Annotated in this window: 52 protein-coding genes (2 of these 52 cut by a window edge); 17 read left to right on the plus strand and 35 right to left on the minus strand. The window is 62.3% G+C overall.

Going from position 1 to position 57671, the window contains the following annotated elements:
- Together leuS and SKA53_RS12125 are read right to left on the minus strand one after the other, a co-directional pair.
- Positions 1-2352: the 5' portion of a leucine--tRNA ligase gene (leuS, locus tag SKA53_RS12120; protein WP_007206443.1), read on the minus strand. The gene continues 180 nt to the left of window position 1, outside the view; only the first 2352 of its 2532 coding nucleotides appear in the window; it begins with the start codon at positions 2350-2352; the stop codon falls past the left edge of the window.
- Between the two features lie 143 nt (positions 2353-2495).
- Positions 2496-3623, minus strand: a complete 1128-nt coding sequence (locus SKA53_RS12125; protein WP_007206444.1) for a porin — start codon at positions 3621-3623, stop codon at positions 2496-2498.
- Positions 3624-3849: 226 nt separating this feature from the next.
- On the opposite strand from SKA53_RS12125, the gene SKA53_RS12130 reads away from it, so the two are divergent.
- Positions 3850-4503, plus strand: a complete 654-nt coding sequence (locus tag SKA53_RS12130; protein WP_007206446.1) for a YggS family pyridoxal phosphate-dependent enzyme — start codon at positions 3850-3852, stop codon at positions 4501-4503.
- Positions 4500-5144, plus strand: coding sequence for a pseudouridine synthase (locus tag SKA53_RS12135; RefSeq protein ID WP_007206447.1), 645 nt, complete (start codon positions 4500-4502; stop codon positions 5142-5144). Before SKA53_RS12130 ends, SKA53_RS12135 begins: the two co-directional genes overlap by 4 nt.
- Here the strand turns inward: SKA53_RS12135 and SKA53_RS12140 are convergent.
- The 3 genes from SKA53_RS12140 to SKA53_RS12150 all read right to left on the minus strand — a co-directional run bounded on the left by SKA53_RS12140 (position 5141) and on the right by SKA53_RS12150 (position 8203).
- A complete protein-coding gene (locus SKA53_RS12140) occupies positions 5141-5737 on the minus strand; it encodes an alpha/beta hydrolase (RefSeq protein ID WP_007206448.1) in 597 nt (198 codons plus the stop codon). The genes SKA53_RS12135 and SKA53_RS12140 overlap by 4 nt on opposite strands.
- Position 5738: 1 nt before the next feature.
- The gene (locus SKA53_RS12145) at positions 5739-6668 is read right to left on the minus strand and encodes a VOC family protein (RefSeq protein ID WP_007206449.1); all 930 of its coding nucleotides are present in this window, start codon (positions 6666-6668) and stop codon (positions 5739-5741) included.
- A 95-nt stretch (positions 6669-6763) separates the two neighbouring features.
- A complete protein-coding gene (locus tag SKA53_RS12150; protein WP_007206450.1) occupies positions 6764-8203 on the minus strand; it encodes an aldehyde dehydrogenase family protein in 1440 nt (479 codons plus the stop codon).
- 124 nt (positions 8204-8327) lie between these two features.
- On the opposite strand from SKA53_RS12150, the gene SKA53_RS12155 reads away from it, so the two are divergent.
- Entirely contained in the window at positions 8328-8975 is a 648-nt protein-coding gene (locus tag SKA53_RS12155; RefSeq protein WP_007206451.1) for a peroxiredoxin, read from the plus strand.
- A gap of 47 nt (positions 8976-9022) precedes the next feature.
- Here SKA53_RS12155 and SKA53_RS12160 read toward each other — a convergent pair whose 3' ends face one another.
- The 7 genes from SKA53_RS12160 to truB all read right to left on the minus strand — a co-directional run bounded on the left by SKA53_RS12160 (position 9023) and on the right by truB (position 15867).
- Positions 9023-9613 carry a hypothetical protein gene (locus SKA53_RS12160; protein ID WP_007206452.1) on the minus strand — a complete coding sequence of 197 codons (591 nt, stop codon included), beginning with the start codon at positions 9611-9613 and terminating at the stop codon, positions 9023-9025.
- Positions 9614-9794: 181 nt separating this feature from the next.
- Entirely contained in the window at positions 9795-11930 is a 2136-nt protein-coding gene (pnp, locus tag SKA53_RS12165; protein ID WP_040483293.1) for a polyribonucleotide nucleotidyltransferase, read from the minus strand.
- A gap of 265 nt (positions 11931-12195) precedes the next feature.
- Positions 12196-12465, minus strand: coding sequence for a 30S ribosomal protein S15 (gene rpsO, locus SKA53_RS12170; protein WP_007206454.1), 270 nt, complete (start codon positions 12463-12465; stop codon positions 12196-12198).
- A gap of 132 nt (positions 12466-12597) precedes the next feature.
- Entirely contained in the window at positions 12598-13440 is an 843-nt protein-coding gene (locus SKA53_RS12175) for a calcium-binding protein (protein WP_242601264.1), read from the minus strand.
- A 91-nt stretch (positions 13441-13531) separates the two neighbouring features.
- A complete protein-coding gene (locus SKA53_RS12180) occupies positions 13532-14419 on the minus strand; it encodes an alpha/beta fold hydrolase (RefSeq protein WP_040482970.1) in 888 nt (295 codons plus the stop codon).
- The gene (locus tag SKA53_RS12185; RefSeq protein ID WP_007206457.1) at positions 14416-14928 is read right to left on the minus strand and encodes a DUF1643 domain-containing protein; all 513 of its coding nucleotides are present in this window, start codon (positions 14926-14928) and stop codon (positions 14416-14418) included. Before SKA53_RS12185 ends, SKA53_RS12180 begins: the two co-directional genes overlap by 4 nt.
- A gap of 33 nt (positions 14929-14961) precedes the next feature.
- Entirely contained in the window at positions 14962-15867 is a 906-nt protein-coding gene (gene truB, locus SKA53_RS12190; protein ID WP_007206458.1) for a tRNA pseudouridine(55) synthase TruB, read from the minus strand.
- A gap of 106 nt (positions 15868-15973) precedes the next feature.
- Between truB and SKA53_RS12195 the strand changes: the two genes are divergently transcribed.
- From SKA53_RS12195 to SKA53_RS12205, 3 genes are read left to right on the plus strand one after another with little or no spacing between them, the layout of a single operon-like run.
- Positions 15974-16444, plus strand: a complete 471-nt coding sequence (locus SKA53_RS12195) for an ATP-dependent zinc protease family protein (RefSeq protein WP_040483295.1) — start codon at positions 15974-15976, stop codon at positions 16442-16444.
- The gene (rimK, locus tag SKA53_RS12200) at positions 16441-17346 is read left to right on the plus strand and encodes a 30S ribosomal protein S6--L-glutamate ligase (RefSeq protein WP_007206460.1); all 906 of its coding nucleotides are present in this window, start codon (positions 16441-16443) and stop codon (positions 17344-17346) included. The genes SKA53_RS12195 and rimK overlap by 4 nt, the downstream gene beginning before the upstream one ends.
- Entirely contained in the window at positions 17343-18386 is a 1044-nt protein-coding gene (locus tag SKA53_RS12205; RefSeq protein ID WP_007206461.1) for a succinylglutamate desuccinylase/aspartoacylase family protein, read from the plus strand. The genes rimK and SKA53_RS12205 overlap by 4 nt, the downstream gene beginning before the upstream one ends.
- Before the next feature lie 79 nt (positions 18387-18465).
- Here SKA53_RS12205 and recQ read toward each other — a convergent pair whose 3' ends face one another.
- Positions 18466-20505 carry a DNA helicase RecQ gene (recQ, locus tag SKA53_RS12210; RefSeq protein ID WP_007206462.1) on the minus strand — a complete coding sequence of 680 codons (2040 nt, stop codon included), beginning with the start codon at positions 20503-20505 and terminating at the stop codon, positions 18466-18468.
- 290 nt (positions 20506-20795) lie between these two features.
- Here recQ and SKA53_RS12215 point away from each other — a divergent pair, with 290 nt between their 5' ends.
- A complete protein-coding gene (locus SKA53_RS12215) occupies positions 20796-21440 on the plus strand; it encodes a histidine phosphatase family protein (protein ID WP_007206463.1) in 645 nt (214 codons plus the stop codon).
- A gap of 12 nt (positions 21441-21452) precedes the next feature.
- Positions 21453-22517: a saccharopine dehydrogenase gene (locus tag SKA53_RS12220; protein ID WP_007206464.1), complete on the plus strand. Its 1065-nt coding sequence runs from the start codon at positions 21453-21455 to the stop codon at positions 22515-22517.
- On the opposite strand, the gene SKA53_RS12225 is transcribed toward SKA53_RS12220, so the two are convergent.
- The 6 genes from SKA53_RS12225 to SKA53_RS12250 form a co-directional block, all read right to left on the minus strand.
- A complete protein-coding gene (locus SKA53_RS12225; protein WP_040483296.1) occupies positions 22502-22828 on the minus strand; it encodes a DUF3775 domain-containing protein in 327 nt (108 codons plus the stop codon). The two genes, SKA53_RS12220 and SKA53_RS12225, sit on opposite strands and share 16 nt — an antisense overlap.
- A 75-nt stretch (positions 22829-22903) precedes the next feature.
- On the minus strand, positions 22904-23641 hold the full coding sequence (locus SKA53_RS12230) for an SDR family NAD(P)-dependent oxidoreductase (RefSeq protein WP_007206466.1): 738 nt from the start codon (positions 23639-23641) through the stop codon (positions 22904-22906).
- A 1-nt stretch (position 23642) separates the two neighbouring features.
- Positions 23643-24215, minus strand: a complete 573-nt coding sequence (locus SKA53_RS12235) for a DUF3833 family protein (protein WP_007206467.1) — start codon at positions 24213-24215, stop codon at positions 23643-23645.
- Between the two features lie 3 nt (positions 24216-24218).
- Positions 24219-25445, minus strand: a complete 1227-nt coding sequence (locus SKA53_RS12240; protein WP_007206468.1) for an MFS transporter — start codon at positions 25443-25445, stop codon at positions 24219-24221.
- The gene (locus tag SKA53_RS12245) at positions 25442-26197 is read right to left on the minus strand and encodes a DUF1365 domain-containing protein (RefSeq protein ID WP_007206469.1); all 756 of its coding nucleotides are present in this window, start codon (positions 26195-26197) and stop codon (positions 25442-25444) included. Before SKA53_RS12245 ends, SKA53_RS12240 begins: the two co-directional genes overlap by 4 nt.
- Positions 26194-27492 (minus strand): NAD(P)/FAD-dependent oxidoreductase, encoded by a 1299-nt coding sequence (locus SKA53_RS12250; RefSeq protein WP_007206470.1) that lies wholly within the window; start codon positions 27490-27492, stop codon positions 26194-26196. Before SKA53_RS12250 ends, SKA53_RS12245 begins: the two co-directional genes overlap by 4 nt.
- A 120-nt stretch (positions 27493-27612) precedes the next feature.
- Between SKA53_RS12250 and SKA53_RS12255 the strand changes: the two genes are divergently transcribed.
- Positions 27613-28269: a sigma-70 family RNA polymerase sigma factor gene (locus SKA53_RS12255; RefSeq protein ID WP_007206471.1), complete on the plus strand. Its 657-nt coding sequence runs from the start codon at positions 27613-27615 to the stop codon at positions 28267-28269.
- 7 nt (positions 28270-28276) lie between these two features.
- Positions 28277-28924: a ChrR family anti-sigma-E factor gene (locus SKA53_RS12260; protein ID WP_007206472.1), complete on the plus strand. Its 648-nt coding sequence runs from the start codon at positions 28277-28279 to the stop codon at positions 28922-28924.
- A 24-nt stretch (positions 28925-28948) separates the two neighbouring features.
- Here SKA53_RS12260 and rmuC read toward each other — a convergent pair whose 3' ends face one another.
- The 9 genes from rmuC to SKA53_RS12305 all read right to left on the minus strand — a co-directional run bounded on the left by rmuC (position 28949) and on the right by SKA53_RS12305 (position 40188).
- Positions 28949-30181: a DNA recombination protein RmuC gene (gene rmuC, locus SKA53_RS12265; protein ID WP_007206473.1), complete on the minus strand. Its 1233-nt coding sequence runs from the start codon at positions 30179-30181 to the stop codon at positions 28949-28951.
- On the minus strand, positions 30178-31989 hold the full coding sequence (gene mutL, locus SKA53_RS12270; protein WP_242601265.1) for a DNA mismatch repair endonuclease MutL: 1812 nt from the start codon (positions 31987-31989) through the stop codon (positions 30178-30180). Before mutL ends, rmuC begins: the two co-directional genes overlap by 4 nt.
- A gap of 47 nt (positions 31990-32036) precedes the next feature.
- Positions 32037-33347, minus strand: a complete 1311-nt coding sequence (locus SKA53_RS12275) for a M16 family metallopeptidase (RefSeq protein WP_007206475.1) — start codon at positions 33345-33347, stop codon at positions 32037-32039.
- The gene (locus SKA53_RS12280) at positions 33347-34678 is read right to left on the minus strand and encodes a M16 family metallopeptidase (RefSeq protein WP_007206476.1); all 1332 of its coding nucleotides are present in this window, start codon (positions 34676-34678) and stop codon (positions 33347-33349) included. Before SKA53_RS12280 ends, SKA53_RS12275 begins: the two co-directional genes overlap by 1 nt.
- Positions 34679-34764: 86 nt before the next feature.
- Complete coding sequence (locus tag SKA53_RS12285) at positions 34765-34983, minus strand: DUF3035 domain-containing protein (protein ID WP_007206477.1); 219 nt, start codon at positions 34981-34983, stop codon at positions 34765-34767.
- Between the two features lie 52 nt (positions 34984-35035).
- A complete protein-coding gene (gene lspA / locus SKA53_RS12290; RefSeq protein ID WP_040483298.1) occupies positions 35036-35509 on the minus strand; it encodes a signal peptidase II in 474 nt (157 codons plus the stop codon).
- Positions 35510-35520: 11 nt separating this feature from the next.
- On the minus strand, positions 35521-37110 hold the full coding sequence (purH, locus tag SKA53_RS12295; RefSeq protein ID WP_040483299.1) for a bifunctional phosphoribosylaminoimidazolecarboxamide formyltransferase/IMP cyclohydrolase: 1590 nt from the start codon (positions 37108-37110) through the stop codon (positions 35521-35523).
- Between the two features lie 13 nt (positions 37111-37123).
- On the minus strand, positions 37124-38848 hold the full coding sequence (locus tag SKA53_RS12300; protein ID WP_040483300.1) for a heparinase II/III family protein: 1725 nt from the start codon (positions 38846-38848) through the stop codon (positions 37124-37126).
- 71 nt (positions 38849-38919) lie between these two features.
- Positions 38920-40188 carry an RsmB/NOP family class I SAM-dependent RNA methyltransferase gene (locus SKA53_RS12305; protein ID WP_007206481.1) on the minus strand — a complete coding sequence of 423 codons (1269 nt, stop codon included), beginning with the start codon at positions 40186-40188 and terminating at the stop codon, positions 38920-38922.
- A 67-nt stretch (positions 40189-40255) separates the two neighbouring features.
- Here SKA53_RS12305 and SKA53_RS12310 point away from each other — a divergent pair, with 67 nt between their 5' ends.
- Positions 40256-40432, plus strand: coding sequence for a DUF1674 domain-containing protein (locus SKA53_RS12310; RefSeq protein ID WP_040483301.1), 177 nt, complete (start codon positions 40256-40258; stop codon positions 40430-40432).
- Between the two features lie 124 nt (positions 40433-40556).
- Positions 40557-41669: a polysaccharide biosynthesis/export family protein gene (locus SKA53_RS12315; protein ID WP_242601266.1), complete on the plus strand. Its 1113-nt coding sequence runs from the start codon at positions 40557-40559 to the stop codon at positions 41667-41669.
- Positions 41670-41671: 2 nt separating this feature from the next.
- Here the strand turns inward: SKA53_RS12315 and SKA53_RS12320 are convergent, their stop codons facing one another.
- Positions 41672-43807, minus strand: a complete 2136-nt coding sequence (locus tag SKA53_RS12320) for a calcium-binding protein (protein ID WP_007206484.1) — start codon at positions 43805-43807, stop codon at positions 41672-41674.
- 167 nt (positions 43808-43974) lie between these two features.
- Here SKA53_RS12320 and SKA53_RS12325 point away from each other — a divergent pair, with 167 nt between their 5' ends.
- Complete coding sequence (locus SKA53_RS12325; protein ID WP_007206485.1) at positions 43975-45354, plus strand: phosphomannomutase; 1380 nt, start codon at positions 43975-43977, stop codon at positions 45352-45354.
- On the opposite strand, the gene SKA53_RS12330 is transcribed toward SKA53_RS12325, so the two are convergent.
- Positions 45347-46000, minus strand: coding sequence for a TetR/AcrR family transcriptional regulator (locus SKA53_RS12330; protein WP_040482971.1), 654 nt, complete (start codon positions 45998-46000; stop codon positions 45347-45349). The two genes, SKA53_RS12325 and SKA53_RS12330, sit on opposite strands and share 8 nt — an antisense overlap.
- Before the next feature lie 186 nt (positions 46001-46186).
- Between SKA53_RS12330 and SKA53_RS12335 the strand changes: the two genes are divergently transcribed.
- Entirely contained in the window at positions 46187-47329 is a 1143-nt protein-coding gene (locus SKA53_RS12335) for an efflux RND transporter periplasmic adaptor subunit (protein WP_007206487.1), read from the plus strand.
- Positions 47330-47334: 5 nt separating this feature from the next.
- Positions 47335-50442, plus strand: a complete 3108-nt coding sequence (locus SKA53_RS12340) for an efflux RND transporter permease subunit (RefSeq protein ID WP_007206488.1) — start codon at positions 47335-47337, stop codon at positions 50440-50442.
- A gap of 151 nt (positions 50443-50593) precedes the next feature.
- Here SKA53_RS12340 and SKA53_RS12345 read toward each other — a convergent pair whose 3' ends face one another.
- The 5 genes from SKA53_RS12345 to SKA53_RS12365 all read right to left on the minus strand — a co-directional run bounded on the left by SKA53_RS12345 (position 50594) and on the right by SKA53_RS12365 (position 54853).
- Positions 50594-50986 carry a hypothetical protein gene (locus SKA53_RS12345; protein WP_007206489.1) on the minus strand — a complete coding sequence of 131 codons (393 nt, stop codon included), beginning with the start codon at positions 50984-50986 and terminating at the stop codon, positions 50594-50596.
- Between the two features lie 65 nt (positions 50987-51051).
- Complete coding sequence (locus SKA53_RS12350) at positions 51052-51789, minus strand: amino acid ABC transporter ATP-binding protein (protein WP_207327942.1); 738 nt, start codon at positions 51787-51789, stop codon at positions 51052-51054.
- Between the two features lie 16 nt (positions 51790-51805).
- On the minus strand, positions 51806-52696 hold the full coding sequence (locus SKA53_RS12355) for an amino acid ABC transporter permease (protein ID WP_007206491.1): 891 nt from the start codon (positions 52694-52696) through the stop codon (positions 51806-51808).
- Positions 52693-53538: an ABC transporter substrate-binding protein gene (locus tag SKA53_RS12360; protein ID WP_242601267.1), complete on the minus strand. Its 846-nt coding sequence runs from the start codon at positions 53536-53538 to the stop codon at positions 52693-52695. The genes SKA53_RS12355 and SKA53_RS12360 overlap by 4 nt, the downstream gene beginning before the upstream one ends.
- 175 nt (positions 53539-53713) lie before the next feature.
- The gene (locus tag SKA53_RS12365; protein ID WP_040482972.1) at positions 53714-54853 is read right to left on the minus strand and encodes a PQQ-dependent sugar dehydrogenase; all 1140 of its coding nucleotides are present in this window, start codon (positions 54851-54853) and stop codon (positions 53714-53716) included.
- Between the two features lie 141 nt (positions 54854-54994).
- On the opposite strand from SKA53_RS12365, the gene SKA53_RS12370 reads away from it, so the two are divergent.
- A complete protein-coding gene (locus SKA53_RS12370; protein ID WP_007206494.1) occupies positions 54995-55675 on the plus strand; it encodes a response regulator transcription factor in 681 nt (226 codons plus the stop codon).
- Positions 55662-57671 carry the 5' portion of a sensor histidine kinase gene (locus SKA53_RS12375; protein ID WP_007206495.1) on the plus strand. 471 nt of this gene lie beyond the right edge of the window, so only the first 2010 of its 2481 coding nucleotides appear in the window; its start codon is at positions 55662-55664; its stop codon lies off the right edge, out of view. The genes SKA53_RS12370 and SKA53_RS12375 overlap by 14 nt, the downstream gene beginning before the upstream one ends.

Here is a 57671-nt window from a genome sequence, read left to right on the forward strand (position 1 = left end):
CACCGTATCGGACACCAGCATCGCGGGGTCGGCAACCGGCCAAGGTGCTGTGGCGATCAGCCCTTCGCCGCCAAGGCTGGCCCAGATGTCCTCGGCCAGATGCGGGGTCATGGGGGACATCAGCTGTGCCAGCACCAGCGCCGCCTGCCGTTTGGTCGCGGCCGCGGCCGTGGATTTGCCCAGCGTGTTGGTAAATGCGTAAAGTTTCGCAATCGCCGCGTTGAAACCAAAGGTTTCCAGCCCCATCGTCACGTCATGGATGCAGCGGTGCATGGCGCGCAGCAGATCATCATCGCCGGTGCCGGTTGCATCAGGGGCCGCCGCGATTTCAGAGGCGATCCGGTAAACGCGGGCAAGGTGCTTATAGGTCGCATCCGCCCCCGACGCCGTCCATTCCACGTCGCGTTCGGGCGGGCTGTCGGACAAAACGAACCAGCGCGCGGTATCGGCGCCATATTGCGCAAGGATATCGTCAGGATCGACGACGTTCTTTTTGGATTTCGACATCTTGGCAGATGGGATCACCTCGACCACGGTGCCATCGGCCAGTTTGCCATCCTTCACATCCTGCGGAAAGTGATAGACAGGGCGGCCCGCAGTATCGCGGGTCAGATAGATTTCATGCGTCACCATGCCTTGCGTGAACAGCGCGTTGAACGGTTCAATCGCGGTATCGGGCAGATGGCCGGTGATCTGCATCGCGCGGGCAAAGAACCGGCTGTAAAGCAGGTGCAGGATCGCATGTTCGATGCCGCCGATATACTGGTCCACGTTCATCCAATAGGCCGCGTCGTCCATATTCGTGGGCGTCGGCGCATGGGGGGCGGTGAAGCGGGCGAAATACCATGACGAATCGACGAATGTGTCCATCGTATCGGTTTCGCGCAGGGCGGGCGCACCGCAAGCAGGGCAGGCGCAGTCGCGCCATGTCGGGTGGCGGTCCAGCGGATTACCCGGCACGTCGAAAGTGACGTCATAGGGCAATTCAATCGGCAGGTTTTCTTTCTTTTCCGGTACGGCACCGCAGGTATCGCAATGCACGATGGGAATGGGGCAACCCCAATAGCGTTGGCGCGACAGGCCCCAGTCGCGCAGGCGGAATTTGGTGACACCTCCGCCGATGCCGTTGGATTCGCAATAGGCGATGGCGGCATCGACGGCCTGTTCGCCAGTCTGCCATGCATCACCTGCAAAGCCTTTGGTATAGAACACCTTTTCGGTCTTGGGCGGCACATAGGCGGTGGCCAGATCGGCAGGCGCATCGGCATCCGGCAGAAACGTTGCGATGATCGGCAACCCGTATTTGGTGGCAAAATCGAAATCGCGCTGGTCATGCGCGGGGCAGCCGAAAATCGCGCCGGTGCCGTAATCCATCAGGATGAAATTGGCGATATAGACCGGCAGATCAGGCTGGCCCGCCATCGGGTGTTTTACGGTCAGGCCGGTGTCCAGCCCCAGCTTTTCAGCCTTTTCGATGGCCTCCGCCGTGGTGCCGCCCTTGCGACATTCGGCGCAAAAGGCCGCGACGGACGCATCGCGCGCCTCTAGTTCCTTGGCCAGCGGGTGATCGGGCGAAATCCCGACGAAAGACGCGCCCAGCAACGTATCGGGGCGGGTTGTATATACCTCGATCTGGCCACCATCAGTACGGTCAAACGCAAACTGCAGACCGCGCGATTTGCCGATCCAGTTCGCCTGCATCAGCTTGACCTTGGCAGGCCAGTTATCCAGCCCGTCAAGCGCCGCCAGCAATTCTTCGGAATAATCGGAAATCTTAAAGAACCATTGCACCAGTTCGCGGCGTTCGACATCGGCACCCGACCGCCAGCCTTTGCCGTCGATCACCTGTTCGTTGGCCAGCACGGTCATATCGACAGGGTCCCAGTTCACCACCGCTTTCTTGCGGTAAATCAGCCCCTTGGACAGGAAATCAATGAACAGGGCCTGCTGCTGGCCGTAATATTCGGGATCGCAGGTGGCGAATTCGCGGGTCCAGTCGATGGACAGGCCCAAAGGCTTCATCTGCGCACGCATGTCGGCGATGTTTTGATAGGTCCAGTCCTTGGGGTGACCACCTGACGCCATCGCCGCATTTTCGGCGGGCATGCCGAACGCGTCCCAACCCATCGGGTGCAGCACGTTATGCCCTGTCGCCAATTTATACCGCGCGATCACATCGCCCATCGTGTAATTGCGCACATGGCCAATATGGATGCGCCCCGACGGATAGGGGAACATTTCCAGCACATAATATTTGGGTTTGTCCGCGCTGCGGTTGGCGGTGAAGATCTGGCCCTTGGCCCAGATGTCCTGCCATTTCGGTTCGATTGCAGCGGGGGAATAGGGGGTCATCTTCAGGGTCTTTCACGGGGGTAAATTTGGCGGCAAAAAGGCGTTGCCCCGTCATAATCCGGTGTGGCGACGATGGCTATACCCGCAAACGCAAAGAGCGGCCCCAAAGGGCCGCTCTCGCTTAGGAAAGTCGAGGGTTCTGATTAGAACTTGAACGACACGGCAACAGTTGTACCGACCTGATAGTCTGGGCCGCCAACTTCGTCGTCTGCCAGAGCATCGGTGGTTTCTGCATCAGCATAGGACACCAGCAGAGCTGCGCCGCCACCCAGGTCATAGGCTGCTGCGACGTATGTGTCTGTGCCTTGTGTTTCCTGGTCGAATGCGCCGGCCAGAATGGTCAGGCCGTTGCCCAGGTCATACGAACCGTCGATGCCGACTTTGGTCGTGCCTTGGTCGTCTTGGTAGTCGACTGCGACTGTCAGAGCATCAGCAGAGTACTTGACGTTGACGCCGAGGTTTGCATCGCCGTTGCCAGCGTTTTCGTCAACATAGTAACCGGTCACGGTCACTGGGCCTACTGGCATCGAAGCTTTCACACCAGTCGACTGCGAGTTTTCGTCTTCTGCGTAAGCAACGGTGAAGTTTGCACCAGCAGCAGCAAAGCCAACCGACAGACCAAAGATCTCGTCGTTGTTCGCATCATCAAGTTCTGTTTGCTTGGTTGTTGCTTCTTCGTAAGCAGCAGAAATGGTCACACCAGCGACAGCAGCTTTCACACCGAAGGACAGCTGGTCAATCTCTTGCTCAGTACCGGTGGTGACGATGACGTAAGAAACCGATGCCGAAACGTCGCCCATTGTCACGTCGCCGCGCAGAACTGCGTCAGCTTCTGCTGCATCGAATGCTGCAGTTGTGAAACCGTCGGATTCCATATCGCCAGCGGAAACCCACATTTTGCCAGCGGCAGTTGCGGTGTCACCGAATGTCAATGTTGCGCTTTCGGTCGACAGAGCCATCACGAAATCGTCAGCATTCAGTGCGGTGTTGCCATCGGCGACGGAGTTAGCCGAACCCAGACCATCTTCTTGGATGTCGATGTTGAACTGCGCGCTTGCAGTCACGCCGTTGTCCAGCTCAGTAGCGCCTTTGACAGTCAGTGTGGTGTCAAAATAGAAACCATTGTAGTCGTCAGCGCCAGCAGCGGTGTTGGCTTCGTCGTTGTAGCCCAGGTTGGCTGTACCGGAGAAGCTTACGCCGGTGTGTCCATCAGCAACTGCAGCGCCAGCAAAGGCTACCAGGGCAGTTGTTGTAAGAAGGATGCTTTTCATTGGATAATTCCCTCGTGTTTTGCATTCTCAAGAATGCCAGATATTCTAGCATTGACGCTTAATTGCGCCCAACGCTCTTCACACTCAAGTTAAAGTGGCGTGTTACAACAGTCTTGCTGCCAAATGATGCATCAAGGCCACACAATCTTTTGCACCCATGACAGCACCGTCAAAGGGCGTTATCTGGGCCACACCACCCTTGCCCCCCTTGTTTGAAGGACGTTTCATGCCACTGGCAGATATTCAGGACCGTATCGCCGCCGCTTGCGCCAAGGCCGGTCGCCCCCTGCAGGACGTGACGCTGATCGCTGTGTCCAAAGTGCAACCCAACGCCCGTGTTGCCGCCGTGCTGGATCAGGGTCACCGAGTCTTTGGTGAAAACAAGGTGCAAGAAGCAGCAGGCAAATGGCCCATGTTCCGCGAATCCTATGATGGGATCGCCTTGCACTTGATCGGCCCGTTGCAGACCAACAAGGCGAAGGCTGCCGTTGAGCTGGCGCAGGCGATCCACACGCTCGACCGGCCAAAACTGGCGCAGGTGCTGGCGCGTCTGGCGCAGGAAAGCGGCGCATGTCCTGACCTGTTCGTGCAGGTCAACACCGGCGAGGAACCGCAAAAGGCAGGCGTGCTGCCCGCCGATGTCGATGCTTTCGTGGCCGAGGCGCGCGCGCTGGACCTGCCCATCGCGGGCCTGATGTGCATCCCGCCCGTGGACGAAGAACCCAGCCTGCATTTCGCGCTGTTGGCCAAGATGGCCGCGCGCAACGGATTGACGGGCCTGTCGATGGGCATGAGCGGCGATTTCGAAAGCGCCATCGCCTTGGGCGCGACCCATGTGCGCATCGGTGCCGCGATCTTCGGGGAACGGGTTGCGGGGTGAGCGTTTACGCCCCACCCCAAGACCCGCTGGTGATTCTGCATCACGATCATCAGGTGCTGCTGGTCGACAAACCCAGCGGCCTGTTGTCGGTTCCCGGCAAGGGCGAAGACCTGACTGATTGCCTGATCGCGCGGGTGCAGCGCATCTTTCCCGATGCTTTGCTGGTGCATCGCCTGGACCGCGACACATCGGGTGTCATGATCTTTGCGATGACCCCCCATGCACAGCGCCATCTGGGCCTGCAATTCGAAAACCGCCAGACCAAGAAAACCTATGTTGCCCGCGTCTGGGGTGAAATGGCGGACAAGACCGGCACCGTCGATCTGCCGCTGATCGTGGATTGGCCGAACCGCCCCTTGCAGATGGTGGACCATGAAAACGGCCGCGCGGCGGTGACCGATTGGCGCGTGGTGCGCGTGGGTGGCGGTGAAACCCGCGTGCGGCTAATGCCGAAAACCGGCCGGTCGCACCAGTTGCGCGTGCATATGCTGGCGCTGGGCCATCCGATTCTGGGCGATCCGTTCTATGCGACAGGCCCCGCGCGCGATCATCCGCGGCTGATGCTGCATTCCGAGACGTTGCAATTCCGCCATCCCGATGGCGGACAGGGCATACGCATCACCGCCCCCTGTCCGTTCTAGACGGTCAGGAAATCCTGCACCGCTGCCACCTCGCTTTGCGCGATCCCGTGGCCGCCTGCATGCCAATGCACCTGCACATCCGCCCCCTGCGCGATCAGATACCCCGCCAGCGCATGGGTCAGATCGGGCGGGCAGATCGGGTCGTTCTGACCAGCAGTGATCAGCACACGCCGCCCTTTCAGCCCCGGTTGCGGGGCGGGGGCAAAGGGGATCAGCGGATGCATCAGGATCAGGTCATCGACCAGCCCCGCATCCAGCATCGCCACCGCGGCAAGTATATTCGCCCCGTTGGAATAGCCCAGCCCGATGGTGCGGGCCGGTTTGGTGGCGGCCTTTTCGGCGGTGATGAAATCCGCCATGGCGCGGCTGCGCAACGCCAGATCGTCCATGTCATAGACGCCTTCGCCGGTGCGCCTGAAATACCGCGCTGCCCCGTGTTCGGACACGTCCCCGCGCGGGGATGTGACATGCGCACCGGGGATCAGCTGTTCCGCGAAATCGTGGAACTGGCTTTCCGACCCGCCGGTGCCGTGAAAAGTCAGGAACAGCGGCGCGCCCGCTGTCCCCGTGGTGCGTTTGGCGTGATAGGTCATGTCAGCCTTCCAGCGGTTCCAGCAGGTTTTCCAGCTGCGCGCGCAGATGTTCGTGCTGGCTGGGCAGTTGCAACGCCTGACCAAGATGCGCGGTATCTTCGTCGCGCGCAAAGCCCGGCTCGTTCGTCGCCACCTCGAACAGCACCCCGCCGGGTGTGCGGAAATAGATCGCATAGAAATAGTCGCGGTCGATCACAGGCGTGACCTGATAGCCGGTATCGAGCAGCGCCTCGCGCACCTCGAGCTGCCGCGCGCGGTTGTCCACGGCAAAGGCGATGTGGTGGACCGATCCCGCCCCTTGGGCGGCGCGGGGTGCGGATGGCGTCACCTCGATGTCGATGGCATTGGCGTCATTGCCGCCCGGCACGATGAAACGGGTGACGTTGTTTTCACTGTCCAGTTTTTCATAGCCCATGAACCGGAGCAATTCCGCGCTGGCATCACCATCGCGCAGGCGCATGTCGGTCGAATGGAAACCGCGGATCGCAATATCCTCGGCCACGCCATTGCCGGTCCACGGTGTGCGGCCGTCGTCGCGTTCGACCAGCGCAAACAGGTCGCCATCGGGGCCGTTGAACAGCACGCGTTTTTCGCCAAAGCGGATGTCCTGCGCCAGCCCGTCGGTTTCAAACGTGGCCAGCCGGTCCAGCCAGGCCTGTGATGTGCCGGTGGGAATGGCGAAACTGGTGCGCCCGACCTCACCCGCGCCCGCGCGTCCGCGTCCGGCATTGGGAAAAGGGAAATAGGTCATCACGGTGCCGGCGCTGCCGGTCTCGTCACCGTAATAGAGGTGATAAACATCCGGCGCGTCGAAATTGACCGTCTGCTTGACGCGGCGCAGGCCCAGAACATTGGTGAAAAATGCGTTGTTTTCGCGCGCGCCACTGGCCAGCGATGTGACGTGGTGCAGCCCTTTGATTTGTTTGATCATGATCGCTCTCCTATCCGTTGGGGGATAGATAGCGGATTTCACGACGCACTAAATAGCAGCAGGCGCACCAGATCAGTGCGCCCGCGCACATGAGCTTACTCTGCGGCCCAGCCAGAGATTGCCTTGACCTCCAGAAATTCCTCGATACCCCAGACGCCGCCTTCGCGGGCGCGGCCAGACATCTTCATCCCGCCGAATGGCGCACCCGCCCCGCGTGACTTGCCGTTCATCTCGATCATGCCTGCCTTGAGAGCGCGGGCCATGCGGTTGCGGCGCGCGCCGTCCTGCGACTGGACATAGTTCGTCAGGCCGTAAGCGGTGTCATTGGCGATGGCGATCGCCTCTTCCTCGGTATCAAACGGGATGATGGACAAGACCGGGCCAAAGATTTCCTCGCGCGCGATGCGCATCTGGTTGTTCACATCGGCAAAGACGGTGGGCCGGACGTAATAGCCACGGTTCATGCCCTCGGGCAGACCGGGGCCACCCGCGACCAGCCGCGCACCTTCGTCGATGCCGACCTGGATCATCGTCTGGATTTGGTCCCATTGGCGGCGGTTGACGACAGGCCCGATATGGCGGCCAGGTTCAGAGGCAGGGCCAACGGCGATGCCATTGGCGATTTCGGCTGCGGTTTCGACCGCCTGATCATAGATCGACCGTTCAACGAGCATCCGTGTCGGCGCGTTGCAGGATTGGCCAGAATTGTTCATGCAATGGATCACGCCACGCTTGACCGCCTTGTCATCGGCATCGGCAAAGATCACGTTTGCACCCTTGCCGCCCAGTTCCAGCGTCACCCGCTTGAGCGTTTCCGCGGCGGCGAGCGAAATCGCCTTGCCCGCGCGGGTCGATCCGGTGAAGCTGATCATTGCGACATCCTCGTGCCGCGACAATTGGCTGCCCACACCCATACCGTCACCGTTCACAAGGTTGAACACCCCCGCAGGCACACCCGCGTCATGCACGAATTCGGCAAACAGCAGCGATGACAGCGGCGATTCCTCGGACGGTTTCAGCACGATGGTACAGCCCGCCAGTAGCGCGGGGATCACCTTGAGCGTGACCTGATTCATCGGCCAGTTCCACGGCGTGATCAGCCCGACAACGCCGATGGGTTCCAGCGCGATCCGGTCGTTGGGCGCATGTGGGCCAAGCGGTTTGATCCATTCGATATGGTCGAACGCGGTCAGAAAGTTTTCCAGATGCCACGGCAGGCAGGGGGCTTGATCGGCGCGGGACATGTCGATGGGCGCGCCCATTTCCAGGCTGATCGCCTGCGCCATTTCCTCGGCACGGGCCTCGTACTGGGCCAGAATGCCCCTGACATAGTCCGCGCGTTTCGCGGGGTCGGTCGCCGACCATGCGGGCAAGGCGGCGCTGGCGGCGGCGACGGCGGCATTCGTGTCAGCGTGATCACCAAGAGAAATGATAGCGCAGACCTCTTCGGTTGACGGGTCGATCACGTCATGGTCGCTGGATTTGGCGGGGGCCACCCATGCGCCATCGATATAGAAATTGCGTTTCTCGATCATGATTTCTCTCCTGCACGTTGGCAAAGGTGTGGCATCTGCCCCGCTCCGGCGCAAGCGGCTGTGGCACAAGTGCCTGATCGTTCCTATGTAGGGTCGGTAAACTGAAAAATGAAGGAGCATCCCGATGGGCCTGCGCATCAACGACACTATCCCCGATCTGACGGTTGAAACCGATCAGGGCACAATCAAGCTGCACGACTGGATCGGAGACAGCTGGGCAATCTTGTTTTCACACCCCAAGGATTTTACGCCGGTCTGCACCACCGAATTTGGCGCAGTGGCGCAATTGGCCGATGAATGGGCCAAGCGCGGCACCAAGGTCATGGGTATCAGCGTCGATGGCGTCGAAGACCACAAGAAATGGAAGACCGACATCGAAACCTTTGCCGGTGCCAAGGCCGGTTTCCCGATTATCGCAGACGAAGACCTGACCGTGGCCAAGGCTTTTGATATGCTGCCCGCTGACGCCTATCTGCCCGATGGGCGGACCCCCGCCGACAGCGCCACGGTGCGCGCCGTGTTCATCATCGGGCCGGACAAAAAGCTGAAACTGTCGATGACCTATCCGATGAATGTCGGGCGCAACTTCGCCGAAGTGCTGCGCGCATTGGATGGCTTGCAGACGGCCACTGGCCGCGGTGTGGCGACGCCTGCCAACTGGACTGTGGGCGATGATGTGATCATCCCTGCCACCGTCAGCAATGACGATGCAAAGGCCAAGTTCGGTGATTTTACCACAGTGTTCCCCTATCTGCGGACGACCAAGTTATAAGTGATCAAGGACCCCGGTGCAGCACCGGGGTCTTTGCGCCTGCGGCGTCAGTACGCATAGCTGACAGCGAAACCTGCAAAGGGAAACACCGGCACATCGGCCAGATCCGCGTTGGTGTCTTGGACAGCGGTCTGCACGGTCGGGGTGGTGTTGCTGGACGATACCTGCAGCGACGACACGATCACGCCGATATCGCCCGACAGCCCCCATCCCGCCCCCATCCCGATACGGAACCCGGTGGTCACCATCGGAGCGACATCATTTTCGAACACCAGCTTGCCGTCATAGGTAACAGCCCCTTCGGTGAATGAACCGCTGACATCGCTGTTGGAAAAGAACAGTCCACCGGACATGCGCCAGGCATTTGCCAGTGGATAATAATCCGCGACAACAGCGACGCCGCCCAGATCGGCGGTGCCGTTTACGCTGGTCCCTTCATAATCGAATGTGTCGTCGATACTGAACCCGCCCATGATCATGCCACGCAGGCCAAGGGTCGGGCGCAGCTGATAGGCCCCTTCCAGCGTATAGCCGAAGCTGGTGACGCCAAGACCGGCTGAAGCGGCGCCCCTGTCCTGTGCGGTGGCGGTTGTTGCCATGGCGCAGACGGCAATGGCGATCAGGTAGCGAAGGATCATCGTAGATTCCCTTTGAATTGAGCAGTTTTGGCGTGTCAGCGACCAATATGACTCAAAACGACTAAGGAATACTTAGCAGGGCGCACGGACAGGGCGCGCCCTGACGATCTGTCCTACAAAAGACAACACCCGACCAATTGGCCGGGTGTTGTGATCGCATCATCAAAATAACGTAGAAGCGTTACTCTTCTGCGGTTTCTTCTTTGGCCAGTTCCTGACCGGTGGCCTGATCGACCATTTTCATCGCCAGACGGACCTTGCCGCGGTCGTCAAAGCCCAGCAGCTTGACCCAGACGTCCTGACCTTCTTTCAACACATCCGACGGATGGTTCAGGCGCTTGTTCTCGATCTGGGACACATGGACCAGACCGTCACGCTTGCCAAAGAAGTTCACGAAAGCGCCGAAATCAACCAGTTTGACCACAGTGCCTTTGTAAACCTTGCCTTCTTCGGGTTCGGCCACGATCGAATAGATCATGTCATAGGCGCGCTTGATCGCCTCGGCATCGTTGGATGCCAGCTTGATCACGCCGTCGTCGTTGATATCGACCTTGGCGCCCGATGTTTCCACGATTTCGCGGATAACCTTGCCGCCAGATCCGATGACTTCACGGATCTTGTCGACGGGGATCTGCATGGTTTCGATCTTGGGGGCGTGAACGCTGAATTCCTGCGCGCCGGTCAGCGCCTTGGACATTTCACCCAGGATATGCAGACGACCTGCCTTGGCCTGTTCCAGTGCTTTTTTCATGATCTCGGGCGTGATGCCTGCGATCTTGATATCCATCTGCAAGGACGTGATGCCGTTCTCGGTACCCGCAACCTTGAAATCCATATCGCCAAGGTGGTCTTCGTCGCCCAGAATATCGGACAGCACGGCATAGGACCCGTCGTCTTCCATCACCAGACCCATCGCCACACCGGCGACAGCGGCCTTCAGCGGCACACCGGCGTCCATCATGGACAGCGAACCACCGCAAACCGACGCCATCGAGGATGACCCGTTGGATTCAGTAATCTCTGACACAATACGGATTGTATAAGGAAAATCGGTCGGCGCAGGCAGAACCGCCTGCAACGCGCGCCATGCCAGCTTGCCATGGCCGATTTCACGACGACCGGGGCCAGAGACGCGGCCAACCTCGCCCACCGAATAGGGGGGGAAGTTATAGTGCAGCATGAAGTTGGATTTATACATGCCGGTCAGCGCGTCGATCATCTGTTCGTCGTCGCCGGTGCCCAGCGTTGTCACGACCAAGCCTTGGGTTTCACCACGGGTGAACAGGGCCGATCCATGGGTGCGCGGCAGAATACCGGTTTCCGACACGATCGGGCGGATCTGATCCAGCGCGCGGCCATCGATGCGGCGGCCATGCTTGACCACGTCACCGCGCAGCACCGCGGATTCCAGTTTCTTGAGCGCGGGGCCAAGGTTGGTATCGGCCCGCTGGTCTTCGGTCAGGGCCGCGATGATATCGGCCTTGGCGGCGGATACGGCACCCGTGCGTTCCTGCTTGTCGGTGATCGCATAAGCGGCGCGCATCTTGTCTTCGCCTGCGGATTTGACGGTGGCGTAAAGCTCCGAATAATCCTCTGGCTGGAAATCGAACGGTTCCTTGGCGCAATCTTCTGCCAGATCGATGATCAGGTCGATGACCGGCTGGATCTGTGCGTGGGCAAACGTGACGGCACCCAGCATTTCTTCTTCGGTCAGCTCATAGGCTTCGGATTCGACCATCATCACGGCGTCTTTGGTGCCGGCGACAACCAGATCAAGCCGCTGTTCGGGCTTGGTGCGCAGGTTGTGCATGTCGTCGATTTCGGGGTTCAGGATGTATTCACCATCCACGAAACCCACGCGGCAGGCACCGATTGGCCCCATGAAGGGCGCACCGGAAATCGTCAGCGCGGCAGAGGCTGCGATCATCGCGATCATATCGGGGTCGTTGACGCCGTCAAAGCTCAGCACGGTACACATCACCAAGACTTCGTTCTTGAAGCCGGGGACGAACAGCGGGCGGATCGGGCGGTCGATCAGGCGGGATGTCAGCGTCTCTTTTTCTGTGGGACGCGCTTCGCGCTTGAAAAAGCCACCTGGCACTTTGCCGGCGGCGTAATATTTTTCTTGGTAATGCACGGTCAGCGGAAAGAAATCCTGCCCCGGCTTTTGTGATTTTGCAAAGGTCACGTTGGCCATGACGCTGGTTTCGCCCAGCGTCGCAATGACCGAACCGTCAGCCTGACGGGCAACCTTGCCTGTTTCGAGTGTAAGCGTCTCTTCGCCCCACTGCATTGATTTTTTTACTTCGTTAAACATCATCATGTCCTAGTCGGGCCGCGGCCCATTTTGCGTAGGGGGCGTATTCCCCCTCATCCCTGTATCTTCTTTGTATCGGCGCTGGGATGCGGGCGCCGGGCTTCTCAAAGATAGGGGGGCCTTAGCCGATATTGGCTTCTTTGGAAAGAGGGGCGAGGGGCAGGGAGCTTTGCCGCACAACGGGGGGGTGGTCATTTCGCCATGGCCAATAAAAAACGCCCACCAGATGGCGGGCGTTTTTCGAATAACCTTGGTGCGATCCGGGTTACCGGCGCAGGCCCAGACGTTCGATCAGGCTCTGGTAACGGGCTTCGTCCTTGGACTTGGTGTAGTCCAGAAGCTTGCGGCGCAAAGCGACCATTTTCAGCAGGCCACGGCGACCGTGGTTGTCTTTCTTGTGGGTCTTGAAATGCTCTGTCAGCGTCGCGATGCGGCTCGACAGGATCGCAACTTGCACTTCGGGCGAACCGGTGTCGCCTTCTTTGGTTGCGAATTCTTTCATGATACGTGTCTTGTTTTCGGCAGTGATCGACATCGGGGTCTCCTTGTCTAAGGGGTGAATGGCGCAGGCCGGGATGTCGTCCAGCAAGGCCCGTGGAGGCGCCGCCCGGACAGAATCCGCGCGGATGGCTGCGCATAAGGGGATTTGGCGCAAAAGAAAAGCATTTTATACGCGCAAGAAGGTGACCTTTGTCAGATCGGGTTCGGCGAAATTGGTCAGTTTCGCGATCAGTGCGCCATCTGCCAGCAACAAAGTGCCATCCTCGGCTTTCTCGGTCGTCAGGACGGGTGGCTCGCCGGTGTGTTCGATCTCGATGATATCTTCGGCAGGATCGTAATCCGTCAGCGTGACATGCATGTCAGGGCGCAGATTGAATGTGTCGGTGCCAGTTCCGCCCGACAACACATCGTCTGGTCCGCCGGACAGGTCATCATCGCCCGCGCCACCATTCAGATAGTCGCGGTCCAGATCATCGCGGTCGATCAGCTGGTCATTGCCCGCACCCCCGAACAGCGTATCGGCCCCCGCCCCCCCAACCAGCAGATCATCCCCCAGATTGCCCATCAGCACATCATCGCCCGTGCCGCCATCAAGCCGGTCATCGCCGTCGCCGCCACCGAGCTGGTCGTTGCCTGCGCCGCCATCCAGCAGGTCGTCGCCGATATGGCCATAAAGGTCGTCGTTCCCGTCGCTACCAGACAGGATATCGCGCCCCCCGCCCCCGCGCAGCACTTCATCGCCCACGCCGCCGTGCAGGGTGTCATTGCCGTCGCCGCCATGCAGATAATCGTTTCCGGCGCCACCAATGATCAGATCGTCACTGCCGCCGGCGAAAACCACCACAGCGTTATCGCTGGCGTCGATCATGTCACTAATCGGAATGATTGGGCTGCTGACCATGTCGGGCTGGTCATCGGACGCCGGTGACGGATCGTCGTCAGCGACATCGTCGTCGCCGAACAGCATCGCCGTCAAGGCGATCCCCACGAGTCCCATGATCACAACCATTGATCCACCTGCCATCCGCCGGGTCCGGTCCGGCCACCCTGAATGTTTAGCACAAGATGTTTTTGGTTTGTTCCGGATTCTGACTCGGTGGTTAATGCACACCAAAGAACGGCAGGAAACTGTCAATCACGGCCTGCGGGTTTTCCTCCATTGCGAAATGGCCCGAAACGCAGGACGCATCTGTCATCTGCTGAACCCATGGCCGCCAGAGCGCTGCGGGATCCCCCGTCTGCGCCGGAAACCCGCCCTTGGCCCACAGGAAATGCAAGGGTGCCGCGATCTTGCGCCCTGCCGCCTTATCGGCCTCATCCAGCGCGCGGTCGAATGTCGCGCCCGCACGGTAATCGGCGCACATCGCGTGCAGATGCGCGGGGTCGGCGGCCTGCGCGCGATAGCTGGCCAGCGCCGCATCGCTGAACACCCCCAGCGATTTGCCCATGGTCCACGCGATCAGCGTCCAGTCGATGTATCCCGCAGGGTCTGCGCCGATCATCCGTTCAGGCAAGGGCGCGGGTTGCGCCAGATAGGTCCAGTGATAGGCTTTCATCGCCAGATCAGCCGACCAATTGGCCCAGAAATCCCCTGTTGGCACAATCTCGATAATGCCCAGCCGGATGATCCGGTCGGGATGGTCCAGCGCAAAGCGATAGGCGACCCGCCCGCCACGGTCATGGCCCAGCACATGCGCACGGTCGATCCCCAGCGCATCCATCAATGCGGCGATATCGGCGGCCATCGTGCGTTTGGAATAGGTCGTGTGGTCCGCGTCATCGGCGGGCGCATCGCTGTCGCCATAGCCGCGCAGGTCGGGGATAATCACGTCGAATTGCGTGGCCAAGGCGGGGGCGACCTTTTCCCAGCAATGGTGGTTCTGCGGATAGCCGTGCAGCAGGATCAGCGGTGTGCCTTGGCCGGCGCGATGCACCGACAGGGTGATGTCGCCGCAAACAACACGGGATGGGGTGAAACCTTGGATCATCGGATGCTCCATTGCAGTGGCTGCTGGTCATAGCTGACGTAGAGAGGGTGGCGCGGATGCCCGTCCTTGGTCAAGCCAAGCGTCAGCAATGGCGTGCCGGTTTGGTCCAACATTTCCGCCACCTGCGCGCCGCGCCCCAGATGCGCGCCATGCGTGCCCCAAGCGGCGATGATCCGGTCGGCCCAAGCCGCCGCCGCGATCAGCGTAGCATCATTGGCAGGGCCAACAGGGTCAGCCGCGCGGCACATCGCCCGTGGATCGGTGTCGCGCCAAGCAAAGATATTTGTCACGCGAAACGCCCCGAACCCCAAGGCGCGGGCGCGGCGTTCGCAGCGTTCGACGGTGGGGTCGTTGTGCAGTTCCGTCGCCTTGGACGGGTTCAGCATAACAAAGGCCAGACGGGGGCCGCTTGCGTCCCAGATACGGGTCAATTCATAGCGGTAAGCCTCGCAATCAGAATAGACGGCGTAAGAGGCTGTCAGGTCGGTGATATGCTGGCGGTGGATCATGCGGGCGTCAGGTAAGGTGGAGTTCAATCCACCCTACGCCACAAAAACCCGCGTCGGGTGTAATTCGCCGCCACGATAGCTGCCGATGGCGATGGCCTTGCCGCCGTGGCTGGCCCAAACTTCTTCGCCATAGTCCACGCCGCTGGCGATCACCGGTGCCGGATTGCCGTTGCGCAGCCGTGCGACGCTTTCCGCAGGGCAGCGGACCTCGACCAGATCGGCCAGCCCCACCTCCAGCGGCAACAGCCGCGCGTCAAGCTCTGGCGTGCGCGCAATCGCGTCCAGCTGGTCCAGCGTGATCCCGTCGGTCGCCTGAAACGGCCCCGACCAGATCCGGCGCAAGGACCGCACATGCGCCTTGCAGCCCAGCACATCGCCCAGATCGCGGGCGATGGACCGGACATAGCCACCCTTGCCGCAGGTCATTTCCAGCACGGCGTGATCGGCGTCAGGCCGGTCGGCCAGCAGCAGTTCCTCGACCCAAAGGGGCCGTGCGGCAAGGTCCATTTCCTCGCCCGCCCGCGCCTTGGCATAAGCGCGTTCGCCATCGACCTTGACGGCGGAAAACTGTGGCGGCACCTGCATGATATCGCCGATGAAGCCCGCGAGCGCCGATTTGATCGCGGCATCGTCGGGGCGGGTATCGCTGGTGGCGATCACTTCGCCTTCGGCGTCGTCGGTATTGGTGGCCTGCCCCAGCCGGATGATGAATTCATAGGCTTTCAGCGCATCGGTGATATAGGGCACGGTCTTTGTCGCCTCGCCCAAGGCGATGGCCAAAACGCCTGTCGCTTCGGGATCAAGCGTGCCTGCATGCCCGGCCTTGTTGGCATCAAACGCCCAGCGCACGCGGTTGACCACCGTGGTCGAGGTAATCCCCGCCGGTTTGTCCACCACCAGCCAGCCTGAAATATCGCGTCCCTTGCGTCTGCGCGCCATGATCTTGCCCTTTGTCAGATTGCGGCTTGCTATGCGCGCGCACCCCGCTGGTCAAGGCGCGGCGGTTCGCGCTATGTCGGGGCGACGCCACAACCGGACCGATCCAATGCACCCAGCCCCTTTACCGCATCCTTTGCTGATCATCGGCTGGCAGGAACGGATCAGCCTGCCCGACCTTGGGCTGATCGATTTCGCGGTCAAGGTGGACACCGGCGCCAAGACAACGGCCCTGCATGCCGAAGAGATCGAGACCTTTCAAAAGCAGGGCGAAAAATGGGTCCGGTTCCGTAGCCCCGACATTCCCGGCACCGCGCCGCGCATCTGTGAATTTGCCGTCTTCACAAAGCGTGATATCACCAATACGAGCGGCACGCCGGAGACGCGGATCGTGATCCGCACCCCGATGATTCTGGCCGGACGCAAGTGGAAGATCGACATATCCCTGACCGACAGGGGCAGCATGCAATTCCCGCTGATCCTTGGGCGGCGGGCCTTGCGTCATAAAAACATCGCCGTTCACGCCCGACATACCTATCTCGTCAGCCCCCTGCCGCAACCTGAAAGCGCCGCAAAATGAAAATCGCCATGCTCGCCCGTAATGCAGAGCTTTATACCCACCGTCGCCTGAAAGAGGCGGCCGAGGCGCGGGGCCACCAGCTCGACATCATCAACACGTTACGCTGCTACATGAACATCGCATCGCGCAGGCCCGAAGTTTACTACAACGGCGAAAAGCTGGTGGGCTATGACGCCGTGATCCCCCGCATCGGGGCGTCGGTCACGTTCTACGGCATGGCCGTGTTGCGCCAGTTTGAAATGCAGGGCGTGTTCCCCGTGAACGAAAGCGTGGGCATCGGCCGGTCACGCGACAAGCTGCGCTCGATGCAATTGCTGGCGCGTGACGGGATCGGGCTGCCGGTCACGACCTTTGCGCATGATCCGCGCCAGACTGATGAGGTGCTGAAACTGGCCGGCGGCGCGCCGGTCGTGATTAAATTGCTCGAAGGCACCCAAGGCATCGGCGTCGTGTTGGCCGATACCGACCGGTCCGCCAAATCCGTGGTCGAGGCGTTTCGCGGCGCAGGCGTCAACATCCTGTTGCAGGAATTCATCAAAGAAGCAGGCGGCACCGATATCCGCGCCATCGTAGTGGGTGGCAAGGTCGTCGCCGCGATGAAACGCACCGGTGCCGAAGGCGAATTCCGGTCCAACCTGCACCGCGGCGGGTCCGCGCAGGTCATCAAACTGTCGCCCGAGGAACGGTCCACCGCGATCCGGTCGGCCAAGGCGATGGGGCTGAACGTCTGCGGGGTCGATATGCTGCGGTCCAACCACGGGCCAGTGGTGATGGAGGTGAATTCCTCCCCCGGTCTGGAAGGCGTGGAAAAAGCGACAGGGCTGGATATCGCCACCAAGATCATCGAATATATCGAAAAGAACGCCAAACCCAACGCGACCAAAACCAAAGGCAAAGGATGACCAAACGCGCGGCCTACCTTATCGCAGGCGAACAGATCGCGGCAGGCACGCGCAAGACAGTCAATATTCCGGTCAGCACCCTGTCGGATTACACGCCCGTCACCCTGTCCGCCCATGTGATCCACGGCCGCAAGGACGGGCCGACCGTGTTCGTCAGCGCAGGCATCCACGGCGACGAGGTCATCGGGGTCGAGATCGTGCGCCGCCTTTTGCGCACCGGCACGTTGAAAAACGTGGCAGGCACGCTGATCGTGGTGCCGATCGTCAACACCTTCGGCTTTCTGAACCATTCGCGCTATCTGCCTGACCGGCGCGACCTGAACCGGTGTTTTCCAGGCTCGCCCAACGGCTCGCTGGGGTCGCGGCTGGCGCATATCTTCATGACCGAGATCGTGGAACGTTGCAGCCTTGGCATCGACCTGCATTCCGCCGCGATCCACCGCACGAACCTGCCGCAGGTGCGAGTGTCGGGCAACAATGCCGAAACCCTGCGCCTTGCGCGTGTGTTCGGCGCGCCGGTGATCCTGACCAGCGCCTTGCGCGACGGCAGCCTGCGGCTGGAGGCCAAACGCCGCGGCGTCAATATCCTGCTATATGAAGCGGGCGAGGGGATGCGTTTTGACGAGATGTCGGTGCGTGCCGGTCTGGCAGGTATCCTGCGTGTATTGAAAGACGTGGGGCTCTTGCCCAAGGCGGGCATCGCGGCCCCCAAGGCGCAGCCTTTGGTCTGTTCCGACAGCCACTGGGTCCGCGCACCCGCAGGCGGGTTGTTGCGGATGTTCAAGGCCGAAGGCGATGTGATCGCAATGGGCGATCTGGTCGCCGCGATCTCCGACCCCTTCGGCGGCGGCGAGGTCGAGGTGCGCACGCCTTATGGCGGCATCATTGTCGGCCGCGCAGTCATGCCCATCGTCCATGAAGGCGATGCGCTGCTGCATGTCGCCGCCGTGAAATCCGCCGGTCAGGCCGAGGCCGCCCTTGGCGATCTGACCGCGCAGCTCGAAGAAGCACCGCTGTTCGACGAGGACGAGATTATCTGATCTTCCTGCGACTTCTTTTTTCCAAAAATACTCCGGGGTGAACCCCGGACGTCGTCCGGGGGAGGGGCAGCGCCCCTGTCTACGCCGCGCTTTCCAGCACTTCCAGAAACGCGTCGCCGAACCTTTCGGCGTGCCGCTCGCCGATCAGGCGGGTCAGGCTGGTGATATCGGCACCCCGCAATTGCGCCACCTTGGCCAGCATGGATGCCGAACAGGTCATCGGTTTGTCCGCGCCATGCGGGCCGCGGATCAGCGCGCTTTGTGCAGCCAGCAGGCGGTCATAGATCAGCCCTTCGTCACGGCCGGCCAGCTTGCGGCGGCTGGGGTGCAGGTTTTCCGCCTCTCCCGCGATCACCTCCAGAAACGCGCGCCCGTAGCTTTCCAGTTTTTTCGCGCCGACCCCGCCGATATGGGCCATGTCATCCAACGTCGCGGGGCGTTTTTCGGCCATGTCGATCAGGGTCTTGTCGTTGAAAATGATATAGGCGGGGACGCCCGCCTGTTCGGCCAGAAACCGGCGTTTCGCCTTGAGCGCGGACAAAAGCGGCGCGTCGTCTTCGCTGACCAGGGTATGCACCTTTGGCCCCGCGCCTTTGGCGGCGGTGATCGTGTCACGGCGCAGCATGATCTGCGCCTCGCCGCGCAGGATCGGGCGGGCGTGATCGGTCATGCGCAAGGCACCGTGCCGGTCGCGGTCGGGGCGCAAAAGGTCATGGCCCATCATCTGCCGGAAAATCGCCTGCCATTGGCGGCGGTCGTAATCGCGGCCCACGCCATAGGTTGGCAGGCTGTCATGGCCGCGCGCCTTGATCTTGTCGGTGGCTTGGCCCAGCAGGATGTCGATCAGATGACCCGCGCCGAAATATTCTTCGGTGCGCAGGGCGGCTGACAACGCCATCCGCACGGGGGTCGTGGCATCGAATACGTCGGCCGGTTTGTCGCAAAGGTCGCAATGGCCGCAAGCATCGCTGGTTTCGCCGAAATACGACAACAGCGTCTGGCGGCGGCAATGCAGCGCCTCGGCCAGACCCAAGAGCGCGTTCAGCCGTCCATGATCTGCGGCGCGGCGGTCGGCAGGGGCCAGCCCTTCGTCGATCTGCTGGCGGCGATAGCGGATGTCGTCGGGGCCAAACAGGGTCAGGGTTTCGGCAGGGGCGCCGTCACGCCCCGCGCGGCCGATTTCCTGATAATAGCTTTCGATCGACTTGGGCAGATCGGCATGGGCGACCCAACGGATATCGGGTTTGTCGATGCCCATGCCAAAGGCGACGGTGGCGCAGACGATCAACCCGTCTTCTTGCTGGAACCGGCGTTCGACGATGCGGCGATCCTCGGCCTCCATCCCGCCGTGGTAATGGCAGGCCAGATGCCCTGCCTCGCGCAGCGCCTGCGCCAGTGTTTCGGTCTTGGCGCGGGTGCCGGTATAGACGATGCCGGATTGTCCCTTGCGCGCGGCGGCAAAGGCCAGGATCTGCTGGCGCGGACTGTCCTTTGCGGCAAAGGCAAGGTGGATATTGGGCCGGTCGAACCCGTGCAGGAATGTCGCAGGCTGTTGGCCTGCGAACAATTTCTGGACAATCTCGGCCTGTGTTTCGGCATCTGCCGTGGCGGTAAAGGCGGCCAGCGGCACATCCAGTGCTTCGCGCAATTCACCGATACGCAGGTAATCGGGGCGGAAATCATGGCCCCATTGACTGACGCAATGCGCCTCGTCCACGGCGATCAGGCTGACACCGGCGCGCTGCAGCATCTGCACGGTGCCACCGGCGGACAAACGTTCGGGCGCCATGTACAGAAGTTTCAGCGTGCCGGAGTCCAAAGCGGACCACACCGCCTCTGTCTCTTCCTCGGTATTGCCCGATGTCAGCGCACCTGCGACAACGCCCGCCTGCTGCAACCCGCGCACCTGATCACGCATCAGGGCGATCAGCGGGGAAATCACCACTGTCACGCCCTGCCGCATCAGCGCAGGCAGCTGGAAACACAAGGATTTCCCGCCACCCGTGGGCATGATCGCCAGCGTATTACGCCCCGCGGCGACAGCCTCGACGATCTCTTGCTGGCCGGGCCGGAAGGCGTCAAAGCCAAAGACATCGCGCAAAAGCGTGGCTGCGGGCATAGGGGGACCTGTATCTGGATTTTCTTGATTGCCGGTGACAATCCCACAACCGGAATCTGTGAACAACCCGTACTGGCACGAAAATGCAAAAGGCCGCCTTTGCGCGCATAGACCGCGAGGCGCGATGCCGGTCCTGCAAATCTGCAAGCCATCCAGCGCCATGATCTGCCGTGATCTTTGACGGGTCACGCGGGTGTGACCAGATCTGTTGATATTGCGCTGCTGTCGCCGATGACTGCGTTGTCAACGACGGTGGCACGGCTTAATCCTGTGCGCGAAGGAGCATCCACATGGGCGAAATCATTCTGGTCCGGCACGGTCAGGCCAATTCCAGCGCGCGCGACGAAGACGGCTATGACCGCCTGTCGGATCTTGGCCATCAGCAGGCCGCATGGCTGGGCGATTACATGCGTGACCGCGAACGGCCTTTTGACAAGGTGATCAGCGGCAGCCTGCGCAGGCACCGCGAAACGGCGGCGGGGCTGGGTTATGCCGATCCAGTGATCGACCCGCGCCTGAACGAGATGGATTATTTCAACCTTGGCCGCGCCTTGCAGGATGTGCATGGCGTGCCGTTTCCGGGGCCTGACGACTTTGCGGCCCATGTGCCGCAGGTCATGCAGGCGTGGCACCGGGCCGAGATTATGGGCGTGGAAACCTTCGCTTCTTTTGAATCCCGCGTCACTGGCGTGTTGCAAGAGGCCGCACAACCCGGTGTTCGCGTGCTGTGCGTGACATCGGGCGGCGTGATCGGGATGATCATCCGCCACCTGCTCGACCTTGATCCGACGCGGATGGCGCATATCCTGCTGCCGATCCTGAATTCCTCGGTCCATCGCATCCATGTGATCCCGCAAGGGCCGATCCTGGCCAGTTTCAACGCGGTGCCGCATCTGGATACCGATGACCGCGCCCATGCGCTGACCCATTTCTGAAAGGCCCCATAGATGTCCATCCACCTTTGGGTACGCGCCGAAAGCCGCCCACATGAAGAACGCACCGGCCTGACGCCACAAGGGGCCGCGCGCCTGATCGCCGCCGGTTTTCGCGTGACGGTCGAGGACAGCCGCCAACGGATTATCCCTATCGCCGATTATGCCGCCGCAGGCTGTGCCACAGCACCCGAATTCGGCTGGCCCGATGCGCCCGAGGGTGCGGTGATCTTTGGGCTGAAAGAACTGCCCGACGACGGCACCCCGCTGCGGCATCGCCACATCATGTTCGGTCATGCGTACAAGGGGCAACCGGCGGGGCAGGTGCTTTTGGGCCGGTTCCGCGCCGGTGGCGGCAGGCTGCTTGATCTGGAATATCTGATGGATGATGACGGGCGGCGCGTTGCGGCCTTTGGCTATTGGGCGGGCTATGCGGGGGCGGCTGTCGCGTTGCTGTGCTGGATGGCGCAGCAACGCGGGCAGGTGGCAGGACCGGTGCGCGCCTATCCCTCTGCCGCGCATCTGCTGGGGGATTTGCAGTCAGGTCTGGTGGCGCTTGGCACCAAACGGCCCACCGCATTGATCATCGGAGCGCTGGGCCGTGTGGGCGCGGGGGCTGCCGATCTTTGCGGCGCTATGGGCGTGCCGGTCACGAAATGGGATATGGCTGAAACCGCGCATGGTGGCCCTTTCCCGCAAGTACTGGCGCATGATATTTTTCTGAACTGCATCCTTGCGCGCCCCGGCACGCCGGTCTTTGTCCCCTCCAGCGCCAAGGTAGCCGCGCGCCGCCTGACCGTGATCGGGGATATCGCCTGTGACCCCGACAGCGATTTTTCCCCGATTAAGGTCTATGACCGCACAACGACATGGGACGCCCCCGCCCTGCGCGTGCATGACGCGCCGGTGCTGGACGTGACCGCCATCGACAACCTGCCCAGCATGATGCCAACCGAGAGCAGCGAAGATTTCGCCGCACAACTGCTGCCGCATCTGGCAACGCTCGACCGGATGGACAGTGGCGTCTGGGCTGGCGCGCAGGCCTGGTTTGACCGCGCGATGGATCAGACGGGGCGGTAAAGCTCGCCCTCGACCGCGCTGCTGTCGATGCCCAAAGCTTCTAGCCCGCTTTCCAGATGGTCGGCCAGATGCGGCGATCTTTTGAGGTAACGGGCAGTTGGTGTGGTGGCCTCGGCCATTGCGGTGCGCACCGCCTCGGCCAGATCCTCGGGGTCGAACGTGCCACGCCCGATCCAGAACAGGGCAACAAGACCGGCCTGTTCATCTTCGTTCAGGCGATCGACGAAACCGTCAAATTCATTTTCCGCGCGGTCAAGTTCGCGTGCGAGGATGATAACCTCGGCCACCTTGTCTGCTGAAATGGGTAACATCTGCGGCCCTCCTGTGGTACGACCTTGCGCGATGATACCACAGGCGGCCTTGATCTGGCGCAACAGTTGCGCCGGTCACTTTGCGCCGAACAGCCGATAATAGATCCAGTCAGGCAGAAACTGCGACCCGCGGAACACCCAAGAAAACACCAAGGGAAAGCTTTTCTTGAAAGCATCGGTGTTCATATGTTCGAACACCTCTTTCGCGGCATCCTGCGGCGACATGATGAAGGGCATGTTGAAATCGTTCTTTTCGGTCAGGCGCGTCTTGATAAAACCGGGGTTGATCAGCTGCACATTGACGCCGGTATGGCGCAGATCGGCCTGCATCGATTCCGCCAGCGCCATCATCCCCGCCTTGGACGAACAATAGCCGATGGCACCGGGCAGGCCACGGAAACCCGACAGCGAGCCGACCAGCACGATATGGCCCGCATCACGCGCGACCATATCCTTGATCACCGATCCCACAACACGCGACGCGCCAAGGAAATTGACCTCGCCCATCATGTCGGCTTTTTCGTTGTCCCAGTCCTGTGCCTTCATCGGCCAATAGACGCCCGCCAGATAAACCACACCGTCGATCTGCCCGACCTCTGCGGCGGCAGCCTCGACCGACGCACGATCAGCGACATCGAGGGTGATGTAAGATGCCTTGCCCGGCAAATCCTCGACCAGATCTTTCAGGCGGTCCTCGGTCCGGGCGGACACGACCAAATCTGCCCCGGCACGGCTAAGGCAAAAGGCGACTTCACGCCCCAGCCCTTCGCTGGCGCCTACGATCCAATAGCGTTTTCCTTGCCATTCGGTCACTTCATTCCCCTGCGTAGGCCTGATCGCGCGGTCGCATCGTGGCGACAAGCTCTGCCACCTTGATCCCGAACTTGCGGAACTGGCTGCGATTCATGATCGACCCGTTCGATGTCAGATACATCCAGTCTGTAACATCAAGCGCATGCCCGCCAGCTTCCTTGGCCAGTTTTATGCGGTAATTCAGCACAACGGCGGAACCTTGCTGCTTTCCGGTACCGGCACCGACGACATCGGGGGCCTCGGCCTTGATCGTGCCGTCATTCGACAGGGTCAGGGTCCAGCAGCGATCCTGCTGCAACCCGCTGTCATAGTGAAATTTCTCGACCATCGTGCCGACGTTGCCGTTCCATGTCGCGTGGAAATCCGCCACGAAACGTGACGATACCTTGCCAGTGGGGCCAAAAATCACGCCTTCGCAGACAATGGGGCCGTTGAACCGTTCTCGAATGTCGAACATCGGGCCTGCGACGTAGTCATCAGGCTTTTGCGCAAGGAACGATGCATAGCGGGTCTTGGCATAGACGGCTCCTGCCATCAGGGCCGCACCCAAAACGCTGTAAATCACAAACGACATCGGTCATTCCTCAAGCTTTGTGGCGACCAGCAAGCCGATGGCCAACAATTTCAATAGCGACGGCACCACTGCGTACAGCACCGTCAGGGTCGTTAATGCCGTGTCCGGCAAATCGGTCGCACCTGCGGTGAAACCGGATCGTTCCAGCATGGGCAGCAAGACAACTGCCGCAAAGGCCAGCGTGAACTTGTTGACCAAGGACCAAAGCCCGAACCCCTGCCCACCGGTCGGCGAAATCGCGGCCATGCGTTTGGCGAACATCGCGGGCATCAAGGTCAGGTCTGCCCCGATCGTTGCTCCACTTAATACGCAGATGATCGCAAACGGGATCACATCGCCGGTGGATAAAGTCAGCGTATAGCCAAACGACGCAACGGCGAGCGTCATGGCCGCAAGCAAAACCCGCTTTTCCCCGAACCGGCGCGCGAGCGCGGACCAGAGCGGTGACGACAACGCCGCCGTCAGAAAGAACAGCACCAAGAGCGCGCCTTCCCAACCGGGCGCGCCCAGCCTGCTTTCGACGTAGAACAGGAACAGGGTCGATGACACCGCCAGCGGCGTGGCATTGACCAGCGCCAGGATCAGCAACCGGCGCGCGATCGGGTCGGCGATGATGTCCCGGATATGGGACGGTTCCTGTGCCACGCGGCCTTTCCATTCGGGCCACATGAAATAGGCGGCGACCAGCGCGACCACAGCAAAGCCGATGGCGAAAACCGCAAACGGGTAAGCCACCACACCGATCAGCACCGTGGGGATGACAGCGGCAATGCAGACGCCCAGCAAGGCCCCGCTTTCGCGCCATGCGGCCAGCCGGACGTGGCCGCCCTCGGCAGTGCCGGCCTTGCTGATCCCTTGGGCGTAAAAATTGATCGTCAGGAAACTGAACGCGGTGAACAGCCCCGTGATCGTCAGGCCGAACCACCAGATCGGCGCAATCGGCGGGGCCACGGCGAACAGCCCGATCATCGCCAGCGCCAGCGCAATAGCCGTCAGCGTGATTGCCAGTTTCTTGAACCGCGTCAGCCGTTCGCTGATCCAGCCCAGCACGGGGTCTTGCACCACATCGAACAGGCGCAGCCCGAACAGCACCGCACCCAATGCTGTCAGGCTGACGCCATAGGTGTCGGCATAGTATTTCGGCGCATAGATATAGATCGGCAGACCGGCCCCCGACAGCACGGCGGCGAACAGGCTGAAGGCAGGCAGCCTGTCGGTCAGGGCTTTCACCGGCTGACCTCGTCACGTGGCGGGGCGGGTTGCGACCGGAACGTCGCCCCTTTCCACCACAGCTTGACCGCCTGCCAATGGATCAGCGCCAGCACACGGCGCGACCCGAAGGGGCGGCGCAGCACCGCGCGGATGATGCTGGCATTGCTGATCGGACGGCGCGCGCCGATCAGCGTGGCGATCAGCCCGCCATTGCCACGGGTATAGTCGATCCAGACGCCAATGCTGTCAGGCTGGATATCAAAGCGGAACACATAACCACCTTCTAACGGCTGGAAAGGGGAAACATGCATTACTTTTTGGGCGGCGAGCGTTTCCGATTTCGTGATCGCACGCCCGTCATCGTGGCGGCACAGATAGGAATGGCGGTCGCCGAATGTATTGCTGACCTCGGCAATGATCGTGGTCAGGGCATCGTCATCATAGCACAGCCAGAACGACACCGGATTGAACACATGGCCCAGCACGCGCGGCTGCGCCAGCAGCATGATCCTGTCGGGCTGTGGCACGTCATGGGCGGCCAGCACATCGCGGACCCATGCCGCACCGCGCCCTTGTTTGGGTGGCCCGCCATGGTCGGCGTCATGCAGTGACATCAGGTTGCCCGCGTTGCGCGCAAACAGCGCGGGCGCATCGGGCGCAGTTTCCGTGTCCAGCAGCACATAGTCGATGGAATAGCGGAATGCGTTTTTCGTCGCACCCCGCCGCCCGTGATAGGTTTCCCCCGCGATATGGTCGACCCGCGGGGTCACTCTGCCGCCATCGCCATGCGGTCGGGCGCATTCAGCCCTTCGACCACATCGAGCGCGCTGGACAGCCCGTCCTCGTGGAAACCGTTCTTCATCCATGCGCCGCAAAACCATGTCCGGTTCGTACCGTTCATCGCTGCGGCGGTTTTCTGCGCAGCCAGGGCGGCCAGATCATAGACCGGATGATGCAAGGTCACTTCGTCCCAGATCAAATCCTCGCGGATCGGGCGACGGCTGTTCAGGGTGACCATCATCTCATCGGCCTTCAGCCACGGCTGGAGCGAGTTCATCCAATAGGTCAGGTCGATTTCGCCGCCCTGCTGGCCTGTCGCCTCGGTATAGATCCACGACGACCAGACCTGCCTGCGCTTGGGCATGATGGATGTGTCCGAATGCAGCACGATGCTGTTGGGCTGATAGCGCACAGCGCCCAACGTGTCGCGTTCGACGGGCGATGCATCCGACAGCATGGCAAGGCTCTGGTCGGAATGGCTGGCGAAAACCACCTCGTCAAAACGTTCCCAATCGCCGCCCTTGGCCTTGACCTCGACCCAGCCGGGCATGCGGCGGACCGCATCGACAGGCGCGCCCAGCCGCAGATCGACATCGCGGCGTGCCAGATCGGCGGCAAGGCGGGTGACATAGGCCTGCGAACCGCCATCGACGGTGTACCATTGATGCTGGCCCGTCGCGCCCAGCAGCGCATGATTGTCAAAAAAGGTCATCATCGCATGGGCGGGAAAATCAAGGATCTTTTCCTTGGGCGTGGACCAGATCGCGCCGGAAAACGGCAACAGGTAATGGTCGCGGAAATAATCCGACAGGCGCAGTTTTTTCAGAAGCCCGCCGATGGTCAGGGTCGGGTCCTGACTGGCGGCCAGCCCGTGTTTGTTGAAGTGCAAAATATCGCGGACCATGCGCAGGAAACGGGGGTTGGCGGCATTCTTGCGCTGGGCGAACAGCGCATCCAGACTGGCAAGGCCATATTCCAGCCGGCCACCACCGAATGACGCACCAAAGCTCATGTTGCTTTTGACGACCGGCACATCAAGCTGATCGAACAACGCCGTCAATCGCGGATAATTGGCATAGTTGAACACGATGAATCCGGTATCAACCTGCTGGTCGCGGTTCGGGCCTGCCATGCGTGTGCGGGCATGGCCACCCAGCCGGTTTTCAGCCTCGAACACCACGACCCGGTGATCCTTGGCCAAGGCATGCGCCGCACCCATCCCCGAAATCCCCGCACCGATCACCGCAATCTTGATGGGCGCGGCCGTCCCTGTCTCTACCAGCATATTGTCTCCGTCGCCCCGGTCGTTTCTTATCTGGTCACTACGTAGCGCGGTTTGCCATGGATCACGCAAAATACTTTGTGACCCGCTGATCCAAGCGCCTGATCGCGGCGTAATAAACACATGTTGATCGAGATGCACGCCCCACCGAAAGCTGATGCAGTCACCGCGATGCCCGTCTATAAAAGGACAGGCAAGGCGGGCATTGGCGCCACGGGGGCAAATCGGGTGATGGCAGAGGCAACGACCAAACGCATGGCGTGGGTGACACAGGTCGCCGCCGTGCGCGACGCCAGGGACAAGGCGGCTTTTGCCGAATTGTTCGCCTATTTTGCCCCGCGCGTGAAATCGTTTCTCATGAAATCGGGGGCCAGCCCGGATCTGGCCGAAGAATGCGCGCAAGAAGTGATGGTGACCCTGTGGAACAAGGCCCATCTGTTCGACCCGTCCAAGGCGAGTGTGTCCACATGGATTTTCACCATCGCCCGGAACCGCCGGATCGATCTTTTGCGCAAACAGAAACGGCCCGAGCCTGAGGACCTGCCTTGGGGACCAGAGGCAGAACCCGAACAGGCCGACGCCATGGGTCTGCAACAAGAAACGGAACAATTGGGTCAGGCGCTTGCCGCCTTGCCCGCGGAACAAAGGAAACTGATCGAACGCGCCTATTTCGGCGAGTTGAGCCATAGCGAGATTGCCGCCGAAACCGGCCTTCCGCTTGGGACGATCAAATCACGGATACGGCTGGCGTTGGAACGTCTTCGCCATACAATGAAATGAAACGCAGATGAAAAAGATCAAACACCACCTGACCGATGCCCTCTTGGTGGGCTATGCTGCAGGCAATTTGCCAGAGGCGTTCAACCTGGTGGTCGCCACCCATATTTCCATGTGCGACACCTGCCGCGCGGCGCTGGCCGAATTTGATGCGGTCGGCGGCGAGGTGATGTTGGACGCCGACCCCGTGGACATGGCCGAGGATGCGCTGGCCGCTGCGATGGCGCGGATTATGGATGCGCCGTGCATGGAACGGGTATCGGCCAAACCTGCGGGCGGCGTGTTTCCAGCGCCATTGCGGGGCTACGTCAATGGTGATCTGGACCGCGTGAAATGGCGCAAGATCGGCGGCGGCGTCAGCCAGATGGTGCTGAAAACCGAAGGCGGCGCCAGCGTGCGGTTGCTGCGCATTCCTGCGGGGACGGCTGTGCCGGATCACGGGCATCGTGGCACGGAATTGACCTTGGTGCTGCAAGGGGCGTTTGTCGATGCGACAGACCGGTTCGCTGCGGGTGATATCGAGGTTGCAAACGAAGATCTGAACCACACGCCGGTCGCCGAACAGGGCGTGGATTGCATCTGCCTGGCCGCAACCGATGCGCCCTTGCAGTTCAAGGGTCTGTTGCCGCGTCTTGCGCAGCGGTTTATCGGGATTTGAAAGTGGGCTGGGTCTTGACCCACCTTACGGGTCTTGAACCGCGATCGGGACAGGGGCCGCGTCGGGAGCGATTTCGGCAAAGTCGAAATTATCCAGCCGGTTCGCACGCTTGCCCGCTTTTTCCGCTGAAATCTTGATGTCTTCCAGATCTTTGGCCGCCTGCCCGAAATGCCGGTCAAGGTTGCCAACACGGGTGACCAGCCGCTCCACATCGCCGCCCAACAGCGATAATTCCTTGCGGATGGCACCCGCCTGTTCGCGCATCCGCGCGTCTTTGAGGATCGCGCGCATCGTATTCAGCGTGGCCATGCAGGTCGTGGGCGAGACGATCCAGACGCGGGCATCGAAACCGGCGCGCACGACTTCGGGCAGGCGGGCGTGCAACTCGGCATAGACCGCCTCGGATGGCAGGAACATGATCGCGCCATCGGCGGTTTCGCCTTCGATGATGTAGCGTTCCGATATATCCTTGATATGTTTGCGCACCGCATTGCCCAGATCGCGCAGCGCGATTTTCTGCAGTTCCTGCGTATCCGCACGGGCCAATGCCTCATAGGATTCAAACGGGAATTTCGCGTCGATCACGATAGGGCCGGGCGGATTGGGCAGATGCACCAGACAATCCGCGCGCTTGCCGTTGGACAGCGTCGCCTGCAGGGTGAAACTGTCGGTGGGCAACGCCTTTGACACGATATCGGTCAGCTGGATTTCCCCGAACAACCCGCGTCGTTGCTTGTTCGACAAGATATCCTGCAAGGACAAAACATCGCCCGACAGCTTTTCGATATTGGTCTGCGCGCGGTCGATGGTGGCCAGCCGTTCTTGCAATTCGGTCAGGCTTTTGGTAGTTTTCTCGGAACTGCCGGTCAGCGTTTCTTTCAGCCGTTCGTTCATTTCCGCCAGTGAATGCGCCGATTTCAGCGCGTTGTCGGCCAGCCGTTCAGCGACCTGCGCCTGCACCTCGGCTAGTCGGGCCTCCATCGTCTGGATCACGCGGACTTGGGCATTGGCCTGCGCATCGCTGACGGTCTGGATATTGCCCGCCAGCTGGTTTTGCCCTTGGGCCAGTCCGATCATATCCTGCGACATGCGTCCCATCTGATGGGCGACGTAATTCACCGCCTCGGCGGATTGACCGGCGCGGCGCAGGGTTGTGATCAGCAAGATCAGGATCAGCACCAACGTGGCCAGCCCGCCAAGCACGGCCAGCACAGCGGGATCGCTGAATGGGTAAGAGGTATCACCAATCTGGATCATGTGCGGCCAAACAATCTTTCAATATCGGATAGTTTCAGTTCTACATAGGTGGGCCGTCCGTGGTTGCATTGGCCCGAATGTGGCGTTGCTTCCATCTCGCGCAGCAGCGCATTCATTTCCGCGGCCTGCATCCGGCGCCCCGTGCGGATCGACCCGTGGCATGCAACACGGCTCAGGATCGCCTCGATCCGCGCCTGCACAGAGGCGCTGTCGCCTTGGTCAGCCAGTTCGTCCGATATGTCGCGTAGCATGGCGGCAGCGTTGATTTCACCCAGAATCGCAGGCGTTTCGCGCACGGCGATGGCATTGCCGCCAAAGGGTTCGATGGTCAGGCCCAGCCGCGCCAGATCATCCGCAATATCCAGCAGGGCGGCGGTTTCATGGTCCGACAATTCCACGATTTCGGGGATCAGCAGGGCTTGGGCCGCAACGCCGTTGGTGGCCATCTGGCTTTTCAGTTTTTCATAGACCAGCCGTTCATGCGCCGCATGCCCATCGACAATCACGATACCCGTGGCGGTCTGCGCGATGATGTAATTTTCATGCACCTGCGCGCGCGCCGCCCCCAAGGGCAGATCGGCGCTGGTATCATCGGCGGGCGGTTCCACGCGGGCGGATGGCATTTCCGCAAAACCGGGGGCCTGTGCCTGAAAGGTCAGCGACCGCGCGCTGAAACTGGGGCGGTCCATCTGATAGACGCGGGGTGTGGCATGCTGCGGTTCCATCGCGCCAAGGGTCGCATCAGCCACCGTGCTGGACGCGCGGTGGCCCGCCCCCGCCAGCGCGTGCCGCAGGCCCGACACGATCAGCCCGCGCACCACACCGGGGTCGCGGAAACGGACCTCTGATTTCGCGGGATGCACGTTCACGTCGACCAGCATGGGGTCACAATCCACAAACAGTGCCGCCACCGGATGCCTGTCGCGCGACAGCACATCCATATAGGCGGCGCGCAAGGCCCCCAGCAGCATCTTGTCGCGTACGGGCCGGCCATTGACGAACAGGAATTGCGCCACGGCCGCCCCGCGCGAATAGGTGGGCAAGGCGGCATAGCCGGTCAGGTGAAACCCGTCGCGTTCTGCATCAATGCGCAGCGCGTTGTCGGCAAAATCGCGGCCCAGCACGGTTTGCAGCCGCCCGTGCAAAGCATCGAACAGATCACCTGTCTGCGCATCGGCGCGGAACACCACACGGGTATCGCCATCCGACGCATCGCGCAGGATAAAGGTGACAAAGGGTTCCGCCATCGCCAGCCGTTTGACAACATCAGTGACCGCCTGCGCCTCTGCCCTGTCGGTGCGCAGGAATTTCAGGCGGGCAGGGGTGGCATAAAACATGTCGCGCAATTCGACCACCGTGCCGCTGGTCAGCGCGGCGGGGCGCACGTCGCTGATGCGCCCACCCGACACCGCGATGCTATGCGCGCCATCGCCGGGGGTCCGGCTGGTGATCAGCAGGCGGCCTACGGCGCCAAGCGAGGCCAGCGCCTCGCCCCGGAACCCGAAGGACGTGATATTGAGAAGGTCCGACCCGTCGATCTTGGACGTGGCATGGCGCGACAGGGCCAGCGGCAGGTCATCCGCCGCCATCCCGCAACCATCATCGCTGACGCGGATCAGGGTCTTGCCGCCATCCGCGATCACGACCTCGATCCGCTGCGCGCCCGCGTCAATACTGTTTTCCACCAGTTCCTTGACCGCAGATGCCGGACGTTCCAGCACCTCGCCCGCCGCGATCCGGTTGATGGCGGCTTCGTCCAGCTGCCGGATCACCGGACGGGGCTGTATCTGGGGGGCGGATGCGGTCATGCCACAATCCATAGCATGATCGCGCGATTCTGACAGCGCGTTTCGCGCTACTTTGTGCTTTGCAGCCCTTCTGGGCGGCCCACGACGACGAAATGCAGATCATCCGCGCGCAACAGCTCTGCTGCGACGCGATTGGCGTCATCCAGCGTCACGGCTTCGACGAAATCATTGCGGTTGATGACGTAGTCGGGCGGCAGGTCGATCATCTGCATCCCCACCATGATCGACGCAATCGCGGCATTGCCATCAAAGCGCAGCGGATATTCACCGGTCAGATAGGTTTTGGCGGCGGCAAGCTCGGCCTCGGTCAGACCTTCGGAGGCCATGCGGTCCCATTCGGCGCGGGTGACAGCGATCGCCTCGGCGATGGTGTCGTTGGAGGATGAGACACTGCCGATCACCATTTCCGCATGGAACATCGGCGCAAGATTGCTGCTGATCCCATAGGTCAGGCCGCGCTTTTCACGCACCTCGGTCATCAGGCGCGATTCGAACCCGCCCGCGCCAAGGACGTGATTGACGATGAAGGCGGCAAAGAAATCGGGGTCATCGCGTTTCATGCCGGCATGGCCGAACAGGGCAAAGGATTGCGGATTGTCGAAATCAATCACCGTGACACCGCTGTCCAGTCCAAAGGCCACATCGGCAGGCGGTGGCGGCCCCTCGGCCGGCAGATCGCCCAAAAGCGCGTCCAGCATCGGGCCGACTTGGTCTGCCGTCACATCACCCACGACAGACACATAAAGCCGGTCACGCGTCAGCGCGTTGCGATGGGCGTCGATCATATCATCGCGGGTCAGCGCGGTTACGCTGTCAGCGGTACCATCCAGCGATGTCCCGTAAGGATGGTCGCCAAAGGCCGCGGCATCAAAGGCGGCACCGGCAATGCTGCGCGGGTTCACCGCATCGCTGGCGATCCCCGACAGGACCTGCGCGCGCACGCGGTCGATTGCGGCCTGATCAAACCGAGGCGCGATCAGCGCCTGTTCCAGCAGCGCCAGCGCCTCGGCCTTGTTTTCGCTCAGGAATTGCGCGGAAATGCTGATCGTGTCGTCGGTGGCACGAAAGCTGAACCGCGCGGCAAGGCGTTCAAGCTCGGTCTGGAAAGCCTGCGCATCGCGGTCGGCGGCCCCTTCTTCCAGCAGGGCGGCCATCAGGTTGGTCGCGCCGCGTTTGCCGGGCAGGTCCAGCGACGCGCCACCGCGAAACCGGATTTCCACCGCGACAAAGGGAATGCTGGGTTCTTCGACGACCCAAGCGTTGATCCCGCCGTCGGATGTGACTTGCTGGATGGCAATCTCGGCCTGTGCGGTTGTTGCTAGCAGGGTGAGCCAAAAGAGTGTCAGAATACGCAGCATCAGCGTGCATCCTCTTGCGCGGCGACGATCCAGCCGGTCACGGCGCTGTTGCGGTCGAAGACACGGGCGGCGACATCCTTGATCTGGGCGGGCGTCACCGATTGCAGGGTGTCGGGCCAAGCCTGCACATCCGCGACCGTCAGCCCCGTTGTCAGCGCCGTGCCATAGCGCCGCGCAAGGCTCTGTGCGTCATCGAGTGCGTAGATTTCAGAGGCGCGCAGCTGGGTGCGGATCGCATCCATGCGGGCGGGGTCGATGTCGTTGTTCATGAAGGCGGTGATCACGTCATCCATCGCGGCCTCTGCACCCGCCAGGGACACACCCTCGGATGGCAGTATGACGAAAGAAAACGTCGTGGCGTCCAGTGACATCCCGCCATAGCTGGCATTTGTGTAGATCGCGGTCTGCGCGTCGAACTGCAAGGCGCGGCCAAGCTCGGACGTAAAAGGCGACCCGCCCAGCAATTCCGCCAGATAGACAAGAGCTGCCGCATCCTCCTGCGCGCCGCTTTGGCGGTGCGGGGCCAGATAGCTGCGTACCAGATAAGGCTGGCTGACGCGCGGATCGACATAGGTGATCCGGCGTTCGGCGCGCTGGGGCGGCTCGGACGGGCGGGCGCGTGCGGGCAGATCGGCATTGGCGGGGATCGGGCCATAATGTGCGCGCGCCAGCGCCAGCACGTCTTGTGGGTCAACATCACCGGCCACGATCAGCACCGCGTTGTTGGGCGCATAATGGCGTTCGTAAAAGGCTGTCAGTTCCGGCATGTCCAACTGTGCAACCTCGTGCTGCCAGCCGATGATCGGCACGCCGTACCGGTGGTTCTGGTATTGTGCCGCCATCAATTGTTCGCGCGCCAGCGCACCGGGGTTGCTGTCTGTTACTTGCGCGCGCTCTTCCAACACGACGCGGCGTTCGGTGATGATATCCTCGGGGGTCAGCGCCAGATTGGTCATCCGGTTTGCTTCCATCTGCATCATCAGGTCCAGACGGTCGGCGGCGACACGCTGAAAATAGCCGGTGTAATCGAAACTGGTAAAGGCGTTGTCGCTGCCGCCATTGGCCGCGACCACCTGTGAAAATTCACCCGGCGCCAGCATATCGGTGCCTTTGAACATCAGATGTTCCAGAAAATGCGCCACACCGGATTGCCCTTCGGGTTCATCCGCGGACCCGACCTTGTACCAGACCATATGCACGACAACAGGCGCGCGGCGGTCTTCGATCACGACGACATCCATACCATTGTCCAGTGTATAGGTCGTCACATCCTCTGCCGTGGCGGTCAGCGCCAGACAGATCAGGAAAATTGCGGCGAAAAAGCGTGTCATAGGCCCCCGGTGGTCTGTTCACTGTGCCACAAGCTATGCCGCCACGCCCGATGTTCAAGCGACGATACGCTGATGTGATTGCTGCGCTAGCGGCTTGCGGCTGGACGCGGGTTCGCGCGGTTGGTCTGTCCGGGCGTTGGCGGCGGCAGATCAAGCGTTGGTGGCGTCAGCAACGGGTCGGCAATGACAAGGTCCATTTCGGCGGGGCCGATGGTGACGGCTCCAAAGTCACGCAATGCGCCGTCATTACTGCCGCAAGCCGCCAGCAGAGCAAGAGCAAGTCCACAAAGTACCAAGGCGCGCATCAGAGGTCCTTTTTGTCGTGTTGCCGATGATTACCGCATGGAGCCGCCAAGGTCACGCAGCTTTCTTGCCATCATCGCCAAGAAACGCCAGCCCGATGGCCCCGGCAAAGATCGCGATATCGGCGACGTTGAACGCATAGGGATTGTTGAACCCGCAACAGGACATGTTCAAAAAATCCGCGACAGCGCCATAGATGATCCGGTCGATGACATTGCCGATGGCCCCGCCGATCAGGCAGCCACCCGCGATATAGACCCATTTCGTGCCGCCTGCCCGGTTCAACCACCAGATCACACCGCCGCTGATCAGCAGCGCCACCGCGATCAGCACCCAGCGCATGTCGAAATCGGCGAACAGGCCGAAATTCACGCCGCGGTTCCACGCCATGCGAAATTCGATGAAGGGTGGCCAGACTTCGATGATCCCGTCCGGCTGGTTGATCAGGCCCAGCCAATGGACCACGACATACTTGCTGATCTGGTCGATCAGAAAGACCCAGAATCCGGTCCAGAACATCAGGCGCATCATTCGTCCCCTTAATGCCGGAAATGGCGCATGCCGGTGAACACCATGGCGATGCCCGCTGCATCGGCGGCGGCGATCACCTCGTCATCGCGCATCGACCCGCCGGGCTGTATGACACAGGTGGCACCGGCGGCGGCGGCTTCCATCAGGCCATCCGCAAACGGGAAAAACGCATCAGACGCCACGGCTGACCCGATGGTCAAAGGCGCAGGCAGGCCCATCGCATCGGCCATGCGCTCGGCCTTTTTGGCGGCGATCAGCGCAGAATCAAGCCGCGACATCTGGCCAGCGCCGACGCCGACGGTGGCACCGTCCTTGACGTAGACGATGGCATTGGACTTGACGTGTTTGGCGACTTTCCATGCAAACAACAGGTCCGCCATCTGCGCATCCGTTGGCGCGACTTTGGTCACGACCTTGAGATCATCCATGCCGATATGGCCGGTGTCCTTGTCCTGTACCAGCATCCCGCCCGCGACCTGACGGTAGGTGGTGATCGGGGCTTTGACATCGGGCAGGGCATCGGTGGTCAAAAGGCGCAGGTTCTTCTTGCTGGCGAAAACGGCCTTGGCGGCATCGGACGCGCCGGGTGCGATGACGACTTCGGTGAAAATCTCGACAATGGCTTTGGCTGTCGCCTCGTCCAGCGGCTGGTTCAGCGCGACGATCCCGCCAAAGGCGCTGGTCCGGTCACAGTCAAAGGCGTTCTGGTATGCCTCGAGCAATGTCGCCCCACGTGCCACGCCACAGGGGTTGGCATGTTTGATGATCGCCACGGCAGGGCCACCCGCAGGGTCGAATTCTGCCACCAGTTCGAACGCGGCATCGGTGTCGTTGATGTTGTTATAGGACAATTCCTTGCCCTGATGCTGCACGGCGGTCGCCACGCCGGGGCGATGCGTGCCATCGGTATAAAATGCCGCCGCCTGGTGGCTGTTTTCGCCATAGCGCATGGTTTGCTTAAAGGTACCGCTGAACGACCGGCGGCGCGGCGTGTCATCGCCGATAGCCCCCGCCATCCAAGTGCTGACCGCCGTGTCATACGCGGCAGTGCGCGCATAGGCGGTCTGGGCAAGGCGCTGGCGCAGGGCCAGCGTGGTCTGGCCCGCGTTGGCATCCATATCCGCCAGCAGCACATCATAATCCGCGACATCCGTCACCACACTGACAAAGGCATGGTTTTTCGCGGCAGAACGGATCATCGCCGGACCGCCGATGTCGATGTTTTCGATACAAGTGTCGAAATCGGCCCCTTTGGCGACGGTATCTTCGAACGGATACAGGTTCACGACCAACAGGTCGATCGGCCCGATATTATGTTCGACCATGGCGTCACGGTGGCTTTCCAGATCGCGCCGCGCGAGCAGGCCGCCATGCACCACCGGATGCAGCGTCTTGACCCGCCCGTCCATCATTTCGGGAAAGCCGGTGAAATCGGACACGTCACGCACCTCCAGCCCCGCATCGCGCAGGGCCTTGGCCGTGCCGCCGGTGGACAGGATTTCCACACCACGCGCGGCCAGCGCATGGCCCAGTTGGGTCAGCCCGGTTTTGTCGGAAACGGAAATTAGCGCGCGGCGCAAAGGTGCAAGGTCGGTCATCATGTCCTCTAGATCATTCAGCGGCGCCAAGCGGGGCTTCAAAGGCCAGATCACGCACCGCAAGCGGGGTGTCATCAGCCTTGGCAAGCGACCACCGGACGCGTGTCGCATAGGGCAAAGCGCTGCCGGATAAAACCACCTGTTGCGCGGCATGCGGCTTTAATTGCCCGTTTTCCAGATAAACTGACGGGCTGATGGATAATTGGGCGACGCTGTCGTGCTGGAACACCCAGATCTCGCCTGATTTCAGCCCGAGCGACACCAGCGTCCCGTCCGCATTGGGCGTGCAGGTCACGTCAGGGTGCAGATGGAACCGGATCGCAAAGCGGACACCGGCGCGCAGCGTCTGGTCGAACATGCGGTCGAATTGGGCTTCGTCTTCGGGGGATAGAGTGGTCAGCAAATCCTCGCCCGTCAGGCTGCGCCCATCCGCCGACAGCTGCAACTGGCGCGCATGGGTCAACCCATGCGATGGCTGATAGCCGTCATGCGATGCAGCAAGCCTGCGTTCGCCGTTTTCGGTGCTGATCTCTGCGCGCACAAGGCGGGGCACTTCGGTCAGCCATTCCGTGGCCAGACGCCCCAGATGGGATGATGATATGCCCTCCAGCGCCAGCGTGGAATGGCTGGGCGTGGCGCGGCTGGCGCGGCGCCAGTCGTCACCAAACCGCGCGCCTGACCCGCAGTTCACGATCACGGGTCGGCGCCCCGAGGTCAGCTCGAACCCCAAGGTGCTGGCATGGGCGTCACGTGATGCGGCCCCCGTGGGCGGCGCTGCGGCATCAATGATCAGCGTGCTGCGCCCACCGGTCAGCCGCGCGAAACCCATGGCTGTCGGTCCCGTGGCCGGGGTCTTGACCCCGGCTGCCGCCAGCGCCGCGTCAAGCTGGCCCTGCGCACCATGGCCCCCGCCATGAAATCGCGCCAGCCTGCCATCGGCATGGCGCAATGCGCGCAAGACTGGCACGATCCGCGCGATGGCCTCTGTGACATCGGCAGGAACGGTCTGGCCTGCTGCTGTCAGCATGTCCCTGCTGTCCACCAGATGCGACAGCACGGCGGCAAGTTCCGCAGGATTGCGCGACGCGATCGCGCCCTTTGCATCCACCTGCGTTTTGCAAGCCACGCCCAGTGCCAGGGCCATGTGATCCACCGGTCCCGCCATGCCGTGCAAGGTCAGCCCGACATGGATCATGCGCGCCAAACTGCCGATGTCATCATCCGCGCGCTGCCAACGCCGCGTCAGAAACAAAGCCTGCCGCGCAAGGCTTTGCAGGAAAGCAGCTTTTGCGGCGGCGTCCTGTTTGCGCAGCAAAAAATCGCTATGGTCGATCCAGTGGCACAAGCGGCGCGCCGTGATGTCCGCCTGCCAGCCCGGCCCATGGCCCGCGCCGAACCGCGCGATCCAATCGTGGACCCAAGCCTGCGCCTTGGTGCGCGCGTCCTCGTCACCAAGGGCGGCCAGATCGGCCAGCCAGTCGCAACCGTGAATTTCGGCGATGACATCGAGGTCTTGCGGCGCAAGATCCCAGATCGCCAGCTCCGGCGCGTTGATCCGCAGCCCCGAAAACAGAAATGCGCCCGCGACCAGATGCTGGCCATTGTCGGCCAACCCCATGTGTCGTGGTTCAGGGGCGCGCGCGAAATGCGTGGTCACGCTGGCGCGGCCGGCCCGTTTCGCATGGCGCCGGTCAACAAATACCGCGATACGGCCCCGCCATGTAAGATGCTCTGCCATCGACTGCGGTCCAGATGTTGCAGGCTGGTCAGCCCAGTTCATGCGGACCATAGGAAAGCTAGCCGGTCAAGTCACGCAGGCTTTGTCAGCACGGCGATATAGAACCCGTCCATCCCGCCCAGATCGGGCCAGTAATCGGGGCGCAGCCGCAGCCCGCCTTCTTCGGTGATCCAGGCAGGGTCCACACCAGCCATCATGGGCGGTTCAACGCGCAGGCCAGGGTGGCGGGCCAGCGCTTCTTCGATCTGTACCTCGCCTTCATCGGGCAAAAGCGAACAGGTACAATAGACCAGCCGCCCGCCCGGCCGCAGCAAGCTTAGCGCATGGTCGATCAGCCTTTCCTGCTGGGCGATCAGCGCGCCGAACTCTGACCCGTCCTTGGCATAGGGCAGATCGGGGTGCCGCCGGATCGTGCCGGTTGCCGAACAGGGCGCATCCAGCAGGACAGCGTCATAACCGCCCGTGGTCAGCGCAAAAGCATCGCTGACCAGGGTGGTTGCGGCCAGCCCCGTGCGGGCCAGATTTTCGGTCAGGCGGGTCATCCGCTTTTCCGACAGATCGACAGCGGTGACATCGGCACCACCTGCGGCCAGTTGCAATGTCTTGCCACCCGGTGCGGCGCACAGGTCCAGCACCCGCAGGCCGGTCACATCGCCCAACAGCTTGACCGGCAGGGCGGCGGCGGCATCCTGCACCCACCAATCACCCGCGTCATAGCCTGCCAGCCCGGACACCTGCCCCGCTTGCGCCAGCCGCACCGTGCCGGTGGGCAGCACCACGCCGCCCAAGGCGGTTGCCAAACCCGCCGGATCGCCCTTTGCCGTCAGATCCAGCGGCGCGCCTGCGAAATGCGCAGCCTCCATCCCTGTCACGGCATCGCGGCCCCACGCGGCGACCAAAGGCTGGCGCAGCCAACCGGGGGTCAGCGGCACGGCGCGTTTCGCCCAAGCCTCTGGCCCTTCATCCGCGATGCGGCGCAGGACGGCGTTGGTCAGCCCTTTCATCGACTGCGTGCGCGTGTTGCGCGCGACGATTTCGACATAGGCATTGACCACGCCATGCGCGGCCTCGCCCTGCATCAATTCGGTCAGCCCCAGCCGCAGCGCATTCATCACATGATCGCCGGGCGGCTTTTTCAGATAGGGTTTGAGCATCCGGTCGGCACGGTCCAGCCCGCGCAACGCATCCGTGGCCAGCCGCTGCGCGCGCGCACGGTCGTCAGGCGCAAGTTGCGCCAGCGCACCGCCTGCGATCAGTTCGGCCATCAGGCGGCCTTCGGTTGTGATCTGCATCAGCAGGTGATGGGCGCTGCGGCGTGGCAGCAAACCGGATTGGTCCATGGGGTCACTCTTGAAGCTGGGTCAGAGCGGCGTATATCAAACAGTGACCGCCGACAAGGACAGCGCCATGCCCCAAGACGCCCCCAAAGACCTGCCCCCCGCCGCCCAACGCGCGTTGGCAGAGGCTGCCGAACGCCGCAAGGCTGCCAAACTTGACCTGCCCCCCGAGCTGGGCGGGCGCGACGGGCCAGAGCCTGTCCGCTTTGGCGATTGGGAAAAAAAGGGCATCGCAATCGATTTCTGAATGGTTTTTGACCGCGGCCCCTGTTGCAGCCACACCACCGTTTTTCGGCTTTTATCCAGACGATATTGTCGGTTAGCCATTCTTCTGCATAAATTGCCCAAAAATAAAACAAAGGGCAGTGGTTGTGATTTTTCAGCGTATGATTGCCGTTTCGGCATGTTTGTTTATTGCGGGTTGCAGCCTGCCGCGCGGCGCGGGTTTTCAATCCGAGGTTCTGGCCGCCGCCAATGCGAATATCGCCGCACAGGGCGAAACCCCCGCCTATGATTTCACGGTCTACGAGGTCAATAGCGCAAGCCTGCCGGTCTTGCGGGTCTGGCCCGACCGCAATCTGGCGCAACTGCCTTGGCTGCCAGCGGTGCAACAACCCGCATCTTTGCTGATCGCACCGGGCGATTCCATCCAGTTGACGATCTGGGACGCCGAGCAGAATTCGCTTTTGGCGGGGACCGGGCAGCGCGCCACACCCTTGCAACAGGCACAGGTCAGCGCCAACGGGCGCATCTTTGTCCCCTATATCGGCGAATTGACCGTCGCGGGTATGGCCCCTGACACAGCCCGCGCCCGGATCGAGGAAGAATTGGTGCGCACGATCCCGTCAGCACAGGTGCAGATGGTCGTTCAGCCGGGGCGCGGCAATTCCGCCAATCTGGCGGGTGGTGTCGGCGCGGCTGGCATTTACCAGATCCCCGACCGGAATTTCCGGCTGTTGGATCTTTTGTCCTTGGCGGGCGGTGCGAACCCCACCTATGTCAACCCACAGGTCCGCCTGACACGGGGCGGCGTGGTTTACGGCATCTCGCTTGATCGGTTGTTGGAAGAACCGGGGCTTGATATCGCCGTGCAGGGCGGCGACCGTGTACTGATCGTGCCGGACGAGCGCAAGTTTCTGGCGCTGGGGGCCACGGGTGCGCAATCGCAATTCGAATTTCCCACCGCAGACGTATCTGCCCTGCAGGCGCTGGCGCTGATCGGCGGTGTTTCAGCCACCACGGCCAACCCCAAGGGTATCTTGATCCTGCGCGAATATGACCCTGCCGAAGTGCGTGACGGCGTGACCGGCCCGCCGCAGGAACGGGTCGTGTTCACCATTGACCTGACGTCGGCGGACGGGCTGTTTTCGGCGGGCAAGTTCATGGTGCAGGACGGCGACCTGATCTATGGCACCGAAAGCGCGCTGGTTCCGGCCCTGACGATTGTGCGTCTGGCCTCGACCCTGCAGTCGATCACGAATTAGCGTCAGAACAGCGCAATATCATCGGCAAGGGTGGCGTAATCCGTCACCCCGTCGATCCGCAGGATGTCGCCGTTCCCGAAATCAATGGTCACGCGCGATCCGTCCTGCGTGCCATAGAGCAGCAGCAAATCTGCGGCCGAGGTCAGCCCCGTCCACAGCCGCGCATCCAGAACGATCCGGTCGATGCTCTGTTCGAAATCGCTGATCAGGTCGCGGCCAGCGTTGAAGATGAAAGTATCCGCACCCGCCCCACCGGTCAGCACGTCGTCGCTGTTGCCCCCGTCAAGCCGATCGTCACCACCGCCGCCGATCAACAGGTCCTGCCCGTCACCGCCGCGTAGATCGTCGTGTCCGTCAGCACCGAGCAGGATATCCGCACCGGCCCCGCCAGTCAGGATGTCATTGCCGCTGCGCCCAAGCAAAAGATCCGCCCCATCCCCGCCGATCAGCAGGTCATTGCTGTCAGTGCCGGTCACGACCCTGTCAGCGCTGGGGGGTGCGGCCGGCTGGTTCAGCAATGCGTCGCGCAGCTCTGTGATCTTGCTTTCGACCAAGGCACGCTTGGCGACCTGCATCGAAAATGGCCCGCCGGGATCAGCGGGGCTGTCGGGTGGTGTCGGCGTCAGCGCGGGCGGCGGCGTGGCAGGCCCCGGAGAGCCGGGGCTAAGCGTGGCGGGCAGGCGCATCCCGCCCAGCACATCGGCATTCGTCAACAGCCGATAGTCAAACAGATTGCCATCGGCGCTGTGGATGATCAATTCTTCGTTGCCATAGCGGATGATGAACCCTGTGGGCGTGATGGCCATCGTCAGCTGGCTGATGTCGCGCAGCATCGGCCAACCCGACAGGTCCAGCCGGTCTTCGCCCAAGGTGAAATCGGTGATCGTATCTGTTTTACCATCTGCGACGAGGATGAAAACATCCGCCCCCGGCCCACCCGTCAAGATGTCTGACCCCGCCCCGTCGTGCATGATATCATTGCCCGCGCCGCCAAAGATCTGGTCGTCACCAGCCCCTCCCAGCAGAATATCATCGCCCCCTGTGCCGGTCAGCACCCCGCCCGCAAGGGTCGCTGTCGCCGTGATCCCCGTCCCGCCGGTGTCGAGCCGCAATTGCGTGATCCCCGGTTCGCTGCTGCTGGCCACAAAGATATCCAGCCGGTCCTCGTGTCCGCGCGCGGCGATGGCGCTGACATTGTCCAGCCCGATGGCTGTCGTATCCTCGATATGGGCCAGCGCCACCAATTGCCCGCCGGGCAACAGCGCAAAGACGGATATGCCGTCATCTGCGCCGCCCGCGATGACATAGCTGCGCCCGCCTTCGGTCACGATTTCCAGCGCGGTGACCCCGCCAAAGCGGGTGTGCAACGTGTCCAGCAGATGGTCTCGGATGGTCAAGGCGCCCTGCGCGCCTACCTCGATCACGGTCAGGCTGCTGCTGCCTGCCGCCGCCAGCACAAGATAGGTCACCCCCGCGACCACGACTGTCTGCATCGCGCTGGCATCGGCGATCCACAGCCCGGTCTCTGCCGTCAATGCAGCGATTTCCGATAGGCTGCCGGTGGCATCGACCTGCCAGCCTGTCAGCCGGTTGGTCGCATCCACCGTATAGATAAACCCCCCCGCTGCGGTGATTGCGGTGACTGGTCCGCTGGTCGGTATCGTCGCCAGCGCGCCGATAAACTGTCCGGCGGCATCGAACTGCCAGCCAGCGATCCCCGCCTGTCCTGCAATCCCGCCATAGACGAATTGCGCGCCCCCCTGTTGCACCACCAGATCGGGGCGAAAGCCTGCGAAAATGGGCAAGGTGTCAATCACCTGCCATTGCCCGCCTGTCAGGCTGATTTGCTGAAACGCACCATCCGTGCCACCGCCGGTCAAAAGCACCGGCCCCGCAGCGGAATCAAGCGTCAGGACAGACCCGCCACCGCCCGCCACATCGCCGCCATCCAGCCTGCGCAAGGCACCGGTGTCCAGCACCGGACCGCTGATGTCCCAGCTTTGCAGCGCACCGTCAAAACGGGTGATCCCGACAAGATTGTCGGTGCCGTCAAAGCGGACAATGTCCAGATCAGTGATCCGCGACCATGTAGATGCATCAGGAATGGTCAGATATCTGACCGGAACAAGCGTGGACATCTTCAATCCCCCCCAGGATCGGCGTTGTCGATTTGTTCAGACTCGTGAACATCGCGGTCTGTCGCATGGCTGAATTGCGGCGGCACAATGGTTCTTGTCGCGCATTTCGTTCAATTGCCTCTGATCGGGCCGCGCGCTAGAACAACACAACCACAGCAGGAGAGGTCATGCCCCCCCAATTCGGCACCAGCGGGCTGCGCGGCCTTGTCACCGACCTGACACCGGCGCTTGTCACGGATTATGTCCGCGCCTTTGCCGCGACCTGCCCGATGGGAACGGGTTTGTTTGTTGCACATGATCTGCGCCAATCCTCGCCCGCTTTGGCGGCGGTGGTGGCGCAGGCCGGTCAGGCGGCGGGGCTTGCTGTCACGCGATGCGGTCCTGCGCCGACGCCGGCGCTGGCGCTGGCCGCGATGCAGGCGGGTGCGGCGGCGGTGATGGTCACCGGCAGCCATATTCCAGCAGATCGTAACGGTTTGAAATTCTACACCCCCACGGGCGAGATTACCAAGGACCAAGAAGCCGCAATCCTGACAGGCTTGGGCGCTGCCCGCACGGTTTTGTCAGGGCCGCAGCCGCAGATCATGGATGTCGGGCCTGCCTATTCCGCGCGCTATATCGCAGCGTTCGGCAGCGGTCTGTCAGGGTTGCGCTTGGGGCTTTATGCCCATAGCGCGGTTGGCCGCGACCTGATGGCGGACCTGCTCACAGCGCTGGGCGCAGAGGTTGTCATGTTGGGACGGTCCGCCGATTTCATCCCCGTCGATACCGAAGCCGTCGATTCCGACACCAAGGCAAGCCTTGCCGCTTGGGCGCACGATCACGCCATCGCGGCGATCCTGTCCACCGATGGCGATGGCGACCGCCCGCTGATGACGGATGAAAGCGGGGCCGTCATCGCAGGCGACATCATGGGCCAGATCACGGCGGCCTGTATTGGGGCGCGGCATGTGGTGACGCCGGTGTCGTCCAACAGCGGTGTCCAAGACCTTGGTTTCGCGCAGGTGCGGCGCACGCGCATCGGATCGCCCCATGTGATTGCCGCGATGCAGGCGCTGGGTGGCGATGTGGTTGGGTACGAGGCGAATGGCGGCTTTTTGCTGGGCTTTGACGCGCAGGGGCCGCGGGGTCAGCTGCCGGCCTTGATGACCCGCGACGCGATGCTGCCGATGCTGGCGGTTCTGGCCGCAGGCAAGGGTGCGCCGGTGTCGCGCCTGATCGCAGCACAGCCTGCACGGTTTACCGCCGCCGACCGGCTACAGCAGGTTCCGACAGATGCATCGACGGCGCTGGTCGCTGCCCTGCGCGATAACCCACAGGATCGCGCGACCTTTGTTGCCGCCCTTGGCCTTGTGGAACGCAGCATCGATTTGACAGACGGGCTTCGCATTGCCTGCACAGATGGCCGGATCGTGCATCTGCGCCCTTCGGGCAACGCCCCCGAACTGCGGCTTTATGTCGAGGCGGCAACACCCGCAGCGGCGGCATTGACGCTGCAGGCTGGTTTGACCCTGCTGCGCGACATGGTTGACAGGCTGGTCAGGTGACATTGCCCGCCGGACCCGTCAGGATCGCGCGGCTGACGCGCATCAAAAGCGCCCCATCGTCGATCTCGGTCCCGACGTCCTTGTTCTTCATGTCGATGGACAGGAACGAATGGCCATGCACGCAAGACCACAGGATATAGGCGCAGCTGAGCACCTCGGGATGATCCAAAGGCAAATCCCGCGCGGCGGCCACCTGACCAATCACGAGGCCAAAGCAATTATCGCCTTTTTGCTGCAATTCGGGGGCGTTTTCATGCCCTTCGGTCAGGCCAAACACCAGCCGGAACACACCGGGCTGCGCCCTGGCAAAGTCCACATAGGCCTGCCCGATTGCCGCCACAGCCTCTAGCGATCCGGTGGGATGCGGGTCTGCGGCCGCGGCCATCGCGGCATGCAGACGGTCCATCGCCTCGCCGGCGACGCCGCGCAGAATTTCGTCACGATCCTTGAAATGCTTGTACGGCGCGGCGGAACTGACGCCTGCGCGACGCGCGGCTTCCGCCACGGAAAACCCGTCGGGTCCGTGGGTTTCGACCAGATCGCGCACGGCGGCGATCAATTGCGCCCGCAGATCACCGTGATGATAGGCGGCTCTGGGCGGCACGCCTGTGTCGGTCGTTCCGGCCTGTCGCGTGTCATCGGACATGATAGGCGGCCTTTCTGCATTCTGGGGCAAGCGCGGCATGAAACGCCCGAAAAGTTAGCAATACTTACATCTCGTGACAACACGCGGTCATGCGAACCATCGCTGATCTTGGTGCGTTTGGAAACCTCTTGCAGAAGTAAGTGATTCTCACTTATGTAAGTGATGCTAACTTAGAAGGGCCGCGCCATGACCCAATCTGTGCCATCAACCTTGCGCCGCGTGATGACGTTGGGTCTGACGCTCGCGGTCTTTGGCGGCGCGGGTGCCGCGGTCTATGCCGGTTTCGCGGTGATTTCGGCCCAAGGCGATGCAGGTGCTGTATCGCGCGCGCCTGCGTCCATTGTTGCCGCGATGCAGATCGACATCGCCGACAGCTATACCGTCACCCGCAGGTTCACCGGCCAGATCGAGGCCGCAACCCAGATTGATCTGGCGTTCGAATTTGGTGGCCGTGTGACCGAGGTGCTGGTGGACGAGGGTGATGTGATCGCCCAAGGCACCGTTCTGGCGCGTCTGGACACCAGCGCGCTGATGCCGCAACGCGCGGCACTCGAGGCGGATCTCGAAGCTCTTGCCGCGGATGCCGCATTGGCGCGCCTGACGCTGGCGCGCAATGACACGCTGGCAGATCGCGGTTTCCGGTCGGTGGCGGCACAGGACGATGCCCGCCTTGCCTTGACCCGCGCCGAGGCGGGGATGGCAGCGACACTCGCACGGATCGCCGGCGTCGATGTGCAGATCGACAAATCGGCCCTGATCGCCCCCTTTGACGCGCGCATCGGTGCGCGCCGTGCGGATGCCGGCCAAACCGTGGCGGCGGGGCAAAGTGTGCTGATGCTGTTCGATGCCGCACCCGCGCGGGCGCGGATCGGCCTGCCACCTGCACTGGCGGCGGATTTGCAGACCGGCGACAGCGTCATGGTCGAGATTGGCGGCAGCACGCATGCCGCGACCATCCGCCAGATCCGCCCCGATCTTGACCCCGGCACCCGCAGCCGGTCTGTTATTCTGGACTTGCCGGCCGGTCTTGACACCGTGATGGGGGACACATTGGCGCTGGTTCTGGCACAGGTCGTGCCGGAACCGGGGTTCTGGGCCCCGCTCTCGGCCCTGCGCGAAGGCGCGCGCGGCAGCTGGTCGGTCATGGCGCTGCAAACCACACCGGACGGCGACCGTACCCTGCCCGCCGCTGTCGAGGTGATCCACAGTGACGGCACACAGGTCTATCTGCGCGGCCTGTTGCCCGCAGGCGCGCGGATCGTGGCGCAAGCGCCTGATCGCATCGCCCCCGGCCAGATCGTGCAGCTTGCTGCCAACCCGCAGGAGTAACCGGCATGGACACGCTGTTCTTTCGCCAGCCTCGCCTTGTGGTGCTGGCGCTTTTGGTGATCCTGTCGGCGGGGGTGTCGTCGCTCGCGTCCATCGGGCGCCAAGAAGACCCGACCATCACCAATATCTTTGCCACGGTCACGACCGTCTTTCCAGGTGCCGACCCTGCCCGGGTCGAGGCGTTGGTGACGGCCAAGATCGAAACCGAACTGCGCGCGATCCCCGAAATTGCCGAGGTTGCATCGACATCTGCCACCGGCGTGTCGGTGATTGCGGTCGAACTGGAGGAAACGATCAATCCTGCGATGATCGAACAGATCTGGGCGCAGGTCCGCGATGGCGTGGCCGATGCACGGCGCGATTTTCCCGCAGGTGTGCGCGAACCCGCCTTCGACAGTGACGGTGCGGGCGGCTATGCCGCGATCTTTGCGCTGACCATGCCCGACGGTTTCAGCCCGACCCGTGCCGCCCGCGAGGCAGAGGCACTGGCCGATATCCTGCGCCGCGTGGCGGGCACGTCCTTGGTCGATCTGCACGGCCTGCCAGAAGAAGAAGTGCTGGTCACGCTGGCTCCTGACCGGATCGCCGCGCTGGGCATGACGGCCGATCAGGTATCAGCCGCGATCCGCGCTGCCGATGCCAAGGTGCAGGCGGGCCGGTTGCGCGCCGAGGAAACCGATCTGGTGCTGGGCATCAGTGGCGAGATCACCTCGCTGGACCGTCTGCGCGCGGTCGTGCTGCGCGAAGATGGCCAAGGCCGCGTGACCCTGCTGGGCGATGTGGCCAGCATCACGCGCGGCCCCCGCGCCCCCGTGGCCGAGGCTGCGTTTTTCCAAGGGCGCCCTGCGATCCTTGTGTCGGCCAAGCTGGCCGAAGGCTTGCAGGTGGACCGCTGGATGGCGGGCATCCGCGCTGGTGTGGCGGCACAGGCGCAGACCCTGCCATGGGGTCTGGCGATTGAGACGGTTTTTGACCAGAGCAGATACACCATCGACCGGCTGGCAGAGGTGGGCCTCAACATGGCCATCGGCGTGGCCCTGGTCGTGGTGGTTTTGTTGGTCACCTTGGGCGCGCGGTCTGCCTTGATCGTGGCGATGGTTCTGCCGGTGGTCACGTTGGCTTCGGTTGCAACGCTGAACGCGCTGGCGGTGCCGATCCACCAGATGAGCGTCACCGGATTGATCGTGGCGCTGGGCCTGTTGGTGGACGCGGCCATCGTGATGACCGACGAGGTCGGCAAACGCCTGCGCGCGGGGATGTCACGGCTGGATGCCGTCGCAGGATCGGTGCGCAGGCTGACAATGCCGCTGGCGGCCTCGACCGTTACGACGATCCTGTCGTTCATGCCGCTGTTGCTGTTGCCGGGGCCAGCGGGGGATTTCGTGGGGTCCATCGCCATCGCGGTGATCGTGATGCTCGGCTGGTCCTTTGTCGTTGCGGTCACCATCACGCCTGCGATTGCTGGATATTGGCTGGTGCCGGCTGATGGCGTCGCTGCGCGCGAAGGGCTGTTGATGCGCGGCTTTCGCGCGACACTTGCGCTGTCGTTGGCCAATCCGTGGCGCACTGTCGCGCTGGCGCTGGTGCTGCCGGTGCTGGGCTTTGCGTCACTGCCCGGCCTGACGCCACAATTCTTTCCCGGCGTGGAGCGTGACCAGTTCCATATCGAAATGGACCTGCCCGCCGGCACCAGCCTTGTCGAAACCCTGCGTGTGGTGCGCGCGGTCGATGCGGTTCTGGCTGCCGAAGGGGACATCCTTGACGTCGCATGGGTCGTGGGCCGGTCCGCGCCTGCATTCTATTACAACATGGTCGGGGGCCGCGATCAGGCCCCCGCCTTTGCCGAGGCGCTGATCCGCACAGCATCACCTGCCGCCACGGCGCGGCTGCTGCAAGACCTGCAAACCGACCTGCCGCCGCGGTTTTTGCAAGCGCGGTTCGTCATCCGTGGCCTGACCCAAGGGCCGCCCGTGAATGCGCCCGTCGAATTGCGCCTTGTCGGGCAGGATATCGACGCGCTGCGCGCCACGGGCGATGATCTGCGCGCGCGGCTGGCCACTGTGTCCTCTGTGGCCTTGGCGCGCAGCGGCGTGGCGGGCGGCGCACCCAAACTGACGCTGGATGTGGACGAGGCCCGCGCACGGTTGCTGGGCCTCGATCTTGGCCAGATTGCCCGCCAGATGGAGGCCGGGCTGGAAGGTGTGACCGGTGGCTCGCTGCTCGAAGGGACCGAGGACTTGCCGGTGCGTGTCCGTCTTGGCGCGGGGTTGCGCGGTGATCCGGTGGCCATCGGTGATATGCCGATCCTGCCACCCGATGCGGCGCAGATCGCGGCGGCGGGCCAGTTTCCCGCGGTGCCATTATCCACGTTGGGCACGCTGCGACTGGCGCCCTCCGCAAGTACGATCAGCCGCCGCAACGGCGAACGGATCAACAATGTGCAGGCCTTCTTGATGCCGGGCGTGTTGCCCGCCGTGGCGCTGGCCGAGGCGATGGCGCTGCTTGATGCGGATGGTTTCAGCTTGCCACAGGGGGTCAGGCTGGAAACGGGGGGCGATTCCGATGCGCGCGACAGCACGGTGCGGGCCTTGGTCGCGCCTTTGGGGCTGATCATCACCCTGTCCATCGCGGTTGTGGTGATGACGTTCAATTCCTTCCGCCTGACGTTGATCGCCTTTGCCGTGGCCGGCCTGTCGGCGGGGCTGTCGATGCTGGCGCTGGCGGTGTTCAACTATCCTTTCGGGATTACAGCGATCATCGGTGTGATCGGGTCCATCGGGGTGTCGATCAACGCGGCATTGATCGTGTTGTCGGGGCTGCAACAGGATGCGCGCGCCCGTGTGGGTGACCGCGCCGCGATGGTCGATGTCGTCGCCGGATCGGCGCGGCATATCACCTCGACCACGATCACGACGGTCGGAGGTTTCCTGCCGCTGATCCTTGGCGGTGGCGGGTTCTGGCCCCCTTTCGCGATGTCGGTCGCAGGTGGCGTGGCGCTGTCGGTGACGCTGGCCTTTGCCTTTACGCCGCAGATGTTCGCCCTGACCCTGTCGCGCGGCCAGCGGGTGGATGAGGCTGGTAACGACACCAAAGCGGGCCGTTTGACCGCGTGAGCGCAAAGTCATCACAAGCAAAAGCCATGCCTCTATCACAGACCAGCCCCCTTTCACGCCGCTTTGGCCCCACGGCACTGATCACCTGTGCCAGCGACAGGATCGGGCGTGCCTTTGCTGTCGCGCTGGCATAGGGCGCTGACCTGGCCTGTTATCTGGCGGGGTCGGCACCGTCGATGTCGAACCTGTCCGCCATTTCCGGCGAGATGACACCCGCATGCAGCGCCAGCAGGATCAGCTTTTCGTCGAAAGGCGCGGCCCCCGCGATGGCGGCAGAAATGCGCTGTTCGGTGCGCTCGGCGGCTTTGGTGCCATTGACCGCCACAAATTGCGCCTGATCCAGCACGCAATAGGACAAAAGCTGTGCTGCATCGGCCATGGCCGTGGCCCGGTCCGTTGCGTCACCATGTTTGCGGTGCAGTTGCAGGATCGTCAGCTTGACCGGTTCGGGGATCAGCAACGGATGCAGCCCCGCCGTCTTGAGCGCCTCATCAAGGGCCGTCAGTTCCGAGGACCGGCCGAACATGTCGAAAAATCGCAGCATGGTTTCTGGTAACAGGTTCCGCTGCGGCCTGCACGCAATCCTTGCGCCCTGCGCTGCCTGTCAGGTCACAACCGGCCCGATGCGATGATCCGTTGCAAGAACGCTTTTGTGCGCGGCTCTTGCGGGGTGCCGAACAGGCGGTCGGGCGTGTCCTGTTCCAAGATCACGCCGCCATCCAGAAACGCGACCCTGTCCGCGCAATCGCGCGCGAAACCCATTTCATGGGTGACGATCATCATGGTCATGCCGTCATCTTTCAGGCCACGGATGATCGCCAGCACCTCGCCCACCAGTTCAGGGTCGAGCGCGGCGGTGATTTCATCCAGCAACAAGACATCGGGGCGGGTCATCAAGGCCCGGGCGATAGCCACGCGCTGTTGCTGGCCGCCGGACAATTGTTCGGGATAAGACGTGGCAAACCCCGCCATGCCGAACCGTGCCAGTACGTCGCGGCCGCGGTCTTCGGCCTCGGCGCGCGACTGGCCATGCACGCGGCGGGGGGCCAGTGTGATATTGTCCAGCACGTTCATATGCGCAAACAAGTTATAGGATTGAAACACGATGGCAGCGCGTTTTTGCAACCCTGTCTTGCCAAAGCTGGGGTCATCGACAGGCACGCCGTCCAGCCGGATCGTGCCGTAATCATGCGCGACCAGCCGGTTGACGCAGCGCAAAAGGGTGGATTTTCCTGATCCGGACGCGCCGATCAGACAGACCACCTCATGCGGTGCGATGCGCAGGCTGACACGGTCCAGCACCAGTTTTTCACCGAAATATTTGGTGACGGTGTCGATATCGATCATGGGGGGGATCATTGTGTCATCCGGCGATTTGCAGGCGACGTTCGCGGTCGCGCCGTGTCAGGTAATCGGCCAGCCGCGCCATCGGGATGGTTGCCAGCAAGAACAGCGCCGCCGCCACGATCAGCGACGAATAATTAAAGGTGGTGGCGGTGTAAATCTGCGCCTCGCGCACCGCATCGCGCACGCCGATCACCGACAGCAGCGCCACATCCTTTTGCAAGGCGACGACAATATTCATCAGCGCCGGCACCACATTGCGCAGCGCCTGCGGCAGGATCGCATAGCGCAGGGTCTGCCATTCGCTGAGCCCCAGTGACTTGGCGGCAGCGCGCTGGCCTTCATGCACGGCGTCGATACCAGAGCGATAGATTTCCGCGACATAGGCGGCATAGCTCAGCACCATGGCGAAAGCGCCCCAGAACAGGCCGGAATTGGGCAGACCCGGCAGGTTCAGCGCGGGGATGCCAAAGCCGAACAAAAGCACCAGCAGCAGCGCCGGCACGCCACGGAAAATGTCGATATAGATCACCACCATCAGCCGGAACGGCGCGAACCACGGCGCGCGCAAGCTGCGCACGACCGCCAGCACCAACGCCCAGACCAGCACGCAGGCCAGCACCGTCAGCCAGACCTGCATATTCACCCAGAACCCTTGCAACACGCGCGGAAAGGCCGCGATCATGGCGTCGATGCTGAAAAATTGCAGCTTGATGCGCGGCCATTGCGCGGCCGAGGTGACCACCCAAGCCATCAGGCCAAAGACCACGACAACGCTGATCCCGCCGATGGCTGTAGGGATCATCGCTTGTTTCCAGTTGAAACCACGGCGAGGCGGCGGCGGGGGTGGTCCCCGCCGCGCCGGATCATGGGCCGCAGCTTGTGGCGCGGCGGCAGGGCTATCGGTCATTCCGCGATGATCGGCAGGTCCGGATCAGCGACCAGATAGGTTGCGATCAATTCCTCCACGACGCCGCGTGCGATCACCGCGCTCAGCGCCTCGTCAACCCATGGCACCAGCGGGCTGCCGAGTTCGAACAACAGGCCGTGGCCGCTGTCGTTTTCATCGGCGGGGACAAGGGCGACGATGCTGGCATCAGGCACCTGCACGGCGGTCATGAACAGCGCGGTCGGCAAAGCGGCCAATGTCGCGTCGATCTGGCCAGCCTGCAGCGCCTGAAACACATCGACCTGTTCGTTATAGATCGCGGCATCGGTCACGCCGAGGATATTCACAAGGTAATCGTTGTCGGTCGTCCCGATCACCGCCCCCCAGCGCAGACCGCGCAGGTCCGCGAAACTGGTGGCGGTTTCGGCGGCGGTGCCGGGCAGGGCGATGACTGCCTTGTCAGGCTGGAAATAGACCTGACTGAAACTGACGACTTGTTTGCGCGGTTCGGTCACAGAAATCTGCTGGATCGAAAAATCGTAGGGTTTGGCGCCTGGCGCAATCGTTTGGTCAAACGTCTGACCAACCCAGACCACCTGTTCGGGAGCAAAACCCATTTCGGCGGCCAATGCATAGACAAGCCCGTTTTCGAACCCTTCGCCACCGGCGGGATCGTTGCTCAGCATCCACGGCGGATAGACCGGATCACCGGTGCCGACGGTCAGGAAACCGGGCGTTGTCAGGCGCGGGTCCATCGGCGTGTTGTCCTGTGCGTGGGACATCAGCGGCAAGGCTGCGACAAGCGCCCCCGCGAACAACGCCAGCGCCCCACGTCGCGCTGTGTTGATCATGTAATCCGTCATGAATGATCCTTTCATCTGTGCCAACATCCCCCAAATGGCGTGCGGTTGCGCCAATTTGCCTGCTTGGGCGCGCGGGTCAAGCGTCATGCGGCACGCCAATGGCCTTCCCCTGCCATGCCGCGCATCAAGGATCATCGTTTGCCCGAAAACTTTGCAAACCGCAGGCCGCGGCGGGCTAGCCCTCGGATGGCACCAGCCGCAGCAGTGGCGCATCATCGCCATCAGTCAGGACATAGATATAGCCGTCCTGTGGCCCGACCGCCACATCGCGGATGCGATAGCCTGCGCCGTCAAGCACGCGTTCGGGGTCCGATACCTGCGCGCCATCGACGGGAAAGACGCCAAGATACCGGTGGAACAGGTTGCCGACCAGCAGATGCCCTTGCCAGTCGGGAAAGGCGTCACCGTCATAGAAGGTCATGCCAGAGGGCGGGAAATGGTCGTTTCGACCGGGACCCGAATGATAGGCGGGGGCAACGAAACCGTCACCATCCTGATGGGTGGGCGCAAATTGTTCACCGGTGCGGTAATCCACGCCATAGGCGGCCAGCGGCCAGCCATAGTTTTCGCCGCGCGCGACGATGTTGATCTCGTCGCCGCCAGCCTCGCCATGTTCGGCCAGCCAGATGTCACCGGTGTCCGGATGCACGGTCATCGCCTGAATATTGCGATGCCCGTAGGACCAGATCGCAGGGGCCGCGTTTTCGATGTCCACGAAAGGATTGTCATCCGGCACTGTGCCATCCAGCGTCAGGCGGATCACGCTGCCGTTCTCGCTCGACAGGTCCTGCGCGATATGGTCGGGGCCGAAAGCCTTGGAGTTGCGGTCGCCGGTGCCCATGTAGATGTGATCGTCATGGATCACGATGCGCGATCCGTAATGCGCGTTGCTGGCAATGCCGGGGCTGACCTGGAACAGGGTTTCGATATCGGTCACGGTCCCTGCCAGACGGTCAAGCTTACCGCGCCCCAGATGGGTTGTCGTCCCACCTGCGACGCTGCCGGCCCATGTCATGTAGATCACGTTGCTGTCGGCGAAATCGGGGGCAAGGGCCACATCCAGCAACCCGCCCTGACCTGCGGTGCTGACATCGGGCGCGCCGTCGAGTTCGGAGACCGCGCCGCTGGCCGCATCATAAAGCAGAAAGATCCCGCCCCGTCCCGTCATCAGGATATCGCCGCTATCGGGCAGGAATGTCATCGCCCAAGGCTGGTCCAGACCTTTGGCCAGCGTTTCGACATCATAGGATTGCGCCAGAACAGGTGCGCCTGCGATCAGCGCAAGGACAAAGGTCAGCGTGGTGGTCGTTTTCATCTTGAACCCTTTCGTTTCACGATATTCGGAGCGGCAACCTGTGCTTGCAAGGCGTGTTTCATCACAAAGACGCCAGTCACCGCGTGACCGGATCACGGCTTGGGACTTTACTTGGGGCTGCGGTTGGTCTCAAAAGTGGGGATGAAGGTTCTTTTGGTTGAAGATAATCACGATATTGGCGAGGCTGTCGAACGACGGCTGCGCATGGCGGGCCATGTCGTGACATGGAACCGGACTGGCGATGATGTCGTCGCCATGCTGGACCATGACCCTGTTGATGCGGTTATTCTGGACCTGATGCTGCCTGCGGCGGATGGCATTGCGATCCTGCGCCAGATCAGACGCCAGCAGCGCGATCTGCCCGTGCTGGTCATTACCGCAAGGGCCGAGATCGACGACAAGGTCAGCCTGCTGGACCTTGGCGCAGATGATTATCTGGTCAAACCCTTTGATATGCGCGAGATGGAGGCGCGGTTGCGCGCGCTGGTGCGCCGCCCCGTCGGGCAGTTCACATCGGTTTTGCAGCTGGGCGATCTGGAGCTGGATCCGGCCAGCCGGATCGTCAGGCAGGCCGGACAGCTGATTGATCTGGGACGCCGGGAATTCGGCCTGCTCGAAGCGTTGATGACACAGGCGGGCCGCGTCGTGACCCGCGAAAGGCTGATGTCGCGCCTGTCGCATCTGGATGATGGCGGATCGGAAAATGCGCTGGAATTGCTGGTGTCGCGCCTGCGCCGCAAGATCGCGGCCAGCAATGTCGAAGTCGTCACCATGCGCGGTGTCGGCTATATGGCGCGGGTGGTGGCGGATGCGCAGACCTAGCCCGCCATCCCTGCGCCGCCGTATCCTGATATTGGCGGCGTCGATGCTGCTGGGGGCGGCTGGGCTGCTGATGACCTTCATCTCGGACTACGCCAATCGCGCTGCTGATCAGGCGCTTGATCGCCTGTTGTCGGCCGCTGCGCTGTCGATTGCCGGTGCCGTTCTGGTCGAGGATGGGGCCGTGGTGGTTGAAATGCCCTTTGCCGCCTTTGCGATGGTGTCGGGCGAGGAACGGGTTTTTTATACCGTGCTAGGCCCGCAAGGCGAACATGTCACGGGTTATCGGGACCTTGCGCCCGATACGCCCTTGGCCACGACGGTTGATCCGGTGTTTTCCGATATCCGCCACAATGGCGAACCTGTCCGCATGGTCCGGCTGGGGCGGCTGATTTCAACCGCGCAAGGCACCGGCTGGGTCACGATCAGGGTGGCTGAAACCCGTGGCGCGCGTGCCGCATTGGCCGCCGAGATTGTGGGGGCGGCACTGGTGCCGGTCGGGGTGCTGACGGTGCTGGCGCTGGCGCTGGTCTGGATCGTGATCGGGCGCGCCTTTGCGCCGCTTGCGGTGATCGACCGCGCCTTGCGGCAGCGGCAGCCCGACGATCTGTCGTCGCTGGACGTGCCGGTGCCGGTCGAGGTGCAGCGCCTTGTCGGGGGGTTGAACAATTTCATGGGCCGGTTGGAACAATCCACCGCGCGGATGGGCGGTTTGGTGGCCGAAGCCGCGCATCAGGTGCGCAACCCGTTGGCGTCATTGCGGGCGCAATCAGAAATGGCGCTGGATGAACCCGACGCCGCACAATTGCGGGCGCGTGTCGGGCGCATCCACACCTCTGCGGTCGAGGCAAGCCATCTGGTGACCCAGCTTTTGATGGATGCCACCATTTCCCACCGGATGGAAACCGAACAAAGGCGCCCAATCTCGATCACTGCCCTTGTGCAAGAGGTGGTGGACAGGCTGGACCCTGACCTGCGTCCGCGTGTCGGCACCGATATCGGCGCTGGCACCGATACGATCGTCGTAAATGGCGACCGTGTTGGTTTGCGCGAAATGCTGCGCAACCTGATCGACAATGCGCTGGCCTATTCATCGGGCGATATCCAGATCGCGGTGGCAACACAGACCGGTGGCATGGTGCGGCTGGTGGTGCGGGACAGGGGGCCGGGGATCACGGATGCCGACAAAGCCCGTGTGCTGCAACGTTTCGTGCGCGGCGAAGGGGCCAGCGGCACTGTCGGGTCCGGTCTGGGCCTTGCCATCGCGCAAGGCGTGGTGGCGGGACATGGTGGCACGCTGACCCTGTCGGACCGCGCCGGTGGCGGGCTGGAGGTCATCGTCGCCCTGCCGGTCGAAGACGCGGTGCAAATCGCCCTCCCCCGCGCAAGGCGTTTGGGCGCTGTGGGGGCCGTGCTGCTGGCTTTTGCCCTGTCCACGCTGGGCGCGCCCCGTCCTGCATCGGCCGATGCGATCCTTTTCCCCGCACCCGCCGCCGAAACGCAGCGCATGGCCATTGCAGGTACAACCGATACCGCGTTGTTCGCACCTTATATTGCGGCGTTTCAGGCCGAAAATCCGGGTGTCGCCGTGACCTATCTGGAACGGGACAGTCTGGCGCTTTACGATGGGTTCCTGGCAGGCACGCTGGACCCCGCGCCTGATGTGCTGATCTCGTCGGCGTCTGATCTGCAGATGAAGCTGGCCAATGACGGCCATGCGCTGGCCTATCAATCCGCCTGGCTGGAGGCGCTGCCCGCTTGGGCGCAATGGCGGGCCGAGGTGATCGGCTTTACCTATGAACCCGCCGTCATCATCTATAACCCCCGCCTGATGCCGCCCGGCACGCAGCCGCGTACGCATCTGGATCTGGCGGTGCTGCTGGAAGAACAGCCCACCCGTTTTGCGGGGCGTGTCGCCACCTATGACATCGAACGCAGCGGGGTCGGGTATCTGCTTGCCTCGCAGGACCAGCAGATTTCATCGCAATTCTGGCGGCTG

Origin of the sequence: Yoonia vestfoldensis SKA53 (genome assembly GCF_000152785.1) — a bacterium.
Taxonomy (GTDB): domain Bacteria; phylum Pseudomonadota; class Alphaproteobacteria; order Rhodobacterales; family Rhodobacteraceae; genus Yoonia; species Yoonia vestfoldensis_A.

What these genes read in the sequence shown, in the direction of transcription:
- SKA53_RS12125 (WP_007206444.1), bottom strand. Translation starts at nt 3,623, where the DNA reads ATGAAAAGCATCCTTCTTACAACAACTGCCCTGGTAGCCTTTGCTGGC.
- SKA53_RS12160 (WP_007206452.1), bottom strand. Translation starts at nt 9,613, where the DNA reads ATGATCCTTCGCTACCTGATCGCCATTGCCGTCTGCGCCATGGCAACA.
- SKA53_RS12130 (WP_007206446.1), top strand. Translation starts at nt 3,850, where the DNA reads ATGCCACTGGCAGATATTCAGGACCGTATCGCCGCCGCTTGCGCCAAG.
- SKA53_RS12205 (WP_007206461.1), top strand. Translation starts at nt 17,343, where the DNA reads ATGACCAAACGCGCGGCCTACCTTATCGCAGGCGAACAGATCGCGGCA.
- SKA53_RS12280 (WP_007206476.1), bottom strand. Translation starts at nt 34,678, where the DNA reads ATGACACGCTTTTTCGCCGCAATTTTCCTGATCTGTCTGGCGCTGACC.
- lspA (WP_040483298.1), bottom strand. Translation starts at nt 35,509, where the DNA reads ATGCGCCTGATGTTCTGGACCGGATTCTGGGTCTTTCTGATCGACCAG.
- SKA53_RS12310 (WP_040483301.1), top strand. Translation starts at nt 40,256, where the DNA reads ATGCCCCAAGACGCCCCCAAAGACCTGCCCCCCGCCGCCCAACGCGCG.
- SKA53_RS12355 (WP_007206491.1), bottom strand. Translation starts at nt 52,696, where the DNA reads ATGACCGATAGCCCTGCCGCCGCGCCACAAGCTGCGGCCCATGATCCG.
- SKA53_RS12220 (WP_007206464.1), top strand. Translation starts at nt 21,453, where the DNA reads ATGTCCATCCACCTTTGGGTACGCGCCGAAAGCCGCCCACATGAAGAA.
- truB (WP_007206458.1), bottom strand. Translation starts at nt 15,867, where the DNA reads ATGGCGCGCAGACGCAAGGGACGCGATATTTCAGGCTGGCTGGTGGTG.
- SKA53_RS12300 (WP_040483300.1), bottom strand. Translation starts at nt 38,848, where the DNA reads ATGGCAGAGCATCTTACATGGCGGGGCCGTATCGCGGTATTTGTTGAC.
- SKA53_RS12360 (WP_242601267.1), bottom strand. Translation starts at nt 53,538, where the DNA reads ATGACGGATTACATGATCAACACAGCGCGACGTGGGGCGCTGGCGTTG.
- SKA53_RS12320 (WP_007206484.1), bottom strand. Translation starts at nt 43,807, where the DNA reads ATGTCCACGCTTGTTCCGGTCAGATATCTGACCATTCCTGATGCATCT.
- SKA53_RS12225 (WP_040483296.1), bottom strand. Translation starts at nt 22,828, where the DNA reads ATGTTACCCATTTCAGCAGACAAGGTGGCCGAGGTTATCATCCTCGCA.
- rmuC (WP_007206473.1), bottom strand. Translation starts at nt 30,181, where the DNA reads ATGATCCAGATTGGTGATACCTCTTACCCATTCAGCGATCCCGCTGTG.
- SKA53_RS12345 (WP_007206489.1), bottom strand. Translation starts at nt 50,986, where the DNA reads ATGCTGCGATTTTTCGACATGTTCGGCCGGTCCTCGGAACTGACGGCC.
- SKA53_RS12145 (WP_007206449.1), bottom strand. Translation starts at nt 6,668, where the DNA reads ATGATCAAACAAATCAAAGGGCTGCACCACGTCACATCGCTGGCCAGT.
- SKA53_RS12215 (WP_007206463.1), top strand. Translation starts at nt 20,796, where the DNA reads ATGGGCGAAATCATTCTGGTCCGGCACGGTCAGGCCAATTCCAGCGCG.
- SKA53_RS12305 (WP_007206481.1), bottom strand. Translation starts at nt 40,188, where the DNA reads ATGGACCAATCCGGTTTGCTGCCACGCCGCAGCGCCCATCACCTGCTG.
- SKA53_RS12370 (WP_007206494.1), top strand. Translation starts at nt 54,995, where the DNA reads ATGAAGGTTCTTTTGGTTGAAGATAATCACGATATTGGCGAGGCTGTC.
- pnp (WP_040483293.1), bottom strand. Translation starts at nt 11,930, where the DNA reads ATGTTTAACGAAGTAAAAAAATCAATGCAGTGGGGCGAAGAGACGCTT.
- SKA53_RS12330 (WP_040482971.1), bottom strand. Translation starts at nt 46,000, where the DNA reads ATGTCCGATGACACGCGACAGGCCGGAACGACCGACACAGGCGTGCCG.
- SKA53_RS12350 (WP_207327942.1), bottom strand. Translation starts at nt 51,789, where the DNA reads ATGATCGATATCGACACCGTCACCAAATATTTCGGTGAAAAACTGGTG.
- SKA53_RS12260 (WP_007206472.1), top strand. Translation starts at nt 28,277, where the DNA reads ATGAAAAAGATCAAACACCACCTGACCGATGCCCTCTTGGTGGGCTAT.
- SKA53_RS12150 (WP_007206450.1), bottom strand. Translation starts at nt 8,203, where the DNA reads ATGATCGAGAAACGCAATTTCTATATCGATGGCGCATGGGTGGCCCCC.
- SKA53_RS12250 (WP_007206470.1), bottom strand. Translation starts at nt 27,492, where the DNA reads ATGCTGGTAGAGACAGGGACGGCCGCGCCCATCAAGATTGCGGTGATC.
- SKA53_RS12365 (WP_040482972.1), bottom strand. Translation starts at nt 54,853, where the DNA reads ATGAAAACGACCACCACGCTGACCTTTGTCCTTGCGCTGATCGCAGGC.
- recQ (WP_007206462.1), bottom strand. Translation starts at nt 20,505, where the DNA reads ATGCCCGCAGCCACGCTTTTGCGCGATGTCTTTGGCTTTGACGCCTTC.
- SKA53_RS12140 (WP_007206448.1), bottom strand. Translation starts at nt 5,737, where the DNA reads ATGACCTATCACGCCAAACGCACCACGGGGACAGCGGGCGCGCCGCTG.
- SKA53_RS12180 (WP_040482970.1), bottom strand. Translation starts at nt 14,419, where the DNA reads ATGATCCAAGGTTTCACCCCATCCCGTGTTGTTTGCGGCGACATCACC.
- SKA53_RS12285 (WP_007206477.1), bottom strand. Translation starts at nt 34,983, where the DNA reads ATGCGCGCCTTGGTACTTTGTGGACTTGCTCTTGCTCTGCTGGCGGCT.
- SKA53_RS12325 (WP_007206485.1), top strand. Translation starts at nt 43,975, where the DNA reads ATGCCCCCCCAATTCGGCACCAGCGGGCTGCGCGGCCTTGTCACCGAC.
- SKA53_RS12255 (WP_007206471.1), top strand. Translation starts at nt 27,613, where the DNA reads ATGTTGATCGAGATGCACGCCCCACCGAAAGCTGATGCAGTCACCGCG.
- purH (WP_040483299.1), bottom strand. Translation starts at nt 37,110, where the DNA reads ATGACCGACCTTGCACCTTTGCGCCGCGCGCTAATTTCCGTTTCCGAC.
- rpsO (WP_007206454.1), bottom strand. Translation starts at nt 12,465, where the DNA reads ATGTCGATCACTGCCGAAAACAAGACACGTATCATGAAAGAATTCGCA.
- SKA53_RS12185 (WP_007206457.1), bottom strand. Translation starts at nt 14,928, where the DNA reads ATGATCCACCGCCAGCATATCACCGACCTGACAGCCTCTTACGCCGTC.
- SKA53_RS12195 (WP_040483295.1), top strand. Translation starts at nt 15,974, where the DNA reads ATGCACCCAGCCCCTTTACCGCATCCTTTGCTGATCATCGGCTGGCAG.
- mutL (WP_242601265.1), bottom strand. Translation starts at nt 31,989, where the DNA reads ATGACCGCATCCGCCCCCCAGATACAGCCCCGTCCGGTGATCCGGCAG.
- rimK (WP_007206460.1), top strand. Translation starts at nt 16,441, where the DNA reads ATGAAAATCGCCATGCTCGCCCGTAATGCAGAGCTTTATACCCACCGT.
- SKA53_RS12335 (WP_007206487.1), top strand. Translation starts at nt 46,187, where the DNA reads ATGACCCAATCTGTGCCATCAACCTTGCGCCGCGTGATGACGTTGGGT.
- SKA53_RS12275 (WP_007206475.1), bottom strand. Translation starts at nt 33,347, where the DNA reads ATGCTGCGTATTCTGACACTCTTTTGGCTCACCCTGCTAGCAACAACC.
- SKA53_RS12155 (WP_007206451.1), top strand. Translation starts at nt 8,328, where the DNA reads ATGGGCCTGCGCATCAACGACACTATCCCCGATCTGACGGTTGAAACC.
- SKA53_RS12235 (WP_007206467.1), bottom strand. Translation starts at nt 24,215, where the DNA reads ATGTCGTTTGTGATTTACAGCGTTTTGGGTGCGGCCCTGATGGCAGGA.
- SKA53_RS12175 (WP_242601264.1), bottom strand. Translation starts at nt 13,440, where the DNA reads ATGGTTGTGATCATGGGACTCGTGGGGATCGCCTTGACGGCGATGCTG.
- SKA53_RS12340 (WP_007206488.1), top strand. Translation starts at nt 47,335, where the DNA reads ATGGACACGCTGTTCTTTCGCCAGCCTCGCCTTGTGGTGCTGGCGCTT.